This is a genomic window from uncultured Luteimonas sp. (genome assembly GCF_947492465.1).
Classification (GTDB): Bacteria; Pseudomonadota; Gammaproteobacteria; order Xanthomonadales; family Xanthomonadaceae; genus Luteimonas.
Window position 1 is genome coordinate 1 of record NZ_CANLNF010000001.1, and the last position, 56,263, is coordinate 56,263.

Genomic DNA, 56,263 nt, shown 5'->3' on the forward strand with positions numbered 1-56,263 from the left:
GCTTACGCGCCGATGGTAGTGTGCAGCCGCATGCGAGAGTAGGTCATCGCCAGGGTCTTTACCCCAAAACCCCCAGCCCGCAAGGCTGGGGGTTTTTTTATGCCTGCCGATCGGGCGCGCCACGCGCCGTTCGACTTCCGGCACTGCGGCGGTTCGCGATGCGTGTGGTAGCGTGCGGCCACTTTGCAGATGGAAGCCGTCATGGCGAGATTGACTATGAAATCCATTCCGATGTCCGCGGCGCTTGCGTTCGCGGTGGGCCTTGCCACGGGCCCGGTACATGCCAACGAGGAGGCAGCGGTGTCCGATCCGTACCAGTGGCTGGAAGGCGTCGAGGATCCGAAGGCGCTCGAGTGGGTCAAGGCCCAGAACGCGAAGGCCGAAGCCGAACTGGCCGCCACGCCGGAGTTCAAGCAGCTGGAGGCGGACCTGCTCGCCATCTACGACTCGGACGACAAGATTCCCGGCGTCTACAAGCAGGGCGAGTGGTACTACAACTTCTGGCGCGACAAGCAGAATCCGCGGGGCCTGTGGCGCCGCACCACGCTCGAGGAGTACCGCAAGCCCAGGCCGCAGTGGGAGGTGCTGATCGACCTCGACGCGCTCAACAAGGCCGAGGGCGAGAACTGGGTCTGGCACGGCGCGGATTGCCTGCGTCCCGACTACAGCCGCTGCCTGGTCGCGCTGTCGCGCGGTGGCGCCGATGCGGACGTGACGCGCGAGTTCGACCTGGACAACAAGGCCTGGGTGGAGGATGGCTTCTTCCGCGAGGAGGCCAAGGGCGCGCTGGGCTGGATCGATCGCGACACGGTCTATGCCTATACCGACTTCGGCGCAGGTTCGATGACCGAATCCGGCTATCCGCGCATCGTCAAGGAGTGGAAGCGCGGCACGCCGCTGGCATCGGCAGCGGTCGTTTACGAGGGCCGTGCGGACGACATGTACATCGCCGCCGTCCATGACCATACGCCTGGCTTCGAGCGCGACTTCGTCAGCCGCACGCTCGCGTTCTACAACGACGAGCTCTACCTGCGGAAGGCCGACGGCGAACTGGCCAGGATCGACGCGCCCAACTCGGCCAACAAGAGCGTGCACAAGCAGTGGCTGACGCTTGAGCTGCGCGAACCCTGGGAAGTCGGCGGCAGGACCTATCCGGCCGGTTCGCTGCTCGCGGCGAAGTTCGACGAGTTCATGGACGGCCAGCGTGATTTCGTGGTCCTGTTCGAGCCGACCCAGACCAGCTCGCTGGCCGGTTCGTCGTGGACCAGGAACCATCTGGTGCTCAACGTGCTGGAGGACGTGAAGAACCGGTTGACCGTACTGACGCCGGGCGAGGACGGCTGGTCGCGGCGCCCGCTGGGCGGCGTGCCCGAGTTCGGGACCATCGGCGCGAGCGCGGTGGACAGCGATGAATCCGATGCGTTGTGGCTCACCGTGACCGATTACCTCACCCCGACCACGCTGATGCTGGGCGACGCGGGCGAGGGTGCGGCGGCACCCGAAGTGCTCAAGACCATGCCGACCTTCTTCGATGCCTCCAGGCACGTGGTCGAGCAGCATTTCGCGACCTCGAAGGACGGCACCCGCGTGCCCTACTTCCTGGTGCGACCGAAGGACCTGGTCTACGACGGCACGAATCCGACCCTGCTTTATGGCTACGGTGGTTTCGAGATCTCGCTGACGCCGGGCTATTCCGGCGGCGTGGGCAAGGGCTGGCTTGAGAAGGGCGGCGTCTACGCGGTGGCCAATATCCGCGGCGGCGGCGAATACGGCCCGCGCTGGCACCAGGCGGCGCTCAAGGCCAACCGGCACAAGGCCTACGAGGATTTCGCGGCCGTCGCGCAGGACATGATCGATCGCAAGATCACGTCGCCGCAGCACCTGGGCGTGCGCGGCGGCAGCAATGGCGGCCTGCTGACCGGCAACATGCTCACGCAGTACCCGGAGCTGTTCGGCGCGATCGTGATCCAGGTGCCGCTGCTGGACATGCAGCGCTACAACAAGCTGCTGGCAGGGGCCTCGTGGATGGCCGAGTATGGCAATCCCGACATCGCGGAAGAGTGGGAATACATCCGCACCTTTTCGCCCTACCACCTGTTCGACCCGGCCAAGGACTACCCGGCAACCATCCTGCTGACCTCCACCCGCGACGACCGCGTGCATCCGGGCCATGCCCGCAAGATGTTCGCGAAGATGTCCGAAGCCGGCAAGGACGTGCGCTACTACGAGAACATCGAAGGCGGCCACGGTGGTGCGGCGGACAACCGCCAGGCCGCGCACATGGACGCGCTGTACCTGAGTTTCCTCTGGCAGCAGCTCGGCCAGAAATGAAATGACGCCGCGTCCGGGCGTCCTGTCCGGATGCGGCATCCCGTCCTGCCTCCAGCGGAATTCCCGATGCGAACCGCCCTACTACTTGCGACCACGATCCTGATGACGCTTTCCAACACTTCCACGATGGCCGCCGATCCCACCCCGCCGGACGCGGAGAAGCGCCCGCATGTGGTGAAGGCGCCGCACGGCGCCGAGCGCCACGACGAGTACTACTGGCTGCGCGACGACAAGCGCGAGGACGCGGCGATGCTGGCCTACCTGCAGGCCGAGAACGCCTACGCCGACCAGGTGATGGCACCGCTCAAGCCGGTCGAGGACAGGCTCTACGACGAGATCGTCGGGCGCATCAAGCAGGACGACAGTTCGATCCCGGCACGCGAGCGTGGCTGGTGGTACTACGCCCGTTACGAAACGGGCAAGGACTACCCGATCCACGCGCGGCGCGCGGATGGCCCCGGTGTCGATGCCCTGTCGATCCAGCGTTCCAACGAGGCCGGTGATTTCGACGGCGAGCAGGTTCTGCTCGACGTCAACGTCCTGGCCGAGGGCAAGGACTACTACTCGGTTGGCGCCTACGAGATCAGCCAGGACAACGCGGTGATGGCCTGGGCCGACGACACCAACGGCCGCCGCCAGTACACCTTCCGCTTCCGCAACCTGGCCACCGGTGAGGACTATCCCGAGCAGATCCGCGGCACCTCCGGCGACCTCGTGTTCGCCGACGACAACCGCACCGTGTTCTACATCGAGAACGATCCGGAAACCCTGCTGACCAAGCGGGTGAAGCGCCACGTCATCGGCACCGATCCTGCGACGGACACGGTGGTGTACGAGGAGGCCGACGACAGCTTCTACATGGGCCTCGAACGCACCCGCGACGACCGCTACATTCTGATCGGCGTCAGCAGTACCGTCTCCGACGAACTGCGCTATGCGCCCGCGTCCGATCCGCGCGAGTTCACCGTGCTGGCCCCGCGCGAGCGCGAACTGGAGTACAGCGCCGACCACCTGGGCGGGCGCTGGGTGATCCTGACCAACGCCGACGGCGCCACGAACTTCAAGCTGGTGCAGGCGCCGAGCGGCTCGCGCTCGCGCGGGGACTGGCAGGACCTGGTCGCGCACGATGCGCAGGTCTTCCTCGAGACCTTCGAACTGTTCGACGGCTTCATCGCGCTGGGCGAGCGTTCCGATGCGCTCGAACGCGTCCGCATCCTGCGCCAGGACGGCAGCGCCGAGTACGTGGAGGCCGACGAGCCCGCGTACTCGATGGGGCTGTCGGCCAACACCGAACCCGGCACCACGAAGCTGCGCTACACCTACACCTCGCTGACCACGCCGGCCACCACCTACGAGCTCGACACCGCCAGCGGCGAGCGCATCGTGCTCAAGCAGCAGCCGGTGATCGGCTACGACCCGTCGCAGTACGCGACCGAACGCGTGTGGGCGACGGCGCGCGACGGCGAGAAGATCCCGGTGTCGCTGGTCTACCGCAAGGGCTTCCGCAAGGACGGCAGCGCGGCGATGCTGCAGTACGCCTACGGCAGCTACGGCATGTCGATGGATCCGGGCTTCAGCGTGACCACGGTCAGCCTGCTCGACCGCGGCATGGTCTACGCGCTTGCGCACATCCGTGGCGGACAGGAGATGGGCCGACGCTGGTACGAGGACGGCAAGCTGCTCAACAAGGTCAACACCTTCACCGACTTCATCGACGTCACCGATGCGCTCGTCGCGCAGGGTTATGCGGCGAAGGATCGGGTCGCGGCCTACGGCGGCAGCGCCGGCGGCCTGCTGATGGGGGCGATCTCGAACATGGCCCCGGACCGCTATCGCGTGATCCTCTCGCAGGTGCCCTTCGTCGACGTGGTGACGACGATGCTCGATCCGAGCATCCCGCTGACCACCAACGAGTACGACGAGTGGGGCAATCCGGAGGAAAGGAAGTTCTACGACTACATGGTCACCTACTCGCCGTACGACAACCTCTCCGCGCAGGCCTACCCTGCGATGTTCGTGGGCACCGGGCTGTGGGATTCGCAGGTGCAGTACTGGGAGCCGGCCAAGTACGTGGCGCGCCTGCGCGACCTCGACACCGGCAACGGGCCGATCGTGTTCCGCACCAACATGGAGGCCGGGCACGGCGGCAAGTCCGGGCGCTTCCGCCGCTTCCGCGAGCAGGCTGAGATGTACGCCTTCATGCTCGACCAGCTGGGCGTGAAGTAGCCCAAAGGTCGTACAGGAGGCCGCCCCCGGGCGGCCTCCTGCGTTGGCGCCGCCGCGCCCCGTCCGCGCGTCCCGATATCATGCGGACATGCGTCCGACACGCCGCTTCCGCTGGGCCTGGTGGCTGCTGGCCTATGCCAGCCTCGGCCTCGGGCTGCTGGGCATGTTCCTGCCGGGGCTGCCAACGGTGCCTTTCGTCCTGCTGTCGGCGTTCGCGGCGGCGCGCGGTTCCGAACGCCTGCATCGCAGGCTGCTGGAAGATCCGCGCTTCGGGCCGATGATCCGCGACTGGCAGGCCGGCCGCAGCGTCGCGCGGCGCGCCAAGTGGATGGCGACGTGGACCATGCTCGCCTCGACGCTGGTCCTGCTCGCGCTGATGCTCCTGGGGGACGGTAGGCGCTGGTGGATGTTCGCGCTGCCGGTCGGCTGCATGGCGGTCGTGGCGGCCTGGCTCTGGTCGCGCCCGGAACCGGTTGCGCGGCGGGCGCGCGAACGCTGAGCGGATCGCATTAGGCGGGGGACCGGGACTCGTCCTGTCCGACGGGCCGGGCTACACTGCCGGCATGCGCAGATTCCCGATCCTCCTCGCGCCGCTGGCGCTGCTGTCTCTCGCCCTGACCCTCGCCGCCTGCGGCAACAAGGGCCCGCTGGTGCGCGCCTCCGAGGCCGCCGCGATGGAAGAAGAGGCGGCGGAGCTGGAGGCCGACGACGCGGCGACCGTGGACGACGACGCCGGCGAAGCACCGCCCGCGGAGGCGTTGCCCGAAGACCCGGTCGAAGACGCCGACGCGGACCCGGCCGTGGTGCCGCCGCCACCGGCGGATCCCGGCCACGGCTGATCCGGTGGCCGCGAACGCCTCGCACGCGGTCCGCCGGGACAGGCCGGCGCAGCCGCTGCGTTTCAGCAAGATGCATGGCGCGGGCAACGATTTCGTCGTGCTCGACCTGCGCGACGGTGCCGCGCCGCCAGACCCGGAACTGTGCCGCGCCCTGGCCGACCGCCATACCGGCGTCGGCTGCGACCAGATCCTGACCATCGGCCCGCCCGCCAGCCCCGGCGCGCTCGCCAGCTACCGCATTTGGAACTCGGACGGCTCGCCTTCCGCGCAGTGCGGCAATGGCGCGCGTTGCGTGGCGGCCTGGCTGGTGCGCGGGGGCGCGACGCAGGAGGCGCACTTCGTGCTCGACAGTCCGGCCGGCACCCATGCGGTCGAAGTGCTGGGCCAGGGGCGCTATCGCATCGCCATGGGTGTGCCGCGTTTCGAGCCGGGGCAGGTGCCCATGGCGGGAATCGCGCAGCAGCAGACCACGTATGAAGCCGCGCTCGCGGACATCGGACCGCTGCGCTTCGGCGCGGTGTCGATGGGCAATCCGCACGCAGTCATCGAGGTGGACGACGTGGATGCCGCCGCGGTGGCGCGGATCGGGCCTGCGCTGCAGGCTTCGCCGCTGTTTCCGTCGTCGGCCAATGTCGGTTTCGCCCAGGTGCTCGACCGCGGCCGCATCCGCCTGCGGGTATACGAACGCGGCGTCGGCGAAACGCTGGCCTGCGGCAGCGGCGCCTGTGCGGCCGTGGCCGTGCTGGTGCGCGCCGGCCGCGTGGATCGCGACGTGGCCGTGCTGCTGCCGGGCGGCGAGCTGCGCATCGCCTGGCCCGAGGATGCCGCGCAGGTCGCGATGGCCGGGCCGGCGGCATTTGTCTTCGAAGGGGAATGGACCGGATGAGCAATACCGAAAAACTCGGCGCGCACGAAGTGGCGGCATGGCTGCGCCGCCAGCCCAGGTTCCTGCAGCAGTTCCCGGACCTGGCGCTGAGCCTGGTGGTGCCGCGCGAGGATGGCCCCGCGGCGTCGCTGGCCAGCTACCAGCTGGAAGTGTTGCGCGACAAGAACCGCGAACTCTCGCGTCGGCTGCACGACCTGTACGCCATCTCGCAGGAGAACGAACGGCTTGCCGTGCGCACCCACCAGCTCACGCTCGCGCTGATGCGCCAGCCCGATCGCGCCGGCGTGGTGAGTGCGATGGCGGCGACGCTGGAAGAGGATTTCGCGGGCGACCTGGTCCGCATCGTGCTGTTCAAGCCGGTGCCGGGACTGGGCGAACAGCCCTGGCTGCAGGTGATCGATCGCGATGCTGCCGTGCTGGTTCCGTTCGCCGACGCGCTCAAGCAGGGCGAACCGCTGTGCGGGCGCCTGTATCCGGACAAGCAGGCACTGCTCTACGGCGCGCGCATCGACGAGGTGCAGTCGAGCGCGCTGCTGGCGCTGGAAGGCTCGGGCCTGGTGGCGGTGGGCAGCGCCGATCCCAACCGGTTCTACCCCGGCATGGGCACCCTGTTCCTGCGCATGATGGGCGAGGCCTTCGAAGTGGCCCTGCGCAGGTTCGATGGCTGAACCGGCGGCAGCGCGGTTGCGCGCGGCGGCCGCGATCCGGCGTCGTCCGACCGCGTGGCGGCTGCCGGGCGTGGAGGGACTGCGATGAGCGAAGTCCAGGCTTTCCTCGCCTACCTGCAGGTCGAGCGCCGGGTCTCGCCGCATACGCTGGACGGTTACCGTCGCGACCTTGCCGCGCTGTCGGCCTGGTCCGAAGGGCAGGCCGGCATCCTCGGGCTGGACGAAGCCGGGATCCGCGCCTTCATCGCGTCCGAGCATCGCCGCGGACTGTCGCCCAAGAGCCTGCAGCGCCGCCTGTCGGCGGTGCGCAGCTTCTACCGGTGGCTGCTCAAGCATGGCCGCATCGCGGCCAATCCCGCCAGCGGCGTGCGCGCGCCCAAGGCGCCGCGCAAGCTGCCGCAGGTGCTCGACGCCGACGAGGCCAAGGTCCTGGTCGAAGTGCCGACCGACGTGCCGCTCGGGCTGCGCGACCGCGCGATGCTGGAACTGTTCTATTCCTCGGGCCTGCGCCTGAGCGAACTGTGCGCGCTGCGCTGGCGCGACCTGCACCTGCACGAAGGCCTGGTGAACGTGGTGGGCAAGGGGGGCAAGGAGCGGATCGTGCCCGTGGGCTCGTTCGCGCGCGAGGCGCTGCGCGCGTGGCGCGCCGACAGCGGCGCGGCCGACGACGCCCCGGTGTTTCCCGGTCGCGGCGGCAAGCCGATCGGCGCGCGCGCGGTGCAGGTCCGGATGCGCCAGCTGGCCCAGCGCCAGGGCCTGTTCAAGCGCGTGCACCCGCATCTGCTGCGGCACACGTTCGCCAGCCACGTGCTCGAATCTTCGGGCGACCTGCGCGGCGTGCAGGAACTGCTGGGGCACGCCGACATTTCGACCACCCAGATCTACACGCACCTGGATTTCGGGCACCTGGCGAAGGTCTACGACGCCGCCCATCCCCGCGCCAGGCGGCGCAAGGACTAGGGCGCACGGCCCGGCGGGCCACGTTCGACCCGTCGCCATTGCTGTTCCTGCCGCGCACTTGACCTGGATCACGGCGCATCGATCGCGCCTGGCTACCATGTGGCCATGGTCGAGACCATTGAAGGCTGGCGCTGCATCGGGTGCGGAAAGGTGGACGCGCCACGGCCGTGCATCGGCGTGTGCGAGGACCGGCGGGTGGAGCTTGTGCTCGCGCAGGATTACGCCGAGCTTGCCTGGCGGGTGGAGGAACTGGAGGAGGCGCTCGCGCTGATCGCGCGGGTCACGCCGAAGTCCGAGCAGCTGGAAGCCTCGTGGCTCGCGCTGCAGGCGCGTGCGCGCAAGCTGCTGGAGGGGAAGCCGGGCGCGATCTGAGCAGGCCGCCCCCGGGCTGCATGTCCGGAAACGGCGCGAATCCCATCGCGCGGCGCGAGAGGATGCGCCTCTGTTGCAGGAGCCCGCCATGACCTTTCGCCTCCATGGACTCGACCCGACCCCGTTCGAACCGCTGTTCGCACTCGACGACGCCAGCCTTGCGCGGCGCGGAATGCGCCGTGTCGTCGCCGACGACGACGTGGGCTATCCCTGTCGCGTGGCCCTTGAAGACGCACGCATCGGCGAGGAACTGCTGTTGCTGCATTGGCAGCACGTCGCCGGCGACTCGCCGTACCGCGCCTCGGGACCGATCTTCGTTCGCCGGCGGTCGCGGCAGCCGGCCCTGGCGCCGGGCGAGGTGCCGGCCTACGTGAGCCGCCGCCTGATCTCGCTGCGCGCCTACGACGCCGCGTGGACGATGCTGGACGCGCGGGTCTGCGAAGGCGCGGACGTCGCCGGCGAACTCGCACTCGTCTTCCGTGGCGCCGCCGTGGCCTGCGTCCAGCTGCACAACGCCCGGCGCGGTTGCTATTCCTGCGTGGCGTACCGGGCCTGAGCGCGCACGGGGCTTGATCGGCCCGGTCCCGCCCCTATGTCTGGCTGACCCGCCCCGGAGGCCGCATGGACCCCAGCCAGAATCCCAACGTGTTCCACGCCACCACGATCCTGTCGGTGCGCCGCGACGGCAAGGTGGCCGTGGCCGGCGACGGCCAGGTCACGCTCGGCCACACGGTCATGAAGGGCAACGCGCGCAAGGTGCGCCGCCTGGGCAAGGATGGCCAGGTGCTGGCCGGCTTCGCCGGCGCAGCGGCCGATGCCTTCACCCTGTTCGAGCTGTTCGAATCCAAGCTCGAGAAGCACGGGCAGCTGCAGCGCGCCGCGGTGGAGATGGCCAAGGACTGGCGCACCGAGCGCCGCTTCGGCAAGCTCGAGGCGCTGCTCGCCGTGGCCGACAAGGACACCTCGCTGATCATCAGCGGTACCGGCGACGTGATCGAGCCGGAGGACGGCCTGATCGCGATCGGCTCCGGCGGCTCCTATGCGCTGTCGGCGGCGCGTGCGCTGCTGGCGCATACCCAGCTCGATGCGCGCAGCATCGCCACCGAAGCGCTGGCCATCGCCGGCGACATCTGCATCTACACCAACCGCAACGTCGTGGTCGAGGAACTCTGACCCGCCGCTTCGCGCAGGCAGGCGCACCCTGCCTCCCATACTGGACATTCACGCCACCGCATCGCGCCCCGCGCGGGCACGGCGCCCATGAGGCATGCACATGACCGACAACAGCTCTTCCACCATGACCCCGCGCGAGATCGTGCAGGAACTCGATCGCCACATCATCGGCCAGCAGTCGGCCAAGCGCGCGGTCGCGATCGCGCTGCGCAACCGCTGGCGCCGCGCGCAGCTGCCCGAGGAGCTGCGCAACGAGGTGATGCCCAAGAACATCCTGATGATCGGTCCCACCGGCGTGGGCAAGACCGAGATCGCGCGCCGCCTGGCGACGCTGGCCAATGCGCCCTTCGTGAAGGTGGAAGCCACGCGCTTCACCGAGGTGGGCTACGTCGGCAAGGATGTCGAGCAGATCATCCGCGACCTGGCCGATACCTCGGTCAAGCTGTATCGCGAACAGGCCAAGAAAAAGGTGCGTACCCAGGCCGAGGAACGCGCCGAAGACCGCATCCTCGACGCGCTGCTGCCGCGCCGCGAGGCGCCGCAGCCGGGCTTCGGCTTCGGCAGCCAGACCACGGTCGACATCGGCGCGGACCCTTCCGCCAGGGAATCGGAAACCCGGCAGAAGCTGCGCCGCCAGCTGCGCGCCGGCGAGCTGGACGAACGCGAGATCGAACTGGAGCTGTCGGCCAACGTGGGCGTGGACATCATGACCCCGCCGGGCATGGAGGAGATGGGCCAGCAGCTGCGGCAGATGTTCGCCAACCTCGGCGGCGCGAAGACGCATGCGCGCAAGCTCACGATCAAGGCCGCGCGGCCGCAGCTGGTCGAAGAGGAAGCGGCGAAGCTGGTCAACGAGGACGACGTGCGCGAGGCCGCGATCGAGGCCTGCGAGCAGCATGGCATCGTCTTCATCGACGAGATCGACAAGGTGGCCAAGCGCTCGGAAGGCATGGGCGCCGACGTCAGCCGCGAGGGCGTGCAGCGCGACCTGCTGCCGCTGGTCGAAGGCTCGACGGTGAGCACCAAGTACGGCTCGGTCAAGACCGACCACATCCTGTTCATCGCGTCCGGCGCCTTCCATCTGGCCAAGCCCAGCGACCTGATCCCGGAGATGCAGGGGCGCTTCCCGATCCGCGTGGAGCTGTCGGCGCTGAGCAAGGACGATTTCGTGCGCATCCTGACCGAGCCAAAGGCTGCGCTCACCACGCAGTACGTCGAACTGCTGCGGACCGAGGGCGTGCAGCTCGCGTTCGCCGCTGACGCCATCGACCGCCTGGCCGAGATCGCCGCCCAGGTCAACGAGCGCCAGGAGAACATCGGCGCGCGTCGCCTGCACACCGTGCTCGAGCGCCTGCTCGACACCCTCAGCTACGAGGCTCCCGACAAGGGCGGCAGCAGCGTCACCATCGACCGCGCCTACGTCGATGCGCACCTGGGCGAACTGGTGCAGGACCCCGACCTGAGCCGCTACATCCTCTGAAGGTTTCCTGCGCGGACGGGCGCATGGCGCTGAGGGCTGGGCGCCCGCCGCTCGGCCGGAGTTCCCGGATGGGGGTTCTGGCGGGACAGCTGCAGGACGCTGCCCTCGACGCCCAAGTCCGGGAACCTGCGCTGTCTTGGTGAATTTTAGTGAAATTATGACATTCTTGTAATTTAGCTAAACCCGGCCTAGGCTGCGCCCATGGATCCGATCCGCAATCCCTATGCGCCGGGTGCCGGCACGCCGCCGCCGGAACTGGCCGGCCGCGACGAACTGCTGCGCACCGTCGACGTCGCCAGCCAGCGCGTGCGCGCCGGCCGCCACGCCAAGAGCGTGCTGATGATCGGCCTGCGCGGGGTCGGCAAGACCGTGCTGCTCGACCGCATGCGCGACATCGCCGAGGGCGCGGGCCTGCACACCCTACGCATCGAGGCGCCGGAGGGGCGCTCGCTTCCCGCCATCCTCGCCCCGCAGCTGCGCCAGGCGCTGCTGCGGCTGTCGCGCTCGGAACAGGCGCGCGAGCTCGGCAAGCGCGCCCTGCGCGCCCTGGCCGGCTTCGCGCGCGGGCTCAAGCTCAAGTACGCCGACATCGAAGTCGGCATCGACTTCGACCCCGAGCCCGGGCTGGCCGACAACGGCGACCTCGAACACGACCTGCAGGCGCTGCTGGAAGCCGCCGGCCGCGCCGCGAAGGCCGGCGGGACGGCGTTGATCATGTTCATCGACGAGCTGCAGTACGTGCAAGAGGAGCAGCTGGCCTCGCTGGTCACCGCGCTGCACCGCTGCGCGCAGCAGCAGGTGCCGGTGATGCTGGTCGGCGCCGGCCTGCCGCAGTTGCCGGGGCAGATGGGCCGGGCCAAGTCCTATGCCGAGCGCCTGTTCGACTTCCCCTTCGTCGGCCCGCTCGATGCCGAGGCGGCGCGAGCCGCACTAGAAGTGCCGGCGGCGGAGCTGGGCGTGGTGTTCGAGCCTGGCGCCACCGCGCGCATCCTCGACCAGACCCAGGGCTATCCGTACTTCCTGCAGGAGTGGGGCAAGCACGCCTGGGATGCGGCCGACGATTCGCCAATCACCCTGGCCGACGTCGAGGCCGCGTCGGTCACCGCGACGGCCGCGCTCGACGAGAGCTTCTTCCGCGTGCGTTTCGACCGCCTGACGCCGTCGGAGAAGCGCTACCTGCGCGCGATGGCGGAGCTCGGCCCCGGCCCGCATCGTTCCGGCGACGTGGCAACCCTGCTCGAACGCAAGGTCACCACGCTCGGACCCACGCGCAGCCAGCTGATCGCCAAGGGCATGATCTGGAGCCCGAGCCACGGCGATACCGCGTTCACCGTGCCGATGTTCGACCGCTTCATGCGGCGCATCATGCCGCAGGGCTGGACCCTCGACTGAACCGACGGCCGTCGTGGCCGGACAAGGAGACACCGCGATGCACTTCCGCAGCCTGCTGACCGCCGCCACGCTCGCCGGCCTGTTCGCCGTGGCACCTGCCGTCGCCGGCGACGTCTCCTGCCGCCTGGCCTTCGACATGAGCGGCTGGTCGGCCTTCTACAAGACCGCTTCCGGCACCGGCACGGTGCGCTGCGACAACGGCCAGAGCCTGGCCGTGCGCATCGAAGCCAGGGGCGGTGGCCTGAGCGTGGGCAAGTCCGAGATCCGCGACGGCCGTGGCGACTTCTCCGCGGTGCGCGACATCCGCGAGGTGCTGGGCACCTACGTCGCCGCCGAAGCCCACGCCGGCGCGGCGAAGTCGAGCAAGGCGCAGGCCATGACCAAGGGCGACGTGTCGCTGGCGCTGGCCGGCACCGGCAAGGGGTGGGACCTGGGCGTGGCCTTCGGCGCGTTCACCCTCGAGGCCCGCTGAGGGCCCCGCGGCCGGCCCGTCCCGGCTCAGCCCAGCAACTGGCGTCCGCGCCAGCGCTGGCCCGGGGCCAGCAGGACCGGCTGCAGCACCTGGCCGGCTTCCACGCAGACGAACCGGCGATATTCGCCGGGAGCGAGGTCGGGCAGGCCGGCGGCCAGCGCTTCACCCGGATTCCAGACGATCGCGTCGCCGAAACCCTCGTGCTCGATGTCGAGATGGCCGTCGCCATCGACCAGGCGCAGCGGCGCGACCACGTCGGCGTAGATGCGGTCGAGTTCGCCGTCGAAGGTAACCGCATGCGCGTCCTGGCGATGCAGGGTGCCCCCGTTGGCGCTGTCTTCGTAGTCGCAGCCCTGCAGGCCCTCGAGCGCGGCGCGGGCGATGTCGTCCACGCGCAGGTAGCTGTGCAGGGCGGCGGTGAAGGCGAAGGCGTCGCTGCCGAGGTTCTCGACCTCCAGCGCGACCTCGAGCCGCGACGGACCTGGCGTGATCGACAGGCGGCAGGCAAAGGCATGGGGCCACTCGGTGGTGGCCGCGCTGTCGCGCAGTTCGAACAAGGCCGACCCGTCGGCGATGCCCGCGAAGGACCAGTCCAGCTGGCGCGCGAAGCCGTGCCTGCGCAGCAGGCCCCGTTCGGCGAACTGCGGGAAGATGATCGGGATGCCGCCGCGGACCGCGGCTCCGGAGGCAAGGTCGGCGTGCCCGGCGAGGAACAGGCGCTCGCGGCCGTCCTGCGGAATCCACGACAACAGTTGTGCCCCGCGCAGGGACACCAGCGCGCTCGCGCCGTCATCGCGCAGGCGGATGCAGGGGAGGCCGCGGAACTGCAGCGTTTCGTGTTGCAGGGGCATGAGGGTGCGGGGCTCGGAACGGCAGGGCCGCATTCTCGCGCCTGCGGCCGCCCCTGTGGAGGGGCGCGGGCCGCTGCGATCGCGCGGCGCGGCGCGCCCGCTCGAGGCGGGACGTGGCAACGCCCGCGGCGCCGGCTCAGTGATCCTGGCCGATGTCCTCGTTCCACACCTGCGGATGGGCGGCGATCCACTCGCCCAGCATCGCGATGCATTCGGGGTCGTCGAGATCGACCACCTCCACGCCCTGTTCGCGCAGCCAGTCGTGGCCGCCCTGGAAATTGACCGACTCGCCCATCACCACGGTGCCGATCCCGAACTGCTTCACCAGCCCGCTGCAGTACCAGCACGGCGAGAGCGTGGTGACCATGATGGTGTCGCGGTAGGAGCGCTGTCGGCCGGCCTTGCGGAAGGCGTCGGTTTCGCCGTGCACGGACGGATCGTCTTCCTGCACGCGGCGGTTGTGACCGCGGCCGAGCAGGGTACCGTCGCTGGCGAACAGCGCGGCGCCGATCGGGATGCCACCTTCGGCGAGGCCCTGGCGGGCTTCCTCGATGGCGGTGGCGAGCATGGCGCGGTAGTCGGGTGTCGGCATCGGCAAGGGCCGGTCGAGGCGTGCCGGACACGATAGCGCGGAATGCGGGAGGCAGCCGGCGTGACGCGCGTCACGAGTTGTCGCGGTGGCGCCGCGTGGTCGAGAATTGGCCGCGACACAGGGGGATATCCGATGGACAGGAAGCGGGTCACGCTGTTCGCGTGCGCGTCGCTGCTGGCAGGCGCGGCGCAGGGCGAAGTGCTGCAGGGCAACCTGGAACTGCGCTGGGGCGACGGTGCGCCTGCAGCCGAGGCGCGCCTGGCGCCGAAGTTCGAGGTGGCGCTGGCCCTGGACGGCGGCGGGCGCATCGCCCTCGACCCCGGGCAGGCGCGGCGTGGCGCCGGCGATCTCTATGCGCTGGCGAACCGTCGCGTGGCGGTCGGCTTCAGCGGCCGCAAGTCTGGCGGCATGCGCATGATCGACGCCATCGTGCCGGTGGACGATCCGGCGACCGGGCTGCCCCACGTGCGCAGCGGCAAGGCCGACGGGGTGGCCAAGGCCACGCTCGGTGCGACCCGCTGGATGACCGTGGCCTGCAGGTTCAGCGACATCGCCGAGGAACAGAAGACGGTCGCGTTCTTCCGCGACCAGTATGGCGAGGCCGAAGGCCAGCTCGGCCATTACTGGCGCGAGGTGTCCTACGACCGGATCAACCTGGCCGGCAGCGACGCGGTGGGCTGGTACGCCCTGCCGCATCCACGTTCGCATTACGTGACCGAGGACGGCGAAGAGGAGAAGGCCGACCTCGACGCGCTGTTCGACGACTGCACCGCGGCCGCCGATGCCAGCGTCGACTTCAGCGGCGTCATCGGCATCAACATGATGTTCAACGGCGATCTCGACGGCTATGCCTGGGGCGGCGGCCGCTGCGCGACGCTCGATGGCGGCCACCGCTGCTGGTCGACCACCTGGAACCCGCCGTGGTCGTTCAACAACCTCGCGCCGCTCGCGCACGAGATGGGGCACGGCTACGGCCTGCCGCATTCGGACAATTCCGACGGCGACGACGATACCTACGACAACCCCTGGGACGTGATGAGCGACAGCTGGAGCAACGCCGTCCGCGACGCGGTGTACGGCTCCCGGCCCAAGCACATCAACATGCTGCAGCGCGATCGCCTGGGCTGGGTGGATGCCGCGCGCAAACGTACGTTCGACGTGGGTACGCCGCGCACGCGGCTGCAGCTGGACTTCGCCAGCCTGTCCGGCGCCGGCAGCGCGCAGATGCTGGTGCTGCAGACGCCATCCTCGCCCGATCCGTACAGCGGCACGTTCTACACCGTCGAGGCGCGCCGTCGCAGTGGCGCCTACGAGGGTGCGCTGGCCGGCGACGCGGTGATCATCCATCGGGTCGGCAGCGGCTACCGCTACGAGGCCGAGAGCCAGGACGCCGATCGCCCGCCGGCCGATACCGCCAACAACGAGGGATCGATGTTCAAACCGGGCGAGGCCTGGATCTCGCCCGACGGCCTGTTCACCCTGTATGTGGAATCCGGCAACGCCGGCGGATTCACCGTGATCGTGGGCGACCGCGGCCGGGTGACCGGCGGCGACGGGCCGCGCCGCCGCAAGTGAGCGGCGCCGTGATGCCGGCCGCGCGCGGCGGTGCGATAATGCGTGCATGAGCGCACCCGACGACACCGGCACCACCCATTTCGGCTACCGCGAGGTGCCGGTCGGCGAGAAGCAGAAGCTGGTCGGCGAGGTGTTCTCGTCGGTTGCCGGCAACTACGACCTGATGAACGACCTGATGTCGATGGGCATCCATCGACTGTGGAAGCGGTACTTCGTCGCCACCGCGCAGGTCAGGCGCGGCGCGCGCGTGCTCGACCTGGCCGGCGGCACGGGTGACATCGCCGCGCTGCTCAGGGACCGCGTGGGCGACTCCGGCGAGCTGGTGCTGGGCGACATCAACGGCGAGATGCTGCGTGTGGGCCGCGACCGCATGACCGACCGCGGCAACGTGCGCGGCTTCGAGTACGTGCAGTGCAATGCCGAGAAGCTGCCGTTCCCGGACGCCAGCTTCGACCTGGTCACGATCGCCTTCGGCCTGCGCAATGTGACCGACAAAGACGCGGCGCTGCGCGAGATGCAGCGCGTGCTCAAGGTCGGCGGGCAGGCGCGCGTGCTGGAGTTCTCCGAGGTCCGCGCCGACTGGTTCAAGCCGCTCTACGACTTCCACTCGTTCAAGGTGCTGCCGCGCCTGGGCCGGCTGTTCGCCGGCGATGCCGACAGCTACCGCTACCTGGCCGAGTCGATCCGCCAGCATCCGCCGCAAGAGCAGCTCAAGGCGATGATGGACGCGGCCGGCTTCGCGCGGACCCGCTACCGCAACCTGTCCGGCGGCATCGTCGCGATCCACGACGGCTGGAAAGTCTAGAGGCGGCGCCGGCGCGGCCCCGTCAGCAGGCCGCGTGCAGAGCACTGCGTCCGGGGCCGGGCCTGCCGTATCCACCATGCAACGTGCCGGCTGCAGCCGCGGCGATCGGCCGCGGCCATGCGGGCGCCGGGTATCGGGACTAGAATCGTCGCCTGTTTCCGCCAGAGGCGTCCCCCGGCCATGCGCCATCCCCGCGTGCGCGCGCTGCGCGCCCTGCTGTTGCTGCTTCCCCTCCTGCTCGTGCTGTCGGCCTGCAAGCGCGAAGCCGCCGGGCCCGATCCCGCCACCGCCCCCGCCCCCAAACCCGCCGCCATGGCCGATAGCGACGAACATTCCTTTGCCGAACCCGGCAGGGTCGTCATCGACGACCTGGCGCTGGACCTTGCGCTCGACTTCGATGCGAAGACCATTTCCGGCACCGCCACCTACACGCTCGAGTGGAAGGACGCCGGCGCCACGCAGCTGGTGCTCGACACGCGCGAGCTCGCCATCGAGCAGGTCGAAGCCCAGGTCGATGGCGCCTGGCAGCCGCTGCAGTTCGCCCTGGCCGACGCCGCCGCCGCGCTCGGCAGCCGCCTGACCATCGAGACGCCGCAGCGTCCGACGCAGCTGCGCGTGACCTATCGCACTTCGCCCGGTGCCTCGGGCCTGCAATGGCTGGAGCCGGGCATGACCGAGGGCGGGCAGCTGCCCTTCATGTTCAGCCAGTCGCAGCAGATCCATGCGCGTTCCTGGGTGCCGCTGCAGGACACGCCGCAGGTGCGCTACACCTACAGTGCCCGCGTGCGCACGCGTCCGGACGTGATGGTGCTGATGAGCGCCGACAACGATCCGGCGGCGGCGCGCGACGGCGAGTACAGCTTCACCATGCCGCAGCGGATCCCGTCGTACCTGATGGCGATCGCGGCCGGCGACCTGGTGTTCAAGTCGATCTCGGGACGTTCGGGCGTGTGGGCCGAGCCGGCGATGGTCGAGCGTGCGACGGCCGAGTTCGCCGATACCGAGAAGATGATCGCCGCCACCGAGGCGCTGTACGGTCCCTACCGCTGGGAGCGCTACGACCTGCTGGTGCTGCCGCCGTCGTTCCCGTTCGGTGGCATGGAGAATCCGCGCCTGTCGTTCATCACCCCCACCGTGATCGTCGGCGACAAGTCGCTGGTCTCGCTGATCGCGCATGAGCTGGCGCACAGCTGGTCGGGCAACCTGGTCACCTTCTCCAGCGCCAAGCACGGCTGGCTCAACGAGGGCATGACCAGCTACGTCGAGAACCGCATCGTCGAAGCGCTGTACGGCGAGGAGTTCAGCGACATGGAGTGGGTGATCGCGCGCGACGCGCTCAAGCGCGACATCGGCGACATGTCCGAGGCCACCCAGGCGCTGGCGATCCGCCCGGGCACGCCGCTCGATGCCGACGACGCCCTGAGCCAGGTGTCCTACGACAAGGGCGCATGGTTCCTGCACTTCCTGGAGGAGCGCTTCGGCCGCGAGGTGTTCGATCCGTTCCTGCGCGGGTACTTCGACCATTTCGCCTTCCAGAGCATTCCCACCGAGACCTTCCTGGGCTACGCCAGGCAGCACCTGTTCGACGCGCATCCGGGCGTGGTGACCGAAGCGGAAATCGACGAGTGGATCTATGGCCCCGGCATTCCGGCCAATGCGCCACAGGTGCTGTCGCCGCGGATGGGCATCGTCGATTCCGCGCGCCTGGCCTGGCGCGGCAGCAAGCAGCTGCCGCCCACGCAGATCACCAGCCAGTGGAGCACCCAGGAATGGCTGCACTTCCTCGAAGGCATGCCGGAAACGCTGCCGGTGGCCGAACTCGAGCAGCTCGACCGGGCCTACCGCTTCACCGGCACCGCCAACGGCGAGATCGCCATGCGCTGGTATCCGCTGGCGATCCGCAGCGGCTACGCGCAGGCCAACGAGGCCATCGTCGCCTTCGTGAACAGGATCGGCCGGCGCAAGCTGATCATTCCGGTGTACGAGGCGCTGGCCGGAACCCACGACGGGCTCGCGCTCGCGCGGACCGCCTTCGCACAGGCACGCCCGGGCTACCACCCGATCACCACCGCATCGGTGGAAAAGGTGCTCGCCGAGGCGACGCCGACGGCAGCCCCCGCGCCCGCGCCTGCGGAGGCCGGGGAAGCTGGGGAAGTTGTGGAGACGGACACGCAGCAGGCCGGTGCCGCCGACGACGGCGCGGTGACGAACTGAGGGAGGGCGCTGCGGCCGCGGTCCGCCGCGTCGCGGCGCCAGCCCTGCGGTCGCGTGTCGCGCCGGAATCCGCCGTCACGGCGTCGAGGCGGGATGACAGGCCGCGCGCGGCATGACAGGGTGGAGGCAGGACCTCGTTCGGGAGCTTGTGCATGCATATCGTGATACCCGTGGGCGCCGCGCTGCTCGCCCTGGCCTTGCTGGCGGGCTGCAAGGACCGCGAAGCCGAGGCCGCGGCGCAGGCGGCGGCGCTGGCCCAGGCCAACGAACAGGCCGCGGAGGAAGCCGAGCGCGGCTTCGAGGCCGCGGTCGCCGACGGCAACTGGGCGCTGGCCAAGGCGCAGGGCGACATCCTGCTGGCGAAATGGCCGACCACCGAAGCGGCCGACCGCGTGCGGCCGCGCCACGAGGAGGCCAGGGCCAAGGGCGCCGCCGAACTGGAGGCGAGCCGCGTCGCCGCCCTGTGGACCTACCAGAGCCAGCCGGTGGAGGCAGGCAACCAGCTCTCGGCCTCGATCTATGCGAAGGAGCCGCTGGACGTCGACGGCAGCGGCGCCAAGCCGGTCCGGCTGATCTTCCGCGACCATCCGGACTGGGGCCGCAGCAGCTACCTGGTGCTGCCCGGCGGCGATTTCGCCAAGGCCTGCTACCGCAGCTGCAGCGTCACCGTCACCATCGACGACCAGGCGCCGAAGACGATGTCGGCCAACCGTCCGAAGACGGACGAGGCCATCGCCATGTTCATCGACGACGAGAAGGCGCTGTGGCGGCTCACGCGGGATGCCACGCGCATGCGCATCGAATTCCCGACGCGCGACGTCGGCAACCGGGTGGCCGAGTTCGAGGTCGCGGGCCTGGACCGCGCGAAGATGCCGGAGTGGGACTGAGTCCGGCATCGGCCTGACCCGGGCGCAGGACGATGGACGTGCTGATCGTGGTGGTGGTCAGCGGGCTGGCGCTGGGCCTGCACGTGGCGCTGTTCGTGCTCATCCGCCGCTGGATGGACCGCGACCTGGCGCTGTCGTTCGCCGGCAACGACGCGGCCAGGCGCGACTACATGCTCGACAGCCTGGCGCGGGCGCGCCGCGAACGCGTGCGCCGTCGTGAACTCGCGGCGTGGCTGGAGTCGGCGGCCCGGGAGTACCGCGGCGGGATCGCCGACGTCACGCGCCCGGGCGATGCACCCCGATGAGGGCGACGCAATCGAGTGCCTCACGGGTGGCCAGCAGCTCGATGCGTCGGGTGCCGTAGTCGCGCGCGTATCCGCGAACGCCAGCGCCTTCCTGCAGGTGTGGCGAAGGCGCAATCGAGACCTGGCGGTCCGCGCCAACCCACTCGGCAAGTTCGTCGACTGGTGCACAAGGGCTGGTCCCGAGGTGCAGCAGGAGCAGCGGGGCGCCATCGAGTCCGCCGCGGCGTACACGAATCTCGACGCTTTCGATGCGATAACCGTCCCTGCTGGTGAAGCCCGGCAACCTGAGGTCCCTGGGTCCGCGGGATTCCTTCAGCGGTTCGTGCCCAGCCTCGGGCCCAAGCGACTGCAGCGCCTGTCCCAATCCCGCCGACCCCGCGGCAAGGTCGCGTAGCGTTGCAACGATCCGCTCGAGGTCGGGTGGCGGGGACGAGGGTGCCGTTGCCCTCGGCGGCGCGGCGCAGGCCAGGCCCTGCATGAGCAGGCCGAGCAGGACCACATGACGTGCACCTCGGCGCGCGGCGATCCCGATCCAGCGGGATCGACGATCTGTCGCCGGGCGAGGATTGCGCTTCAGCCCGCAAGCCTCATCCGCAAGGGGCAACGCACCGGGCGTGGATACGTGACACGCACTGCCATGCAGCGCAGCGCGAGGGTCGTGCCGCGGGCGGACGACGATGCGGCTGGCCGCAAGCACCTGCGCCCGTTACAGCGCGTACCCGAACTGCTGGCGGAACTGGCCGGCGAAGTCTTCGTAGTCGAAACGCTGGTTCTGCGTGCCCGGGTGCTCGACCTTCAGCGCGCCCATCAGGTTGCCGATGCGGCCGATGGTCTGCCAGTCGCAGCCCTTCTCGATGCCGAAGATCAGGCCGGCGCGGAACGCGTCGCCGCAGCCGGTCGGGTCGGTGATCCGGCGCTCGTGGGCCGGCGGGACGGTGTAGGCCTGCCCGGGCGTGTGGATCAGCGCGCCGCGCGGCCCCTGGGTGATGATGTAGGCCTTCACCCGCTGCACGATGTCCTTCTCGGTCCAGCCGGTGCGCTCCTGCAGCAGGTTGGACTCGTAGTCGTTGACCGTCACGTAGTCGGCCTGCTCGATGAACGCGCGAAGTTCCTCCCCGTTGAACAGCGGCATGGCCTGGCCCGGGTCGAAGATGAAGGGGATGCCGGACTCGGCGAACTCCTTCGCGTTCTGGAGCATGCCCTCGTAACCGTCCGGGCTGACGATCCCGATGCTCACGCCCGGCACGTCCTTCACGTGGTTCTCGTAGCTGCGCATCATCGCCCCCGGGTGGAAGGCGGTGATCTGGTTGTTGTCGTGGTCGGTGGTGATGAAGGCCTGCGGGGTGAACAGCTCGTCGATCACCTTGACCCGCTCGAGGGGGATGTCGTTTTCCTCGAACCACTCGCGGTAGGGGCCGAAATCGCCGCCCACGGTCGCCATCGGGATCGGATCGCCGCCCAGCAGCTTGAGGTTGTAGGCGATGTTGCCCGCGCAGCCGCCGAACTCGCGGCGCATCCTGGGGACCAGGAACGAGACGTTCAGGATGTGGACCTTGTCCGGCAGGATGTGGTTCTTGAACTGGTCGGGGAACACCATGATGGTGTCGTAGGCCAGGGAACCGCAGATCAGTGCGGACATCGGGTCTCTCGGGCAGGAAAACAGGGGCGCTAGGGTAGCCGGGCGGCCGCGGCGAGGCCAGCGGCATCGGCGCCCGGGAGGCGGTTTCGGGCACCGTGGCGATCCCACCAGCGCCGGGGTGTGGCGCAGGCCCCGTTCCGGAGATGCCGGAAGCCGCCGGAATGCGCTTTTTTGCTAGGCTAGCGGCCCCTGTGCGCCAGCCCGAGACGGATTCGTCCCCCGATGTTCAAGAAGTTCCGCGGCATGTTCTCCAACGACCTGTCCATCGACCTGGGCACGGCCAATACCCTGATCTTCGTCCGCGGACAGGGCATCGTCCTGAACGAGCCCTCGGTGGTGGCCGTGCGCCAGGACCGCAGCGGCGGCCAGAAGGCGGTGGCGGCGGTGGGCAGCGAGGCCAAGATGATGCTCGGCCGGACCCCCGGCAACATCACCACCCACCGGCCGATGAAGGATGGCGTGATCGCCGACTTCACCTATACCGAGGAGATGCTCAAGCATTTCATCCGCAAGGTGCACAAGAGCCGTTTCCTGCGCCCCAGCCCGCGGGTGCTGATCTGCGTGCCGGCCGGCTCGACCCAGGTGGAGAAGCGCGCGATCCGCGACTCGGCGATGGAGGCCGGCGCGCGCGACGTCTCGCTGATCGAGGAACCCATGGCCGCGGCGATCGGCGCCGGCATGCCGGTCACCGAGGCGCGCGGCTCGATGGTGGTCGACGTCGGCGGCGGCACCACCGAGGTGGCGGTGATCGCGCTCAACGGCATCGTCTATTCGCAGTCCGCGCGCATCGGCGGCGACCGCTTCGACGAGTCGATCATCAACTACGTGCGCCGCAACCACGGCATGCTGATCGGCGAAAGCACCGCCGAGAAGATCAAGATCGAGCTCGGCTGCGCCTATCCGCAGGAGAAGGTGGCGTCGATGGAGATCTCGGGCCGGCACCTGGCCGAGGGCGTGCCGAAGGTGGTGTCGATCACCTCCAGCGAGGTGCTCGACGCGCTGCGCGAGCCGCTGTCGGGCATCGTCGCCGCGGTGCGCCAGGCGCTGGAGCAGACCCCGCCGGAACTGTGCGCGGACGTCGCCGAGCGCGGCATCGTGCTCACCGGCGGCGGCGCGCTGCTGCGCGACCTGGACCGCCTGATCAGCGAGGAAACCGGCCTGCACGTGCAGGTCGCGGACGACCCGCTGACCTGCGTGGCCCGCGGCGGCGGCCGCGCGCTGGAGCTGCTTGACCTGCACGGCAACGAGTTCTTCGCGTCGGAGTGATGGAGCGGGGAATCGGCGGGGTGGTAGCGCGACTGGATCGCCTGGTGCCTGGATCGAAGGGACGCAGGTGCCCATCCGAAGCGGCGCACCCTGACCCCTGCCTTTGCGAACCATCGCTTCTCATCGTCGTTTCGCGGCATGCGGCCAGCGCCGGCCGGCTGTGATCGACGCTTCGCCCATTCCCGATTTCCGACTCCCGAAGCCCGGTCCCTAACGTGTCCTCCTTCGCCAGCCCGGCTGCCCAACGACCCGGCGACGTCGCCGGGACGCTGCGGTTGCTGGCGTTCCTGGCGATGTCGGTGGTGTTGATCGTGCTCGACCATCGCGGCGGCTGGCTCGATCGCGCGCGGTCGACCGCCAGCGTCGCGGTGCAACCGCTGTGGCAGCTGGCCGGCCTGCCGTCGCGGCTCGGCCAGACCGTGCGCGAGGACGCGGTGACGCGCTCGCTGCTGGCCGACGACAACCGCCGCCTGCGCAACGAACTGCTGGTGATGGGCGCGCGACAGGCGCGGCTGCAGGTCGAGGCCGAGGAGAACGCGCGCCTGCGCGGCCTGCTCGGCGCGGCCACGCGCCACGGCCTGGACGTGCAGCTGGCGCCGATCCTGGACGTGGACCTGGATCCTTCGCGCCAGCGCCTGCTGCTCAACGCCGGCAGCAACGACGGCGTGCGCCAGGGCCAGAGCGTGATCGATGCCGGCGGCCTGGTCGGGCAGATCATCGCCGTCACCCCCGGCACCGCGACGGTGCTCCTGCTCACCGACCTCGACCATGCGGTGCCGGTTTCGATCTCGCGCACTGGCGTGCGCCTGGTGGCCTACGGCATCGGCCGCAGCGACCGGCTGGAAGTGCGCAACATCCCGGTGTCCAGCGACGTGAAGGCGGGCGACGTGGTGGTGACCTCGGGCCTGGGTGGGCGCTTCCCGCCGGGTTTCCCGGTCGGCACCCTGGTCGACCTGCGGCCGGACGACAGCCACGCCTTCCTGATCGGCGAACTGGAACCGTCCGCGCAGCTCGATCGCGGGCGCGACGTGCTGCTGCTGCGCGAAGGACGGCCCCCGGCCGCGGCCGGCGTGGTCGCCGCGGGCAGCGTCGATGCGACGGCGCCCGGCGCTGGCGAAGGCGTGCATGCACCGGAAGCCGGCGCCGCGGACACGGCGCCGGCTGCGCCGCGCGAAGACGCGGTGCCCGCGCGGCCACCCGGACCCGACGACGCCCGGCGCGTGCAGGCCCCCGCATCCACCCCGGCGCCGGCCGCGGAGACTCGCCGATGAACCGTCGCGGGCGCCTGTGGCTGCTGCCGGTGAGCGTACTGGCCGCGCTCGTGCTCGGCCTGCTGCCGCTGCCGGCCATGGTGCAGGGCCTGCGGCCGTACTGGCTGGCGCTGGTGGTCGCCTACTGGGTGATCGAGGAACCCGAACGCGCCGGCCTGGGCCTGGCGTTCGCCGCCGGGCTGCTCGCTGACCTGACCTTCGGCGCGCTGCTGGGCGAGCAGGCGCTGCGGCTGGTGATCATGGCCTTCATCCTGCAGCGCTTCCGCACCCAGTTGCGCTTCTTTCCGTTGCCGCAGCAGGCGCTGTCGATCGGCGGCCTGCTGCTCAACGACCGGGTGGTGGCCGCGGCGCTGCACCTGGTGCTGGGATTGCCGCAGTACCCCTGGCTGTACTGGATCGCGCCGCTGGTCGGCATGGCCCTGTGGGTGCCGCTGTTCCTCGGCTTCGACGCCCTGCGGCAGGTGCGGAGGCCGCGCTGATGCGCGAGCGCCGCCAGCGCATCCGGAACGCCTCGGCCGAAGCCGCCCAGTTCCGGTTGCGCGCACTGGTCGGTTTCGGCCTGGTGCTGCTGGGCCTGCTGGGCCTGGCGGGCTGGTATTTCCGGCTGCAGGTGGTCGACCACGACGAGTACGCGCGCCTGTCCGAGGCCAACCGGATCAAGCCGCATCCGGTGGTGCCGGCGCGCGGGCTGATCTACGACCGCAATGGCCGGCTGCTGGCCGACAACGTGCCGGCCTACCGGATCGACGTCACGCCCGAGGATGCCGGCGACATCCCGCGCATGCTCGAAGCGCTTTCGCAGGTGGTGACGCTGACGCCGGAGGAGATCGCGCGTTTCGAGGTGGCGCGCAAGGCGACCCGCAGTTTCCGTTCGATCACCCTCAAGGCGCGGGTGAGCGACGAGGAGGTGGCCCGCTTCGCGGTCGACCGCTGGCGTTTCCCCGGCGTCGAGGTGGTGCCCTACCTCAACCGGCGTTACCTGCATGGCGAACTGTTCGCGCACGTGATCGGCTACGTCGGCCGCACCGACGAGAACGACGTGGCGCGCTACGGCCGCGACCAGATCCTGTTCCCGCACACCGGGCGCACCGGCCTGGAGCGCGCCTACGACGAACAGCTGCGCGGCCGCATCGGCTACGCGCAGGTCGAGACCAACGTCGAGGGGCGCGCGCTGCGCCGCATCGGCATGGTGCCGGCGCAGGCCGGCGCCGACCTGCGGCTGGGGATCGACCTCGACCTGCAGCAGGCGATGGTGACCGCGTTCGGCGAGCAGGAGGGCGCGGCGATCGCGCTCGATCCGCGTAGCGGAGAAGTGCTGGCGATGGTGAGCCTGCCGGCGTTCGACCCGAACCTGTTCGTCAACGGCATTTCCACCACCGACTACCGGCAGTTGATGGACGACCCGTCGCGGCCGCTGTTCAACCGTCTGGTGCTGGGCGGCGTGGCGCCGGGTTCGACGCTCAAGCCGCTGCTGGCCCTGGCCGGGCTGGACAGCGGCGTGCGCAAGCCCGAGGACCGGGTGCTGTCGACCGGCATGTTCTACCTGCCCGGCACCAGCCGCGGCTGGGGCGATGCTAGCCGCGGCGGCCACGGCTGGACCGACCTGCGCAAGTCGATCTCCGCCTCGGTCAACACCTACTACTACCGGCTGGCGCTCGACATGGGCATCGAACGCTTCGCCCAGTACATGCGCCACTACGGTTTCGGCGCGCCCACCGGCATCGACCTGATCGGTGAGATCGACGGCATCCTGCCTTCGCCCGAGGCCAAGCGGATCGCGCGCGGCGAGCGCTGGTATCCGGGCGATACGGTCAACGCCAGCATCGGCCAGGGCGACTGGAAGGTGACGCCGCTGCAGCTGGCGCGCGCCAGCGCCGGCCTGGCCGGCGGCATGCTGCGCCGTCCGCACCTGGTGGCGCAGACCCGCGCCGGCTTCGAGGCCGACTGGACCGACGTGCCGCAGCCGCCGCCGGTCCCGATCAGCCCGAATCCCGAAAACGTCGAGGTGGTGCGCCTGGGGATGATGGACACCATGCAGCCCGGCGGCACCGGCTGGCGCGTGGCCAGCGGCGCGGGCTACCTGATGGCCGGCAAGACCGGCACCGCGCAGGTGATCAGCCGGCGCGGCACGGGCGCGGTCGATCCGCGCAGCCTGCCGCTGCACCTGCGCCACCGCGCCCTGTTCATCGGCTTCGCTCCGGCCGATGCGCCGACCATCGCGGTCGCGATCGCGGTGGAAGGCGGCGGCTACGGCGGCAGCGCCGCCGCGCCGATCGCGCGCAAGGTGTTCGACGCCTGGCTGCTGGGGGTGATGCCCGAGGAGCCGGGAATCGGGAATGGGGAATCGGGAATCGGGTCGCCTGGCGAGCAGGCACAGCCTGATTTCGGCAACGTGACGACCGGATCCGGCCCGCCGGCTGCCCTGCGCCAAACCCCGCTGTCCGACTCCCGAATCCCGAATCCCCAATCCCGGCCTTCCGCATGAACACCATCCTGCGCTGGCTGCTGGACCTCGTCGCGCGCTTCGTGCGCACGCTCGACTGGCCGCTGCTGGGTGCGCTGCTGGCGCTGATGGGCATCGGCCTGGCGGTGCTGCACAGCGCGGGCGGACAGAACCTGGCGCTGGTGCAGTCGCAGGGCGCGCGCTACGTGGTCGGACTGGGGGTGATGTGGCTGCTGTCGCGGGTGCCGCCGGCGCCGCTGCGCCGCGCCACGCCCGCCTTCTACGCCGTGTCGCTGCTGCCGCTGCTGGTCGTGCTGTTCGTCGGCACCGGGCGCAGCGGCGCGCACTGGATCAACCTGGGCGTGTTCTATTTCCAGCCGGCCGAGCTGATGAAGCTGAGCCTGCCGATGATGGCCGCCTGGATGCTGGCCCAGAGCGCGCCGCCGCCGCGCCCCGGCGTGCTGCTCTCGACGGTGGCCATCATCGGCGTCCCGACCGGCCTGATCCTGCTGCAGCCGGACTTCGGCACGGCGATGCTAGTCGCCGCCAGCGGCGTGTTCGCGCTGTACCTGGCAGGCCTGTCGGCCTGGTGGTTCGTCATCGCAGGCGCGGGGGCCGCGACCGTCGCCGGGCTGGCGCTGTTCGCCCCGATCGGCTGGTTCTCGTTCCTGCGGCCCTACCAGCAGGACCGGATCCTGACCTTCCGCGATCCGCAGAACGACCCGCTGGGCGCGGGCTGGAACATCATCCAGTCCAAGATCGCGATCGGTTCGGGCGGCGCCACCGGGCAGGGCTGGGGCGAGGGCACCCAGTCGCACCTGAACTACGTGCCCGAACACACCACCGACTTCATCTTCGCGGTGCTCGCCGAGGAGTTCGGCTGGCTGGGCGTGGCCACGGTGCTGGCGCTGTACGCGTTCGTCATCGGTCGCTGCCTGTGGATCGCCGCGGGCGCGCGCGAACCCTTCGCGCGGATCGTGGCGGGCAGCTTCGGGCTGGCGCTGTCGGTCTACGTGGTGGTCAACGGCGGCATGATCTCGGGCCTGCTGCCGGTGGTGGGCGTGCCGATGCCGCTGCTCAGTTTCGGCGGCACCGCGGCGGTGTCGCTGCTGGCGGGCATGGGCGTGGTGATGGCGGTCGGCGCACACGGCCAGGGCAAGCGCTGAGCGAAGTGGTGGGTGTCTGGCGCGCGCGGTTCGCGCCTGCCGAAACGGCGCGCATCGGCAGCGGCATCACCGCCGGCTGCGCGATGGGATGCAGCCGTCGTTCATGCTCTGCAAATCTTCGCGCCGGGGGCTGCGTGCTACGCTCGCGCCGATGATCCGAGCACGCGCTGTCCGTCTTGCCGTCTGCCTGTTGCCTGTCGCCCTGTGCGCCTGCGCGACACCGGCACCTTCCTCCGCGAATGTCGAGGCCGCGACGCCGGCCCCGCCCGCGATCGAGCCCGAGGCGCCGGCGAAGCCGGTCTCCGGCGAGGGCCTGCTGCCGAAGGTGCCGCAGCCGCCGGAGCGGCCGGTGGCGCCGCCCGCGGTCACGGATCCGGCGATCCCGCGCGCGCAGCGCATCGATGCCTTCGTCGACTACACCGCCTCCACCTATGGCGTGGACCGCGGCCAGATCCGCGAGGTGCTGGCGCAGGCGCAGGTGCGGCACAACATCATCGACGCGATGAACCGCCCTGCCGAAGCCGTGCGCAAGTGGCACGAGTACCGGCCGATCTTCCTCAACGATGCCCGCATCGGTGGCGGCGTCGCGTTCTACAACGCCCACCGCGCCGCGCTCGATCGCGTGTCCGCGCAGACCGGCGTGCCGGCCGAGATCATCGTCGCGATCATCGGCGTGGAAACCAGCTATGGACGGGTGACCGGCAGCTTCCGCGTGGTCGACGCGCTGTACACGCTGGCCTTCGACTATCCCAAGCGCGCGCCGTTCTTCGCCGGCGAGCTGGCGCAGCTGTTCGCGCTGAAGAAGGAAGAGCCGCAGCTGGACCTGCTCGCGCTCAAGGGCAGCTATGCCGGGGCGATGGGGCTGGGACAGTTCATGCCGTCGAGCTACCGGCTGTGGGCGAAGGACGGCGATGGCGACGGTCGCCGCGACCTGCTCACCCACCTGCCGGACGTGTTCGCCTCGATCGCCAACTACTTCGTGGTGCACGGCTGGGAACGCGGCGCGCCGGTGGTGGCGCGCGCGGCGCGCGCCCCGGGGGCGGAGGATTTCGTTCCCGACAACCGGGAGCCGGTCTACCCGCTGGCCAACCTGGCCAAGCGCGGCTACACCCCGCTGCCGGGCGAACCGGTGGCCGAAGGCGCGACCCTGCTCACGCTCGAGGGCGATGCGGGCCCGGAGTACTGGCTGGCGTATCGCAACTTCTACGTGATCACCCGCTACAACCGTTCGCCGATGTATTCGCTGTCGGTGTACCAGCTGGCGCAGGCGATCCGCGCCGGGGCGGGACCGGCGCAGTGAACCGGTGGCTGCTGCTGGCGCTGGTGCTGCTGCTGGCCGGTTGCGCCGGCACCCGCAACAAGCCCTCCGCGGCGACGCCCTCGCAGCGGCCGCCGGTCGCCGATACCGGGCCCGCGCCGGACTGCCGCGGCTTCACGCCGTACCCGGCCGCGCAGGAGGACCCGGGCAGCCGCGGCGACTACGTCGCCGGTGGCCTGTACAAGCCGGGAGTGAAGGACACCACGCCCGACTACCTGCCCAACGTGGCCTGCATTCCCGAGCCGTCCGTGGTCGCCGAGCCGCGTTCGGCCTACGGCAACCGCTCGCCCTACAGCGTGCTGGGCAGGTCCTATCGCGTGCTGGAGTCGACCGACGGCTTCGTCGAAACGGGCGTGGCCTCGTACTACGGCAACAAGTTCCATGGACGCCGCACCTCCAACCAGGAGGTCTACGACATGTACGCGTTCACCGCCGCGCACAAGTCGCTGCCGCTGCCGAGCTTCGCGCGGGTGACCAACCTGGACAACGGCCGCAGCGTGGTGGTGCGGGTCAACGATCGCGGCCCGTTCCACGAGGGGCGGGTGATCGACCTGAGCTACGCGGCCGCGGTCAAGCTCGACATCCACCGCCGCGGCACCGGGCGGGTGGAAGTGCGGGCATTGCGGCCGGGCGACGTCGGAGCGGTGCAGACGGCGGCCGCGCCTGCCGCGGCGCCCGCGCCCGCTGTCGCCCCCAGCGGACTCGACCGGCTGGTGGGCGGGCTGCCGCAGGCGCCCGCGGCAGCGCAGGCCGTCGCTCCGGACCCGCTCCGGCCGCCATCCGCGCCGCCGCAGCCTGCCGCGCCCGCCCCGGCCCCGACCCCGCCCGCGGCTGCGCAGGTCGCCGCGGCCGCCAGTTCGCGCCTGGCCGACCATCCCGGTTACGGGCGCGCCGAGAACCGCTTCCGCCTGGTGGCCGAGGACGGCCGCGTTCGCAGCGCCGACGAATTCGATACCTGGATGCGCGAACGCCAGGCGCGCATGGACGCCGAGCGCGCCGCCGCCGCTTCGCCGGGCGCTGCTGCGCCGGTCGCAGCTGCGCCAGCGACTCCCGCGGTCCCGCCCACTGCGACCGTGGCCTCCGCGCCGGCGCCAGCCGCCACGGGCGAGGACGACGTCACCCTGCAGGTCGGGGTGTTCTCGGTCCGCGACAACGCCGAGCGCGCGCTGGCCGCGCTGCAGCGCGCCGGCATCGACGCCGCCCACCTGCAGGACGTCACGGTGGCCGACCGGCGGCTGTGGCGGCTGCGCGTGGGCCCCGTTGCCGCGGTGGCGCTGGCCGAACTTTCCTCGCGCGTGTCCGGTCTGGGGCTGGGCATGCCGCAGATCGTTCGCGAGTAGACTGTCCGACTTTCGTCGCAGGGCCGCGCCCGCGACCGTCCATGTTCCCGTCCGGCCAGGGATGTCCGGCACACCGGAGTCCGCTACCCGATGAAATCCGCTTTCCTGACCCGTCGCATCGCCGTGGCCGCGCTGGCCGCCCTGCTCGTCGTCGGCCTGGCGACCGCCCAGGAGACGCCACGGCCCGCACAGGCGGCACCGGCCGCGGCCCTGAGCGACGCGCTGCCGACCCCGCCGCCGCCGGCGGTGACCGGCAACGCCTGGCTGCTGATGGACTACGCCAGCGGCCAGATCCTGGCCGGCGAGAACGTCGATGAACGGGTCGAGCCGGCCAGCATCACCAAGGTGCTGACCAGCTACGTGATCGCGGCCGAGATGAAGGCCGGCAAGGTCAAGGCCGACGACCAGGTGATGATGACCGAGAACGCCTGGCGCAAGGGCGGCGCCGGCACCGACGGCAGCTACAGCGGCTTCCCGGTCAACCAGACCGCGCCGCTGCTGGAAATGGAAAAGGGCATGGTGGTCCAGTCGGGCAACGACGCCGCGATCGCCCTGGCCGAGCATGTCGCCGGCAGCGAGGACGCCTTCGCCGCGCTGATGAACGCCTACGCCAAGCGCATCGGCATGACCAATTCCAACTTCGTCAACTCGCACGGCCTGTCCGAGCCCGAGCACTACTCGACCCCGCGCGACCTGGCCCTGCTTGGCCGCGCGATGGTGCGCGACTTCCCCGAGGAGTACAGCTACAACGCGATCAAGGAGTTCACGGTCGGGCCGATCACCCAGCGCAACCGCAACCTGCTGCTGTGGCGAGACTCCAGCGTCGACGGCATCAAGACCGGCCATCACTCCGCGGCCGGCTACTGCCTGATGGCCTCGGCCAAGCGCGGCGACCAGCGCCTGATCTCGGTGGTGATGGGGTCCAGCGGCGAGGCGCAGCGCGCCACCGATTCGCTGGCGCTGCTCAACTGGGGTTTCCGTTTCCACGAGACCCACCGCCTGTACGACGCCTCCAACGCGGTCTCCACGCAGAAGGTGTGGAAGGGCGCGGTGGACGAAGTGCAGCTGGGCGTGGCCGCGCCGCTGCTGGTCAGCCTGCCGCGCGGCAAGTACGACCAGCTCAAGCCGTCGATGGACGTGCCCGAGACCCTGGTGGCGCCGATCACCAAGGGCCAGGCCATCGGCAAGGTGCGTGTGACCCTGGACGGCAAGGTCGTGGCCGAGCGTCCGCTGGTGGCGCTGCAGGCGGTGGAGGAGGCGGGCTTCTTCAAGCGTCTGTGGCACGAATTCCTGATGTGGTGGAAGTCGGTCTGATCCCACGCGGTCGAGGGCTGGGCGCGGATTCCCGGGCCCGGTTGTCCGCTCCCTGTCACGGACAACGTGTCTGCTAAGATCCCGGCGCGTGCGATGCAGGATGCATCTGCACGCGTGGGGAACGGGTGCGCCGATGCGCGCCCGCACAGACAACTTCAGGGATAAGGGGAGACTCGATGTCCGTATTCAATGGCAGGCGCGCCGTTGCGGCCGCGCTTTCGACGGTGGCCATGCTGGCCGTGGCCACGCCGGCGCTGGCCCAGCGCCAGAGCGCGCAGGAGCGGCGGCAGGAACAGGTGGCGCAGATCCCGGTGTGCGCACAGCCGCTGGGCGCCATCTCGGTGATCGAACCCGAGGACGGCGTGCACTGGTGGAGCGGCCAGCAGCTGCCCGCGCCGTCGCGCCTGATCAAGGTGTTCGTCAACAAGTCGCGCTGTTTCACCCTGGTCGATCGCGGTGCAGGCCTCGGCGCGGCGATGCGTGAGCGCGATCTGGGCGCCGACGGCGAGCTGCGCAACCGCTCCAACATCGGCAAGGGCCAGATCAAGGCGGCCGACTACGTGATGGTGCCCGACCTGATCGGCGCCAACAGCAACGCCGGCGGCAATGCCGTGGGCGGCCTGCTGGGGGGACTGATCGGCGGCCGCGCAGGCGCGCTCGTCGGCGGGCTGAACTTCAAGAGCAAGACTGCCGACGTGGTGCTGACCGTCACCGACGTGCGTTCGTCCGAGCAGGTCGCGATGGCCGAAGGCCATGCAAAGAAGACCGACATCGGCTGGGGCGCGGGCGGCGGCCTGTTCGGCGGCAGCGGCCTGGGCGCCGCGGGCGTCGGCGGCTACGCCAACACCGAACTCGGCCAGGTCATCACCCTGGCCTACCTGCAGGCCTACACCGACCTGGTCGCCCAGCTCGGCGGCCTGCCCGAGGACGCCTCGGCGGCCAACGCACAGCAGGCGGTGACCGTCACCAAGCCCGCGCGCCTGTTCACCGGTGCCGACGGCAAGGGCGTGGTGCGCGACCTCGACGTGGGCATGATGCTGTATCCCACCGGCGCCAAGCAGGGCGTGATGTGGGAAGTCGAGGACGAACTGGGCAACAAGGGCTGGGTGTCCTCGAGCCTGCTGCAGCTGTCGCGCTGAAGCCGCATCCCGCCTGAAGACGCAGACGGCCGCCGCGAGGCGGCCGTTTCGCGTTCGGGCCGCCGGTTTGGGATCGCGCGTCGCGCCCCCATAATCGGCGGATGGAAATCAAATCCGACAACCCTGAACACGGCTTCCAGTTCCCGGGCGTGTTCGAGATCACCGCGATGGGGCCGGCTGGCGTCGGGCTGGAGGGCGAAATCCCGCGCCTGCTCACCGAAGCCGGCCTGACCGTACTGGAAGAATCCATCCAGTGGCGCGAAAGCAGCGGCGGCCGCTTCGTCTCGGTGAAACTTAGCTTTCGCGCCGGCGATCGCGCCCAGTACGAGGCTGCGCACGCCGCCCTGCGCAACCATCCCGAGGTGAAATGGACGCTGTGACGTCCCTGCACCGCCCCGCGCGCGCGGGGGCATGCCGGGGCGGGGCGCCGCGGTGAGCGACACCGTGGCCGCCAGCGCCAGTCCCGCGACGGCTCATGCAGCCAGCGGATGCCTGGTCCGCGACCTCGGCCGCCAGCCCTATGAGCCGGTGTGGCGTGCAATGCAGCGTTTCACCGACGCCCGCGATGCGGATTCGATGGATGAACTGTGGGTGGTCGAGCACGATCCGGTGTTCACCCTCGGCCAGGCCGGCAAGCCCGAGCACGTGCTGGCACCGGGCGCGATCCCGGTGGTCCACGTCGATCGCGGCGGCCAGGTGACCTACCACGGGCCTGGCCAGATCGTGGTCTATCCGCTGCTCGACATCCGCCGGCTGGGCCTGGGCGTGCGCGACTACGTGTGCCGCATCGAGCAGGCGCTGATCGACACGCTGCTGGAGTGGAACATCCTCGGCGCGCGGCGCGAGGGCGCACCGGGCGTGTACGTGGGCGATGCCAAGGTCGCCGCCCTCGGCATCCGCGTGCGCCACGGCCGCACCTTCCACGGCCTGGCCTTCAACATCGCCATGGACCTGGAGCCGTTCGGGCGCATCAATCCCTGCGGCTACGCCGGGCTGCAGGTGACCTCGATGCTAGACTTGGGCGGTCCGTCGGGCATGGACGCGGTCAAGCCCGTCCTGCTGGACGAACTGGCCCGGCAGTTCGGGCTGGCGCTGCGTGCGGCGCCCGCGCCCGACCTGGCCAACCCCCTTCCCACCGCCGCGGCCCGAGCCGCCTGAGCCGTCATGTCCGAGTCGAGCCCGCGCTCCATCCCCCTGCAGGTTGTGCAGCAGGCCGCTTCCGCGCCGCTGGAGGCGGGCGCCAAGCAGCTGGCCGGCGACAAGATCGCGCGCTCGCCGGTGGAGTTCGTGGACGCCCCCGTGCTGAGGAAGCCGTCCTGGATCCGCGTGCGGATCCCGTCCAACGGCGCGGTCGCGGCGCTCAAGTCGAAGCTGCGCAAGAACCGCCTGGTCACGGTGTGCGAGGAAGCCAGCTGCCCGAACATCCACGAATGCTTCGGCCACGGCACCGCGACCTTCATGATCCTGGGCGAGGTCTGCACGCGGCGCTGCTCGTTCTGCGACGTGGCCCATGGGCGGCCCAAGCCGCCGGACGCGTCCGAGCCGCTGAACCTGGCCAACACCATCGCCGACATGGGCCTGAAGTACGTGGTCATCACCTCGGTGGACCGCGACGACCTGCGCGACGGCGGCGCCCAGCATTTCGTCGACTGCATCGAGGCGGTGCGCGCGCAGTCGCCGGCGATCCGCATCGAGATCCTCACCCCCGATTTCCGCGGCCGCGGCCGCATGGAGCGCGCGCTGGAGATCCTGGCCACCGCGCCGCCGGACGTGTTCAACCACAACGTCGAGACCGTGCCGGAGCTGTACCGCAACGTGCGCCCCGGTGCGGACTACCAGTGGTCGCTGACCCTGCTGCAGAAGTTCAAGGCGCAGCATCCCGGGGTGCCAACCAAGTCGGGGATCATGCTCGGCCTGGGCGAAACCATGGAGCAGGTGCAGGGCACCCTGCGCGACCTGCGCGCGCACGACGTGGAGATGGTCACCATCGGCCAGTACCTGCAGCCGTCCCCGCACCACCATCCGGTGCTGCGCTACTGGACGCCGGACGAGTTCAAGGCGCTGGAGGATTACGGGATGTCGCTGGGCTTCAGCCACGTGGCGTCCGGGCCGCTGGTACGCTCGTCCTACCACGCCGACCGCCAGGCGAAAGAGGCCGGCGTGGCCGCCTGAGGCGGCGCCGCGCGTGCCTCTTCACGCAAGGTTTGGCCGCGACTGGCGGGCCGGCATGCCGGATCCGTCGACGCAGGCCCGCGTTCACGTTGCCTGCAGCCCTGCCCGATAGAGTGGACCGCGCCGCGCAACTTTGTGCACTGGCGCGGGGTCAGAACATGGCGGCATCGTGTGCGCAGCGCACACGGACCGCACACCAGGATCGTTCCCGATGAAATTGAACCGCATCGCTTCCGTCACCCTGATCGCCCTGGCGCTGGCCGTGCCGCTGGGGCTGATGGCGCGCAGCGAGGGCGATGCGCTGCCCGGCGCGCCCACCGCCGAGCAGGCCACCACCTCCAAGCTGGTCTACGGACTGCTGTCGGACAGCCGCTATGCCTATCGGCCGCGGCCGCTCGACGCGACCATGTCGGCCGAGATCTTCGACCACTACCTCGAGGCGCTGGACGGCTCCAAGCTGTTCTTCACCGCTGCCGACATCGCCCGCTTCGAGGCCTACCGGCCGGCGATGGGCGAGAACGTGCGCAGCGGCAACCTCGAGCCGGCGTACACGATCTTCGCCGTCTACAAGCAGCGCGTGGCCGACCGCGTCGCCTACGCGCGCGACCTGCTCGAACAGGACATCTTCGATTTCACCGGCGACGACCGCTGGGAGTACGACCGCGAGGAAGCGGCGTGGGCCGGCGATGCCGCCACGCTCGACGCGCTGTGGAAGCAGTCTGTGCGCAACGACTGGCTGCGGCTCAAGCTCGCCGGCAAGGCGCCCGACGAGATCCGCAAGACTCTCGACCGGCGCTACCTCAACCTGGCCAACAACGTCGCCGCGCTCAAGCAGGAGGATGCGTTCCAGACCTTCCTCAACGCCTATACCTCGACGGTCGATCCGCATACCGACTACATGAGCCCGCGCACCGCGAAGCTGTTCACGCAGAGCATGTCGCTGTCGCTGGAAGGCATCGGCGCGCAGCTGCAGAAGCAGGACGACGTGGTGGTGATCCGCGAACTCATCGCCGGCGGGCCGGCCGCGCTCAGCGGCAAGTTCAAGGCCGGCGACCGCATCGTCGGCGTCGGCCAGGGCACCAGCGGGCCGATGGAGGACGTGGTGGGCTGGCGCCTGGATGACGTGGTGGAGAAGATCAAGGGTCCCAAGGAGACCCAGGTGCGGCTGGACGTGATTCCCGGCGAGGCGACGCTGGACAGCACCCCGGTGCGCGTCGTGCTCACCCGCGCCCGCATCAAGCTCGAGGAACAGGCGGCCAAGTCCGAGGTCATCACCCTGCCTGCGGTCGAGGGCGGTGCCGAGAAGCGCATCGGCGTGATCAAGCTGCCCGCGTTCTACCAGGATTTCGAAGGCCGGCGCACCCGCAATGGCGAGTACACCTCGGCCACCCGCGACGTCGCCCGGCTGCTGGGGGAGTTCCGCGCCGACGGCATCGATGGCGTGGTGCTGGACCTGCGCAGCAACGGCGGCGGGTCGCTCAACGAGGCGATCGAGCTGACCGGGCTGTTCATCGACAAGGGCCCGGTGGTGCAGGTGCGCGAATCCGGCGGCCGCGTCAGCGTGGAAAGCGACCGCACCGCGGGCGTGTCCTGGGACGGGCCGCTGGCGGTCCTGATCAACCGCGGCTCGGCCTCGGCGTCGGAGATCTTCGCCGGCGCGATCCAGGACTACGGTCGCGGCCTGGTCATCGGCGAGACCTCGTTCGGCAAGGGCACGGTGCAGAACATCGTGCCGCTGGACCGCTGGCCGGCATCCGAGGGCGACCGCTACGGGCACGTCAAGCTGACCATCGCGCAGTTCTTCCTGCCCGGTGGCAGCAGCACGCAGAATCGCGGCGTCGTGCCCGACCTGGCGTTCCCGGTGACGGTCGACGCCAGCGAGTTCGGCGAAAGCACCTACGACAACGCGCTGGAATGGCGCCAGATCGCGGCCGTGCCGCACCAGCGCTATGGCGACTTCGCGCCGCTGCTGCCCAAGCTGCAGGTCCTGCACAAGCAGCGCGTGGCGAGCGACCACGAGTTCCGCTGGTGGTCGGAGGACGTGGCCGAATTCCGGGCCGAACGCGAGAAGAAGTACGTCTCGCTCAACGAAGCCGAGCGGCGCGCCGAACGCGACCGCGACGAAGCCAAGCGCGCCCGCCGCCAGGAGGAGCGCAAGGCGCTTGGCCTGGCCCTCGACCCGCTGGCCGACAGCAGCACCGACGACGGACTGCAGGCCAGCGAGCGCGACGTGGCCGAAGACGCGGCCCGCGAGAAGGCGGCGGAGAAGCGGCCGGATCCGCTCCTGCACGAGTCGGCGGCGATCCTGGCCGACGCGGTGCGGCTGCTCAACCATGACCGGCGCCTGTCGGCGCAGGTGCTGCCCGAGTCCACCGGCCCGGGCCGCTGGACCCAGTAAGCCGCACGGCCTGCCGGGCTCCGGGATGAGCGCCACGCAGGTCCGCCGGGGCGCTGGTGCTGACCGCACTCGCATCGCGCGCCCGGCGACGGCCTGATGGCATCGTTCCAGTCCTTGCGCCTGCTGGTGACGGCCAGGCGCCATCCTTCGGGATGGCTGCTGCTGGTCCAGCTCGCCGGCGTGGTGCTGTATCCGGCGATGGAGGGCACCGCGGCCGGGCGCGCAGTGTTCGGCGCGTTCGGGATCCTGGTGCTGATACTGGCGCTGTGGGTGGTCAACCGCAGCGCGGCCAGCAACCGCATTGCCTGGTGCCTGGCGGGGCCGGCGGTGCTGCTGTCGCTGTGGTCGGTACTGGCCGGTCGGCCGCAGGTACTGGTCTATGCCTACGTGCTGGAAGGCGCGCTGTACTTCTATACCGCCCTGGCGCTGATCGGCTACATGCTCCGCGACCACAAGGTCACCAGCGACGAGCTGTACGCCGCCGGTGCGACCTTCACCCTGCTGGCGTGGGGCTTCGCCTTTGCCTACGCGGCCTGCCAGTACTGGTTCCCGGGCAGCTTCCTGGCCGCGGTCGACGCGCAGCTGCCGCGCACCTGGACCGAACTGCTGTTCCTGAGCTTCAGCACGCTCTCGGGCGTGGGCCTGACCGACATCCTGCCGGTCCGGCCGCCGGCGCGCGCGCTGGTGATGCTGGAGGCGTTCGCCGGGGTGATGTACATCGCCCTGGTGGTGTCGCGACTGATCGGGCTGGCGATCCGCCCGCCCGTGCCTCCCGACAGCGCGCCGTAGGCGCGCGTCGGCCGTGGATCAGGCCGCCGCGCCGGCCAGCTGCGCGTTGTGGCGCTCGATCGCGTAGACCAGGATCTTCTTCGCTTCCTCGGCCCCGCCCCAGCCCTCGAGCTTGACCCACTTGCCCTTCTCGAGGTCCTTGTAGTGCTCGAAGAAGTGGCCGATGCGCTCCAGCCAGTGGGTGCTCACCTGGTCGATGTTCTCGACGTGGGCGTAGCCCTGGAACACCTTGGTCACCGGCACGGCCAGCAGCTTCTCGTCGCTGCCGGCCTCGTCGGTCATCTTCAGCACGCCCACGGGGCGGCAGCGGATCACCGAACCTGGCACCAGCGGCAGCGGCAGCACCACCAGCACGTCGGCCGGGTCGCCATCGCCGCACAGGGTGTGGGGCACGTAGCCGTAGTTGCAGGGATAGCGCATCGGCGTGGAGAGCACGCGGTCGACGAAGATCGCGCCGCTCTCCTTGTCCACCTCGTACTTCACCGGCTCGGCGTCCTTCGGGATCTCGATGATGACGTTGATTTCGTCCGGGGGATTTTTCCCGGTGGAGACGTGGTCGAGACCCATGGGACGGCAACTCCTGCGGCGCGGGCGAAAGCCCGCATGGTGGGGAAACGCAATTCTACGCGACCGATGCTGCATTGCAGAACTTGCTCGCCCCGGCACCATCCAGGGTCCTAGGGTCGGCCCGAGGCAGGGTACGCCCCAGCTGTGCGCCATCCATACGGCCGCGTACATATGGCGTCCGTCCCCCGCCCCAGCGAGATGCCCCGATGTCGATCACCGATGCTTCCCGGATTGCCGACGCCGCCCTGCCGCAGAGCGAGAGCTACTGGGACAACCCGGAAGTGGACAGCAACCGGCTGGCCTCGCCTGGGGATCTGGACCTGGATCCGGTCGATCCCGGCCAGGTCGAGCGCTCCCCGCTGATGTCGCTGCTGCCGCGTTCCGGCGCGACCGAGATCGACGGCAGCCGGAGCAATCCGGCCGACCGCAGCCTGGGCCAGACCCCGGACGGCAAGACCATCCAGGTCGATACGCTGCACCGAGACGGCGACGTGCAGATCGCGCGCGAGCGCACCCTGGGCGATGCCGGCGGCGGCCAGACCTACGTCAGCGCCGACCAGCTGGTGATCACCACCGGCGGCACCAGCGACCGCGTCGGGGTCAGCCAGCGCGACGACGGCACCCTGGACGTGAGCGTCAACGGCGAATCCTTCGCCGTGAAGACGGCCGAGGGCCAGGAGCTGACCCTGCGCACCGGCGGCGGCGACGACGTGATCGAGGTCGCGGCCAACGTCACCGTGAACATCGTGGCCGACACCGGCGCCGGCGATGACCAGGTCGACATCGCCGGCAGCGGCGACAACCGCATCGACGCGGGTGCCGGCAACGACCGCGCGACCCTGTCCGGCAGCGGCCGCAACGACATCGCCGGCGGCAGCGGCGACGATGTCATCCAGGGCGGCAGCGGCGTCGACGTGGTCCACGGCGGCGATGGCGCCGACAGTATCGACGGCGGCACCGGCCGCAATTTCCTCGAGGGCGGCGCCGGCAACGACACGATCCGCAGCCGCGGCGCCGGCGACATGGTGTCCGGCGGCCTGGGCGACGACATCCTGCATGCCGCGAGCGGCGCCAGCGCCATCTATGCCGGCGCCGGCCGCGACACCATCGAAGGGGCCGGCGACCGCACCACGGTGTACGCCGAGATCGGCGACCTGATCAATTCCGCCACCGGCGCGCGCCCGACCGTGGTCAACGTCGAGATCGACGCGGCCGCTGGCAGCAGCATCCGGGTGCAGGGGTCGGACGCCTTCGTCCAGCGCGTCGAGGCCGAACTCGAATTCCTGCGCAGCTCGCCCAACGGGCAGCGCATGCTCGCCGAGTTCGATGCCACCGCAGCGTCGAAGGGCAACACGGTCACCATCAAGGAGCTGTCGAACGAGCACAACGGCTATGCGATGCCGGCCAACGATGATGCGACCTGGCCCGATGTGCAGATCACCAACGGCGTTGCCGGCCCGGGCGTGCAGACCGACATCCGCTACAACCCGTCCTTCCACATGGACGCGTTCCCGGCGCCGGTGGTGGTGCTGTACCACGAGATGTCGCACGCCTACAACTTCGTCAACGGCTCGCTGCAGCCGGGCAACTACAGCGGCCCCGATGTGGCCGACCGCGGCATCTCCAACTCCGAGCGACAGGCGGTGGGCCTGGAAACCACGGCGCCCGCCTTCGACTTCGACGGCGATCCCGCCACGCCGCCCACCACGGCCAATCCCGACCACCTGACCGAGAACGGCCTGCGCGAGGAGCTCGGGCTGCCGGATCGGCCCAGCTACCGGTTGTGATCGGGGCAGGACGCCGCGATCACGCGCTCCAGGGATGGAGGGGACGGGCAGCCCGCGTACACGCGGCTGCCCGTCTTTTTTTGCCGCGCCCCCCGGCCCCTGGGGCGCATGCGGTTCCCGGGCGGATCGCTGGCGGGCTGCTGGCGCTGACGCTGGCCTGCTCCCCGGCTGCGGCCTACGATGATCCGGGCCGCACCGGCCCCGCCGCCACCCGGACCGATCGCATGAGCGAGAACACCAGGACGACCGTCCATGTCGACGCGCAGGGCGCGCGCCTGGACGTGGCGATGTCGGCCACGGCGCCCGACGCCATCCATCTGCGCTACCGGCTGCACAACACCGGCGACGCGCCGCTGGCGGTCTTCGACCGCGGCGACCGGCAGGCGGTCCTGTCGGGGCGGCTGGTGGCGGGGGCGGTCGGCGCGCCGACGTTCCAGGCCGACGGCGGCGACGTCGTGCTGCGCCACGCCGCGCGCGATCTCGCGCCGGGCGGGTTCACCGGCCCGACGGTCCCCGCGACGCCTCTGGCCCTGCAGCTTGCACCCGGGGCCGTGCTCGAGGGCGAATTCGAATTCTCGATCCCGACGCCGCAGCCGCCGCGGCGGCTGCGCTGGTGCCTGGGCGTGGCCCCGTTCGACGAGGCCGGCTTCTTCTCGCCGCAGGACGTCGCAGCGGGCACGCTGTGGCAGGCGCACGACGCGGCGGTCGCGCGCCAACAGATGCTGTGCACGCCGTGGTGGGACCTGGCGACGGGCGAAACCGCGGCGGACTGACGCCGCGGCGGCGCGGGCCTCAGCTGCCGCCTGGCGCGGCCCTGGCCGCGCTCGCCTGGCGCGTGGCGCCGCAATCGCCGTCGAGCAGGCGCGAGCGCTGCAGCCAGTCGCTGTCGGGATAGTAGGCAAAGACCAGCGAGCCGCCGCGGATGCGGTCGATCAGGTCGCGCGCGATCTCCGGCCGCACCGCCGGGCACCCCAGGCTGCGTCCGAGCCGTCCCTGCGCGCGGGCGATGCCCGGGCTGACGTAAGGCGCGCCGTGGATGACGATGGCGCGGTCGCGCGCCAGGTCGTTGAAGCCGGGTTCCAGGCCGTCCAGGCGCAGCGAGTAGCCGTTGGCGCCGACGTAGGATTCCGCGGTACGGAACGCGCCCAGGCTGGACATGTTGCTGCCAGAGCGGTTCGAGAACTCGGTCGCCAGGTTGCCGCCGGTATTGCGACCGTGCGCCACCAGTTCCTCGAACAGCAGGTCATGGCTGGCCAGGTCGAACACCCACAGCCGCGGCTCGGTGGACGGGCGCGAAAAATCGATCACGCTGAGCGTGGACGGCGCCCCCGGGTTGCCGGGCTGGCGCCGCGAACAGGCGACCGCGCGCGTGGCGAGCGACAGTACCTCGCGGTCCAGCGATGGGGCGGCCTGGGCAAGCCGGGCGAACAGGGCGTCGGCCTGCGGCCCGGCGGCCCGTGCGCTGGCGGCGAGCGCGCAGCCGCCGAGCAGCGCTGCGACGAGCAGGCTGCGGATCGGGAAAAGGCTCATGGCGGCAGGATAGCAGCGGGCTCCGTGCGGCGTCCTGAACGCCGGGCCGGCTAGGGCTGCGGTGGCCGGGACGTGCCGGGCGCCGCAGCGTCCCCGGCTTCCCCGGCTTCCAGCACCGGCTGCAGGGCCTGTGCGGCGGGGTCCGGTCGCACCGCGGGCAGGTCGGTCAGCAGCACCGTGGTGCCCGGTACCAGCAGGCTGCGCAGATGGGCGGCAAAGGCCTCGTCCACCCGCAGCGGGCGCTCGCGCAGCCGCAGCTGCAGCAGGGCCAGGGCGTCGGCGTCGAGGCCGCGGATCGCGTGGGTGGACCAGCGCTGCGACGGGTCCGGCCCGCCTTCGCCGCCGCCGGCGGGCGCCCGGTCGGCCACCATCAGCACGGTGCCGCCGATCGAGAAGCCGTCGGCGACCTGCAGCGAGGCCTCGCCGATGGCGATGCCCTCGCGCAGGACCACGACGCGCCGGTCGGCGAGGCTGACCAGCACGCTGACCGGGCCGGTCGGGCTGGCCGACTCGTCCCAGGTGGCGTCGGGTGGCACCTGGGCCGGCAGCGCAGCGCCGCCGCGGCTGTCGACCGGCGCCAGCACCGAGGGATGCGCCAGGCTGGCCGGAAATGCCTTGGCATCGGCCACCACGACCGTGTCGCCGTGCCGGGTCTCGGCGAACAGCAGCCGGGCGAACTCCAGCGGCAGCCGCACGCACCCGTGCGAGGCCGGATGGCCGGGCAGGGCGCCACCGTGCAGGGCGATGCCGTCCCAGGTCAGCCGCTGCATGTAGGGCATTGGCGCGTCGTTGTAGAGGTTGGAGCGGTGCGTGGCGTTCTTCTGCAGGATGGTGAACACGCCGGTCGGCGTTTCGTTGCCGGCCTTGCCGGAACTGATGGTGGACACCCCGATCGCCAGGCCGTTGCGATACACGTAGGCGCGCTGCTCGTCGAGGCTGACGACCAGCACGATCGGGCCATGCGGTGCGATTTCCGGATGCCAGAGGAACTCGCCCGGCTGCAGCGTGCCCGGGGTCCGCGGCGCATCCACGGCCGGTTCCGCCGCCGATGCGGGCAGGGCAAGCAGGACAGCCAGGAGAAGGGCGGGAAATCGCATGCGGGCGCGCCGGCGGGAACCCGGTCCATTGTGGTGCCGGTGGCCACGGAAAGAAACGATCGGCCTTCCGGGCCGGCCGTTGCCCCGGTCCGCGGTCTGCCGCGCCCGCGCTGGCGTGCGAGGAGGGAACCCAAAAGGGAAGGGCGGCCCCAGGGCCGCCCTTCCACATCCGACCCGCGTTGCGGGACGGGTTGGCCGCTACAGCAACGGCACCATCAGCAACGCGACGATGTTGATGATCTTGATCAGCGGGTTGATCGCCGGGCCGGCGGTGTCCTTGTAGGGATCGCCGACGGTATCGCCGGTGACCGAGGCCTTGTGCGCCTCCGAGCCCTTGCCGCCGAAGTTGCCGTCCTCGATGTACTTCTTGGCGTTGTCCCAGGCGCCGCCGCCGGTGGTCATCGAGATCGCGACGAACAGGCCGGTCACGATCGTGCCGATCAGCAGTCCGCCCAGTGCCTCCGGCCCCAGCAGCAGGCCCACGATGATCGGCACCACCACCGGCAGCAGCGACGGCACGATCATTTCCTTGATCGCCGACCGGGTCAGCATGTCGACCGCGCGGCTGTAGTCCGGCTTGCCGGTGCCCTGCATGATCCCGGGGATCTCGCGGAACTGGCGGCGCACTTCCTCCACCACGCTGCCCGCCGCGCGGCCCACCGCCTCCATCGCCATCGCCCCGAACAGGTACGGGATCAGGCCGCCGATCAGCAGTCCGATGATGACCCGGTGGTCGGACAGGTCGAAGGCGAACACGGCACCGGGGTTGGCTGCTTCGAGGTTGTGGGTGTAGTCGGCGAACAGCACCAGTGCCGCCAGTGCGGCCGAACCGATCGCATAGCCCTTGGTCACCGCCTTGGTGGTGTTGCCGACCGCGTCGAGCGGGTCGGTCACGTCGCGCACTTCCGGCGGCAGTTCCGCCATCTCGGCGATGCCGCCGGCGTTGTCGGTGATCGGGCCGTAGGCATCGAGCGCCACGATCATGCCGGCCATCGACAGCATGGCGGTGGCGGCGATGGCGATGCCGTACAGCCCGCCCAGCGCGAAGCAGGCCCAGATCGCCGCGCACACCGCCACCACCGGCAGCGCGGTCGACTTCATCGACACGCCCAGGCCGGCGATGATGTTGGTGCCGTGGCCGGTGGTGGACGCCTGCGCGACGTGCCGTACCGGCCCGTACTGCGTGCCCGTGTAGTACTCGGTGATCCACACGATCGCACCGGTCAGCGCCAGGCCGATCAGCGCGCACCAGTACAGGTTCATCGCGCCGTGGCTGTTGTCGGCCATCAGCTCGCGGGTGATCGGGAAGTAGGCGATCGCCGCCAGCACGCCCGAGACGATCACGCCCTTGTACAGGGCGCCCATGATCGAGCCGCCGGCCTTCACCTTGACGAAGAAGGCGCCGATGATCGAGGCGATGATCGACACGCCACCCAGCACCAGCGGGTACAGCACGCCGTTGCTGCCGACCTCGGCGACCATCAGGTAGCCCAGCAGCATGGTCGCGATCACCGTGACCGCGTAGGTCTCGAACAGGTCGGCGGCCATGCCGGCGCAGTCGCCGACGTTGTCGCCCACGTTGTCGGCGATCACCGCGGGATTGCGCGGGTCGTCCTCGGGGATGCCGGCCTCGACCTTGCCGACCAGGTCGGCGCCAACGTCCGCACCCTTGGTGAAGATGCCGCCACCCAGGCGTGCGAAGATCGAGATCAGCGACGAGCCGAAGGCCACGCCGACCAGCGCGTGCAGCACCTCGCCGGTCGGCAGGCCGAACCCGTAGTTCAGCACCGCCCAGTAGCCGGCCACGCCGAGCAGCCCAAGGCCCACGACCAGCATGCCGGTAATCGCGCCGCCCTTGAACGCGACATCCATGGCCGGGCCGATGCCGCTGCGCGCGGCTTCGGCGGTGCGCACGTTGGCGCGCACCGAAACGTTCATGCCGATGTAGCCGGCCGCGCCCGACAGCACCGCGCCCAGCAGGAAGCCGATCGCCGTGTACCAGTCGAGGAAGACCCCCACCAGCACGAACAGCACCGCACCGGCGATGCCGATGGTCAGGTACTGGCGGTTGAGGTAGGCGCGCGCGCCTTCCTGGATCGCGCCTGCGATCTCCTGCATGCGCGCGTTGCCGGCCGGTTGCCGGTTGATCCACTGCGCCTGGATGATGCCGTAGACGATTGCCACCGCTGCGCACACCAGTGCCAGCGCCAATCCGTACTGCTCGAGCATGAACCCTCCCCCGAAAAGTGGAGCGTGAAGAGACTCGGAATCCGGGCGGGGCTCGGCGATGATCGACCGGCCCGGCCGGTGAACCGATTCTTACCGATTTTGGCGGCAGGCGATGTTGCAGTACGGCAACCGCGGATTCCGGCGCTGGATTCCGGGGTTTCGGGGGTGTGGCGGGCTGGCGTGACGATACGCCGCCCGACACCCGGCCGTGCCCGGGGCGGTCGCGAGCATCGGGATGCAATGCGCCAGGGTCGTCCCGGTCGACGCCGCCAGCACGTCATCGCGCACCGGCGCGCAGCCGGCGCGTTGCGCGGCCGGCTGCGTCCGTTGGCAATGGCCGGCGGATCAGCCGGCGGCGAACGCCTCGCGCGTCAGGTTGAGCGGATCGGCGTCCGTGCACACCACGTTGTCCTCGATGCGGATCCCGCCGTAGGGGCGGAACGCCTCGACGCGGTCCCAGTCCACGCTCGCGCCGCGGCCGGCGGCCTTGAGGTCTTCCAGCAGCATGTCGATGAAGTAGATCCCCGGCTCGATCGTGACCACGAATCCGGGTTCCAGCGTGCGGGTCAGGCGCAGGTAGGGATGGCCGTCGGGCTTGGCGATCGTGCCGCCGCGGTCGGAGGCGGCGAAGCCCGCGACGTCGTGCACCTGCAGGCCCAGGCCATGGCCGACGCCGTGCGGGAAGAAGGCGCTGCTCACGCCGGTCGCCACCGCCTCTTCGGCGGCCACGGTGATGATGCCCGCGTCCTTGAGGATGCCGGCCAGCGCTAGGTGCGCGTCCAGGTGCAGCTGCCGGTAGTCGACCCCTGCACGCACCTGCGCGCACAGCGCCTGCTCGGCCTGGTCGACCGCCCGGACCAGGGCCTGGAAATCGCCGCCGGTGTCGTACGCGTGCGTGCGGGTGATGTCGCAGGCATAGCCGCCGTGGCTGGCGCCTGCGTCGAGCAGGAAGCTGCGCACGGGCCTGGGCGGCACGCGGTCGAGTTCGGTGTAGTGCAACACCGCGCCATGCTCGTTGAGCGCGACGATGTTGGAATAGGGCAGCTCGCCCGCGTCTTGCCCCGCCGCCTGGCAGTACGACAGGTGGATGCCGAATTCGCTGGCGCCGCTGCGGAACGCGCGTTCGGCGGCCTGGTGCGCGCGCACGCCGCGGCGGGTCGCCTCGCGCAGCATCTCGATCTCGTAGGGCGTCTTGAACGCGCGGTGGTACTCGAGATAGTCGAGCACCGGCTGCGGATTGTTGGGACGGAACGCGCCGTACTTGCCGAGCGCGCTCTGGGTTTCGCCCAGCACCGCGCAGCGCTGCGCGTTGCGCGGCAGGTGCTTGAGTGCGTCGTCCGCACTGCGGATCACCACCACGTCGAAATGCTCGACCCAGTAGCCTTCCGGCGCCTGCGGCACCACGTGCCAGTAATCGCGCGGCTGCAGATAGACCAGCTTCGGCTTCTGCCCGGGGGTGGCGACGATCCAGCTGCCCGGATTGCGGGTCAGCGGCAGCCAGTGCTTGAACTGCGGGTTGACGGCGTAGGGATAGTCGCGGTCGTCGAAGACCTGGTAGTGCGCGGTGCCGCTGGGCACCACCAGGTGGTCGAACCCGCCGCGCTCCAGCGCCGTGGCGGTACGGGCCTGCAGGGTGGCGAGGTGGTCGGCGTAAAGCGGGGCGGCTGTGGACATCGGGGGAATTCCGCACGAGAACGTGGCGTCATTCTGCCGCATGGCCCCGTCCACTGCAGGCGCCGCGCAGCATCGGATGCCCGGGACGCCTGCCGATGCGACCTGCGCGCCCGCGGTTACGGCTTGCACGGCGCCGGCTGGCGCAGGTCCCGCTATTCGTAATGGCTGCCCGGCGCTTCGATCCAGCTGCGCAGGCGCCGCGACTGCTCGGCGCCCAGCGCGATGAAGCGGAATCCCGCCCACAGTTGCGAGCGCGCGCTGGCGTGGTCCATCCACAGCAGGTGCGCACCGATCTCGATCGACAGCGGACCCTGCTCGTGCGGCAGCGTGAAGTGCAGCTGGTACAGCGCGTCGTCGGCCAGCGGCTCGCTGGCGATCAGCAGCAGGCCGGTCTGGGACAGGTTGCCGATCCGGCCCATCACCCGCTCGGTCATCGCGTCGGTCACCACGATGGTGTCGGAGGCCTTGCGCCGCTTGGCGCGCCGGAATTCCTGGTTCATGCCTGCGCCTCCGTGCCGTCGTCGCCGCGCTCGCCCAGCCCGGCGAAGCTGCGCAAGGCGTGCATCGCGGCCTGCCAGGCGCGATCGACCAGGCGCGCCTGGCCGCTGGTGACGATCCGCGCCTGCCCCGAGGCCAGCAGCCGCGCCACGCTGTCGAGCGACTGCTCGCCCATGCGCTGGCCGCGGTGGTTGACGAACAGGGCGTTGCCGGTGAGCAGGCTGTACCAGGAAAGCCGCCGGCGGACCGTGTCGCCCTGCTGGTTGGTGGTGAACTCGATCCAGGTGCCGAACGGCAGCACGCGCAGCTGTTCGTAGCGGGCCTGCTCTTCGGGCGTGCGCGGCGGCAGCGCCGGCTTCTTGCGTTCGCTGTCCTCGCCCAGGCGGGTGCGGGCCTTGAGCTTGAGCGCCAGCTCGGTCCGCGAGGCCGGATCGCCGTCCGATTCCTCCGGGCTGTTGCTGGTCAGCCGTTGCGCGATGACGCTGGCCTCGTCGCCGTGGTAGCCGACCTGGGCAAGCGCCGATTCGATGTGCGCCACCAGCTCGGGGTCGCGCGCCGCATCCTCGCGGGTGCAGGCCTCCGCGATGCGGCGGGTGGCGTCGATCTGCCGGGTCCAGGCCTCCGAACCCTCGCCCTGGCGCAGGAGGGTGAGGGTCAGCACGTCGGCCCACGCCTGGTTGAGCAGGGCGCGGGTGAAGTGCGGAAGCCGCTGGTCGCCGACCACGTCGGCCATGGCCTCGGCGGCGCGCAGCTTGGCGACTTCCAGCTTCTCCTTGCCGCGCGCGGCCTCGGTGTGCCGCTTCTCCAGCAGTTCGGCCTTGCGCACCTGCGCCTGCAGGTGGGTCTGCAACTGCTCGTTGGAGGCGCTGAAGACCTCGATGTCGCCGTCGTACTTCTCCACGACGTGGTTGACCGCGCTCTGCAGCGGCGGCAGGAAGTGCGGGTCGTAATCGGCTTCGTCGAGCCACCTGGCCGCGCTCTCGGCCACGGTGTTGAGCAGTTGCCGCGCCGGATGGCGGCTGCGCACGAAGAAGGCGCTGTCCTTCAGCGCGACCCGCAGCAGCGGCACCTGCAGGCGCTTGACCAGGGCCGCGGCCGGCGCCTCGGGACGGATCTCCTCCTCGAGGTTGCCGAACAGCATGCCCAGCAGTTCGAAGGTGTCGTTGTCGCGCGGCGACAGCTCCACGTGGACGCCGCCGCGCTGGCGCGCCTGGGCCAGCAGGGTCTGCTTGACGTCGGCCAGGGTCTGCGGCGCCCCGGCGACCGACAGCGGCTGGGCCTGCAGGTGGCCGAGCGCAGCGGTCACCTCGTCGGTGCTGATGACCGCGGCGGCGGACCGGCGTCCGGCCGGACGCAGCTTGTCCAGCAGTTCGCGGCGGCTGTGCAGGAGCTGCTGCAGCTGCTCGGTCGCGACGCGCTCGTCATCGTCGTCCTGCGCCTCGATCGGCTCGCCCAGCCAGCCGGTGTGCGGGCGCAGCGCGTCCCGGCCGCCGGGACTACCGGTGGCAGCGCCGGCAGCCGAGCCCGGGCCGCCGCCGCGTGCAGCGGGTCCGTCGCGGCCGCCGTCGTCCGCCTGGCTGCGCGGCTCGCCTGCGCCCTGCGGCGTGGGGCGTGCGCGCACCGGCACGTGGGTCAGGCCCGGGAGGATGCGCTGCTGGTCGAGCAACTGGTCCAGCCGCTCGAGCACCTTGGGATAGCCCGACATGACGTGCCGGTCGAAGATGCGGTAGAGCAGCAGGCGCGAGTCGTGTTCGATGTCGAGCGCCTTGGCCACCGCGCCCATCGCGCGGCAGATGGCGTGCGGGCCGAGCGGCAGGCGTTCGGCGTCGAACGCCGGCGTGCCGGCCAGGACACCGAACCGCTGGCCAAGCAGGTGCAGCGGCAGGTTGGCGCGGCCTTCCTGGCGGCTGGCGATCTCGCGCAGCACCATGCCCTCGTCCATCACCGCCTCGTCGACCAGGCTCAGCCGGCCGAAACCCGAGTGCGCGACGCGGCCCTCCTCCTGGCCGCCAGCCGGCGGCTGCGCGGTCGGCACGCTGCGGATGGCGGCCGTGGCCGCCTCGACCTCGAGGATGAAGCGCGGCACCAGGTCGGCGCGGTTGAGCCGGAAGGCGCGCAGCGTCTGCATGTAGCCCGATTCCATCCCCGGGTTGCGCGCCTGCTCGGCCAGCCGGAACAGCTCCTCCTCGAACTCGCCGAGCATCGTGGCCAGCTGCGGTTCGAGGGTGTCGGTCACCAGGGCCAGCGCCGCTTCCAGCACCTTGTGGACGCGGCGCGGCAGCCCGGCGCTGGCCAGCGACCTCGGCATCGCGGATTCTCTGGAAGGAGCAGTCGGCATTGCGGGTGCCCGGCCGGTGGTGCCGGAATACTTACACGCCGGGCGCGGAACGGCCAATGTCGGGCGCGGGCCCGTCGGCCAGGAACAGCGCGATGACGTCGTTGCCGAAGCGCCGCCCCAGTGCGGTGGGCACGACGCGCGCACCGTCGAGCACCAGCCAGCCACGGTCCACCGCCTCGGCCAGCGGCGCCTCGATCGCCGATTCCGGCAGGCCGCAGCGCGCGCTGAAATCGACCAGCGAAAAGCCCTCCACCAGCCGCAGCGCGTTGAGCATGAACTCGAACGGACGCTGCGCCGGCGCGACGCGTTCGTCGCCGCCGATGGCCGCCGGCGTTCCGGCAGCGGCCAGCCAGGCGGTCGGATGGCGGACCTTCCAGCGGCGCAGGATCGCCTGTTCCGCGCCCAGCGTGAGCTTGCCGTGCGCGCCGGCGCCGATGCCCAGGTAGTCGCCGAACCGCCAGTAGTTGAGGTTGTGCGCGCACTGGCGCCCGGGGCGCGCATAGGCCGACACCTCGTACTGCGCGTAGCCGGCCTGCGCCAGCAGCGCCTGGCAGTGTTCCTGCATGTCCCAGGCCAGGTCCTCGTCGGGCACGCCCTCGGGGGGGCGCGCGGCGAATACGGTGTTCGGCTCCAGGGTGAGCTGGTAGTGCGAGACGTGCGCGGGGGCCAGCGCCAGCGCGCGTTCGACGTCGTGCAGCGCCATCGGCAGCGTCTGCCCGGGCAGGGCATACATCAGGTCGAGATTGAGGTTGTCGTAGCCGGCGTCCTGGGCCAGCTTCACCGCCGCCTCGGCCTGGGCGGCGTCGTGGATCCGGCCCAGGCGCTGCAGGCAGCCGTCGTCGAAGCTCTGGATGCCGAAGCTGATCCGGTTCACGCCCGCGGCCAGGTAGTCGTTGAAGCGGCCGTGCTCGGCGGTGCCGGGGTTGGTCTCCAGGGTGATCTCCAGCCCCGGCGCGAAGCGCAGCCGTGCCGAGGCGCCCTGCAGGAAGCGGTCGATCGCCGCGGCCGGGAACAGGCTGGGCGTGCCGCCGCCGAAGAACACCGAATGCACGGTGCGGCCCCAGGCCAGCGGCAGGTCGTGGTCGAGGTCGGCCAGCAGCGCGTCGACGTAGGGCTCGAACGGCAGCGGTCCGCGCGCCTGGTGCGAATTGAAATCGCAGTACGGGCACTTGCGCACGCACCAGGGCAGGTGCACGTAGAGCGACAGCGGCGGGGGAAGCAGCGCGTTCGCGGGCCACTGGTCCGCGCGCGGCTGGACGTCCGGCCCTGGATGGCCGGGCCGGGGGGCGTCAGGGCGATCGTGTTGCGCCATGGATGGCATCGCCGGCATTCGCGGAAACCGCGGAGATCCGCTCGCGCAGCAGCACCAGTGCCTGGCCGCGATGGCTGATGTCGTTCTTCATGTCCAGCGGCATTTCGGCCGCGGTCTGGCCATGCGCCGGATCGAGGAACACCGGATCGTAGCCGTGCCCGCCGCTGCCGCGCGACTGCCGCAGGATGCGGCCGTGCCAGCGGCCTTCGACCACGATCGGCTGCGGATCGTGCTCGCTGCGCAACAGCGCCAGCACGCAGACGAAATGGGCGCCGCGACCTTCGTCCGCCACGCCGTCGAGTTCGCGCAACAGCCGTTCGATGTTGCGCCCGGCATCGCCATGGCCGCCGGCGTAGCGCGCCGAATACAGGCCCGGCGCGCCGTCCAGTGCGTCCACGCACAGCCCCGAATCGTCCGCCAGCGACGGCAGCCCTGTGGCGCGACAGGCATGGCGCGCCTTGAGGATCGCGTTCTCGACGAAGGTCAGCCCCGTCTCGTCCGCGTCGGCGACGCCGAACTCGGCCTGCGCGCGCACGTCGAAACCGTCGGCGGCGAGCAGGGCGCGGAACTCCTCGAGCTTGCCGGCGTTGCTGGACGCCAGCACCAGCGGCTGCGGCGCCCGGTTCATTGCGCCAGCGCGGCCCGCTGGTGTTCGAGCAGGGTCGCGATCCCGCCCTCGGCCAGGCCGAGCAGGGCGTCGAGCTCGTCGCGCCGGAACGCATGGCCCTCGGCGGTGCCCTGCAGTTCGATGAAGCCGCCGCCGTCGTTCATCACCACGTTCATGTCGGTGTCGCAGGCGCTGTCCTCGGCGTAGTCCAGGTCCAGCACGGGCACGCCGCGGTACACGCCCACCGACACCGCCGCCACCGCGCCGAACACCGGATCGCGGGTGATCTCGCGCCGCTTCTGCAACCAGCGCACCGCATCGACCAGGGCCACGTAGGCGCCGGTGATCGCCGCGGTGCGGGTGCCGCCGTCGGCCTGCAGCACGTCGCAATCAAGCGTGATGGTGCGTTCGCCCAGCGCGCCGCGGTCGACGCAGGCGCGCAGGGTGCGGCCGATCAGGCGCTGGATCTCCAGCGTGCGCCCGCCCTGCTTGCCGCGCGAGGCTTCGCGGTCGCTGCGCGTGTGGGTGGCGCGCGGCAGCATGCCGTACTCGGCGGTCACCCAGCCTTCGCCCTTGCCGCGCAGGAAACCGGGCACCTTGTTGTCGACGCTGGCGTTGCACAGCACCCGCGTCTGGCCGAAGGAAACCAGCACCGAGCCCTCCGCGTGACGGGTATAGCCGCGCTCGATGCGGACCTCGCGCAGCTGGTCGGGCGCGCGGCCGCTGGGGCGGGCAATGCTCATGTGCGGGATTTCCGGCAGAAAACGGGGCGCCAGATTACCATTGCCTCCCCTGACGCACGGGACGCCCGATGTCGATCCGCAGCATGACCGCCTACGCCTCGGGCGAGCGCACCACCCCGTGGGGCACGCTCGGCTGCGAGCTGCGCGCGGTCAACCACCGTTTCCTCGAACTCGGCGCGCGCCTGCCCGACGAGCTGCGCGCGCTCGAACCCGCGCTGCGCGAGCGCGTCTCCACGCGCGTCTCGCGCGGCAAGGTCGACCTCACCCTGCGTTTCCGTTCGAGCGAGTCGGCGGTGTCCCTGCAGGTGGACCAGGCGCTGGTCGCGCGGCTGGGAGAGCTGGCGGCCGGGCTGCGCGGCAGCTTCCCGGAACTGCGCGTGGGGCTGGTGGAACTGCTGCAGTTCCCCGGCGTGCTGCAGTCGCAGGCGGCCGATCCGGCCGAACTGCAGGCGCAGGCGCTGGCCCTGCTCGACAGCGTGCTCGCCGAGTTCGTCGCCGCGCGCGAACGCGAGGGCGGCAAGCTGGTGGCGGCGATCCTAGAGCGGGTCGACGGCATCGAGCGCATCGCCGGCGAGGTGCGTGGCCTGGTGCCGCTGATCCGGGAGGGGCAGCGCAGCAAGCTGCAGGCGCGCCTGGCCGAACTCGCCCAGGGCGCCGATCCGGCGCGCGTGGAGCAGGAACTGGTGCTGTCGCTGCAGAAGCTCGACGTGGACGAGGAGCTCGACCGCCTGTCCAGCCACGTCGACGAGATCCGCCGCGTGTTCCGCCAGAAGGAGCCGGTGGGCCGGCGCCTGGACTTCCTGCTGCAGGAGTTCAACCGCGAAGCCAATACGCTCGGCTCCAAGTCCGTCGACGCCCGCACCAGCAACGCGGCGGTCGAGCTGAAGGTGCTGATCGACCAGATCCGCGAACAGGTGCAGAACATTGAGTAGGGGCCGGGATTCGGGGTTGGGGATCCGGGATGACCAGCCTTCGGCTGTTGTATGGCCGGAAAAGCCAAAGCGGTACGATGGCGCGCCAGTTGCCGACAGCCGGGAACCTGCCTTGTCGAATCGCGAATCCCCAATCCCGAATCCCGGCCTCCGAGGCACCCTCTTCATCGTCGCGGCGCCCTCGGGCGCAGGCAAATCCAGCATCGTCAACGCCTGCCTGGCGCGCGACCGCAACATCTGCCTGTCGATCTCGTTCACCTCGCGTGCGCCGCGCCCGGGCGAGCGCCACGCCGAGCACTACCACTTCGTCCGCGCCGACGAGTTCAAGGCGATGATCGCCGACGGCGACTTCTTCGAGTACGCGGAAGTCCACGGCGACTGGAAGGGCACCGCGAGGCAGTCGGTCGAACCGCAGCTGGCGGCCGGCCGCGACGTGCTGCTGGAGATCGACTGGCAGGGCGCGCAGCAAGTCAAGGCCCAGGTGCCCGACGCGGTGAGCGTGTTCATCCTGCCGCCGTCGCGCGCCGCGCTCGAGGAGCGCATGCGCAAGCGCGGCCAGGACAGCGAGGAAGTCATCGCCCGGCGCATGGCGAACGCGCGCGAGGAAATGTCGCACCACGCCGAGTTCGACTACGTCATCGTCAACGAGGATTTCGGGACGGCGGTGGACGAGATGTGCGCGATCTTCCTGGCCAGCCGCCTGCGCCGGAACCTGCAGGTGCAGCGCCACGCACGCCTGATCGACGCCCTGCTGGCCGACGGCTGAGGCGCGGCCCCAGGGCTGCATGGCCTGCCGGCCGGATTGCGGTGGTCTGGCGTCGGCAGCGAGGGCGCGGATCGCGTCGCGAGGGGTCGAAACGCGGGTGGATGTCCCTTAAACCCATGATTTCACAAGCGAACGCTTGATTTCTACCGGCGGCCTACCTAGAATTGCCGGTCCCTCTACGACACATGGATCGACGGCCGCACGGCCGCCGGGAGACTTATGGCCCGCATCACCGTTGAAGATTGCCTGGAAGTGGTCGACAACCGCTTCGAGCTCGTCATGATGGCCGCCAAGCGCGCCCGCCAGCTCGCCAATGGCGTCGAGCCGCAGATCGACAATGCCGACGCGCAGGACAAGCCGACCGTGCTGGCGCTGCGCGAGATCGCGTCGCGCCGCATCGATCAGCCGTTCATCGACGCCGTCGACAAGGCCGAGCGCGAGCGCAAGGAGCGCGAGGCGCTGGAGTGGGCCGCTGCCGAAGTGGTCGCCGGCGACGACGACATGAAGGGCGACGACCTGTAGCAGCCGGGATTCGGGAGTCGGGACTCGGGATTCGGAACAGCGCCCGCCTTCCCGCATCCACGATGCCGGTAGGAGCCCCGCTTCGGCGGGGCTTTCTCGTTTTCGGTCGTCTGCTGCCGCCGTGCTTTTCCAGATTCCGAATCCCGAATCCCGAATCCCGGCTCCACCCCTATTCCCCATTTGGCGCCTTCCAATTAGGCTCGCGGGATGACTTCCGGTGTGCCCGCCCTGATCCAGCCCGTGCCTTCGTCCGAGGAGGACGTGCCGGACTACGTGCGCGATTTCGAACGCGCCGCCGCCTACCTGCCCGCGGACCAGCGCGCACTGCTGCGGCGCGCCTGGGCGATGGGCGCGGCGGCGCATGCGGGACAGACGCGCAAGTCGGGCGAGCCCTACATCACCCACCCGGTGGCGGTGGCGCAGGCGCTGGCCGAGCAGAAGGTCGACGTCGAGACCCTGATCGCGGCGATCCTGCACGACACCATCGAGGACACGCCGCTCACGCGCGAACAGCTGGCGGGCGAATTCGGCGAGACCGTGGCCGAGCTGGTCGACGGCGTCACCAAGCTCGACAAGCTGCATTTCAGCAGCCGCCAGGAAGCGGCCGCCGAGAGCTTCCGCAAGATGATGCTGGCGATGGCGCGCGACCTGCGCGTGATCCTGATCAAGCTCAGCGACCGCCTGCACAACATGCGCACGCTCGGCGCGCAGCCCGGTCCGGCGCGCGAGCGCATCGCGCGCGAGACGCTCGAGGTCTATGCGCCGATCGCGCAGCGGCTGGGCATGAACCTGATCAAGGCCGAGCTGCAGGACCGCGGCTTCCACGCGCTGCATCCGCTGCGCCACCTGATCCTGGAAAAGCACATCCGCGGCCAGCCGATGCTGCGGCGCGAGGCGATGGCCAAGATCGAGGCGCAGCTGGCGCAGCGCCTGACCAGCGAGGGGCTCAAGTACCGGCTGGTGAGCCGGGTCAAGTCGCCCTGGAGCATCTACAGCAAGATGCGCAGCGAGGGTAAGACCTTCGCCCAGATGATGGACGTGTTCGGCTTCCGCATCGTGGTGACCTCGGTGGCCGACTGCTACCACGCGCTGGGCGTGGCGCACTCGGTATACAAGCCGCTGGACGGACGCTTCCGCGACTTCATCGCGATCCCCAAGGCCAACGGCTACCAGTCGCTGCACACCGTGCTGTTCGGCCCCTACGGCTCGCCGATCGAGGTGCAGATCCGCACCGAGGAGATGGACCTGATCGCCGAGCGCGGCATCGCCGCGCACTGGGCCTACAAGCACGGCATGGCGCCGAGCGGCGCGCAGGCGCGCGCGCATTCGTGGATCGCCAACCTGCTCGAGTCGCAGCGTGCGACCGGCTCGTCGCTGG

At 70.4% G+C, this 56,263-nt stretch carries 52 protein-coding genes (1 of these 52 cut by a window edge); 38 read left to right on the top strand and 14 right to left on the bottom strand.

The window, feature by feature from the left end; genetic code table 11:
* Positions 1-231: 231 nt before the first annotated feature.
* The 13 genes from Q0863_RS00005 to Q0863_RS00065 all read left to right on the top strand — a co-directional run bounded on the left by Q0863_RS00005 (position 232) and on the right by Q0863_RS00065 (position 12,799).
* Positions 232-2,331, top strand: a complete 2,100-nt coding sequence (locus Q0863_RS00005) for a prolyl oligopeptidase family serine peptidase (RefSeq protein ID WP_298573514.1) — start codon at positions 232-234, stop codon at positions 2,329-2,331.
* Between the two features lie 66 nt (positions 2,332-2,397).
* Positions 2,398-4,557 carry a S9 family peptidase gene (locus Q0863_RS00010; protein WP_298573515.1) on the top strand — a complete coding sequence of 720 codons (2,160 nt, stop codon included), beginning with the start codon at positions 2,398-2,400 and terminating at the stop codon, positions 4,555-4,557.
* An 88-nt stretch (positions 4,558-4,645) separates the two neighbouring features.
* The gene (locus tag Q0863_RS00015; protein WP_298573516.1) at positions 4,646-5,056 is read left to right on the top strand and encodes a YbaN family protein; all 411 of its coding nucleotides are present in this window, start codon (positions 4,646-4,648) and stop codon (positions 5,054-5,056) included.
* A gap of 64 nt (positions 5,057-5,120) precedes the next feature.
* Positions 5,121-5,396, top strand: a complete 276-nt coding sequence (locus tag Q0863_RS00020; protein WP_298573517.1) for a lipoprotein — start codon at positions 5,121-5,123, stop codon at positions 5,394-5,396.
* 70 nt (positions 5,397-5,466) lie between these two features.
* Positions 5,467-6,282: a diaminopimelate epimerase gene (gene dapF / locus Q0863_RS00025; RefSeq protein ID WP_298575770.1), complete on the top strand. Its 816-nt coding sequence runs from the start codon at positions 5,467-5,469 to the stop codon at positions 6,280-6,282.
* Entirely contained in the window at positions 6,279-6,950 is a 672-nt protein-coding gene (locus Q0863_RS00030) for a DUF484 family protein (protein ID WP_298573518.1), read from the top strand. The genes dapF and Q0863_RS00030 overlap by 4 nt, the downstream gene beginning before the upstream one ends.
* An 84-nt stretch (positions 6,951-7,034) precedes the next feature.
* Positions 7,035-7,910: a tyrosine recombinase XerC gene (gene xerC / locus Q0863_RS00035; RefSeq protein WP_298573519.1), complete on the top strand. Its 876-nt coding sequence runs from the start codon at positions 7,035-7,037 to the stop codon at positions 7,908-7,910.
* Positions 7,911-8,015: 105 nt separating this feature from the next.
* Positions 8,016-8,282: a hypothetical protein gene (locus tag Q0863_RS00040; RefSeq protein ID WP_298573520.1), complete on the top strand. Its 267-nt coding sequence runs from the start codon at positions 8,016-8,018 to the stop codon at positions 8,280-8,282.
* An 88-nt stretch (positions 8,283-8,370) separates the two neighbouring features.
* Entirely contained in the window at positions 8,371-8,838 is a 468-nt protein-coding gene (locus Q0863_RS00045; RefSeq protein WP_298573521.1) for a DUF1203 domain-containing protein, read from the top strand.
* 65 nt (positions 8,839-8,903) lie between these two features.
* A complete protein-coding gene (gene hslV / locus Q0863_RS00050) occupies positions 8,904-9,455 on the top strand; it encodes an ATP-dependent protease subunit HslV (RefSeq protein WP_298573522.1) in 552 nt (183 codons plus the stop codon).
* Positions 9,456-9,555: 100 nt separating this feature from the next.
* Positions 9,556-10,935, top strand: a complete 1,380-nt coding sequence (gene hslU, locus Q0863_RS00055; protein WP_298573523.1) for an ATP-dependent protease ATPase subunit HslU — start codon at positions 9,556-9,558, stop codon at positions 10,933-10,935.
* Between the two features lie 201 nt (positions 10,936-11,136).
* On the top strand, positions 11,137-12,327 hold the full coding sequence (locus tag Q0863_RS00060; protein WP_298573524.1) for an ATP-binding protein: 1,191 nt from the start codon (positions 11,137-11,139) through the stop codon (positions 12,325-12,327).
* A 37-nt stretch (positions 12,328-12,364) separates the two neighbouring features.
* Entirely contained in the window at positions 12,365-12,799 is a 435-nt protein-coding gene (locus Q0863_RS00065) for a hypothetical protein (protein ID WP_298573525.1), read from the top strand.
* 26 nt (positions 12,800-12,825) lie between these two features.
* On the opposite strand, the gene Q0863_RS00070 is transcribed toward Q0863_RS00065, so the two are convergent.
* Positions 12,826-13,650: a D-hexose-6-phosphate mutarotase gene (locus Q0863_RS00070; RefSeq protein WP_298573526.1), complete on the bottom strand. Its 825-nt coding sequence runs from the start codon at positions 13,648-13,650 to the stop codon at positions 12,826-12,828.
* A gap of 136 nt (positions 13,651-13,786) precedes the next feature.
* Positions 13,787-14,242: a nucleoside deaminase gene (locus Q0863_RS00075; protein WP_298573527.1), complete on the bottom strand. Its 456-nt coding sequence runs from the start codon at positions 14,240-14,242 to the stop codon at positions 13,787-13,789.
* A 132-nt stretch (positions 14,243-14,374) separates the two neighbouring features.
* Here Q0863_RS00075 and Q0863_RS00080 point away from each other — a divergent pair, with 132 nt between their 5' ends.
* The 5 genes from Q0863_RS00080 (at position 14,375) to Q0863_RS00100 (ending at position 20,028) form a co-directional block, all read left to right on the top strand.
* Positions 14,375-15,817 carry a hypothetical protein gene (locus Q0863_RS00080; RefSeq protein ID WP_298573528.1) on the top strand — a complete coding sequence of 481 codons (1,443 nt, stop codon included), beginning with the start codon at positions 14,375-14,377 and terminating at the stop codon, positions 15,815-15,817.
* Between the two features lie 46 nt (positions 15,818-15,863).
* Positions 15,864-16,622 (top strand): bifunctional demethylmenaquinone methyltransferase/2-methoxy-6-polyprenyl-1,4-benzoquinol methylase UbiE, encoded by a 759-nt coding sequence (ubiE, locus tag Q0863_RS00085; RefSeq protein ID WP_298573529.1) that lies wholly within the window; start codon positions 15,864-15,866, stop codon positions 16,620-16,622.
* A gap of 180 nt (positions 16,623-16,802) precedes the next feature.
* The gene (locus tag Q0863_RS00090) at positions 16,803-18,836 is read left to right on the top strand and encodes a M1 family metallopeptidase (RefSeq protein ID WP_298573530.1); all 2,034 of its coding nucleotides are present in this window, start codon (positions 16,803-16,805) and stop codon (positions 18,834-18,836) included.
* 152 nt (positions 18,837-18,988) lie between these two features.
* Positions 18,989-19,723, top strand: coding sequence for a hypothetical protein (locus Q0863_RS00095; protein ID WP_298573531.1), 735 nt, complete (start codon positions 18,989-18,991; stop codon positions 19,721-19,723).
* Positions 19,724-19,755: 32 nt separating this feature from the next.
* A complete protein-coding gene (locus tag Q0863_RS00100; protein WP_298573532.1) occupies positions 19,756-20,028 on the top strand; it encodes a hypothetical protein in 273 nt (90 codons plus the stop codon).
* Here Q0863_RS00100 and Q0863_RS00105 read toward each other — a convergent pair.
* Together Q0863_RS00105 and Q0863_RS00110 are read right to left on the bottom strand one after the other, a co-directional pair.
* Positions 20,000-20,527, bottom strand: coding sequence for a hypothetical protein (locus tag Q0863_RS00105; protein ID WP_298573533.1), 528 nt, complete (start codon positions 20,525-20,527; stop codon positions 20,000-20,002). The genes Q0863_RS00100 and Q0863_RS00105 overlap by 29 nt on opposite strands.
* A 207-nt stretch (positions 20,528-20,734) precedes the next feature.
* Positions 20,735-21,667 carry a carbohydrate kinase family protein gene (locus Q0863_RS00110; RefSeq protein ID WP_298573534.1) on the bottom strand — a complete coding sequence of 311 codons (933 nt, stop codon included), beginning with the start codon at positions 21,665-21,667 and terminating at the stop codon, positions 20,735-20,737.
* Positions 21,668-21,889: 222 nt separating this feature from the next.
* Between Q0863_RS00110 and Q0863_RS00115 the strand changes: the two genes are divergently transcribed.
* The 14 genes from Q0863_RS00115 to Q0863_RS00180 all read left to right on the top strand — a co-directional run bounded on the left by Q0863_RS00115 (position 21,890) and on the right by Q0863_RS00180 (position 38,283).
* Entirely contained in the window at positions 21,890-22,933 is a 1,044-nt protein-coding gene (locus tag Q0863_RS00115) for a rod shape-determining protein (protein ID WP_298573535.1), read from the top strand.
* Positions 22,934-23,148: 215 nt separating this feature from the next.
* Entirely contained in the window at positions 23,149-24,204 is a 1,056-nt protein-coding gene (gene mreC / locus Q0863_RS00120) for a rod shape-determining protein MreC (protein ID WP_345780500.1), read from the top strand.
* Entirely contained in the window at positions 24,201-24,683 is a 483-nt protein-coding gene (gene mreD / locus Q0863_RS00125; RefSeq protein ID WP_298573536.1) for a rod shape-determining protein MreD, read from the top strand. The genes mreC and mreD overlap by 4 nt, the downstream gene beginning before the upstream one ends.
* A complete protein-coding gene (gene mrdA, locus Q0863_RS00130) occupies positions 24,683-26,689 on the top strand; it encodes a penicillin-binding protein 2 (RefSeq protein WP_298573537.1) in 2,007 nt (668 codons plus the stop codon). The genes mreD and mrdA overlap by 1 nt, the downstream gene beginning before the upstream one ends.
* Entirely contained in the window at positions 26,686-27,813 is a 1,128-nt protein-coding gene (rodA, locus tag Q0863_RS00135) for a rod shape-determining protein RodA (RefSeq protein ID WP_298573538.1), read from the top strand. The genes mrdA and rodA overlap by 4 nt, the downstream gene beginning before the upstream one ends.
* Positions 27,814-27,964: 151 nt before the next feature.
* On the top strand, positions 27,965-29,113 hold the full coding sequence (gene mltB / locus Q0863_RS00140) for a lytic murein transglycosylase B (RefSeq protein WP_298573539.1): 1,149 nt from the start codon (positions 27,965-27,967) through the stop codon (positions 29,111-29,113).
* On the top strand, positions 29,110-30,471 hold the full coding sequence (locus Q0863_RS00145; RefSeq protein WP_298573540.1) for a septal ring lytic transglycosylase RlpA family protein: 1,362 nt from the start codon (positions 29,110-29,112) through the stop codon (positions 30,469-30,471). The genes mltB and Q0863_RS00145 overlap by 4 nt, the downstream gene beginning before the upstream one ends.
* Positions 30,472-30,561: 90 nt before the next feature.
* Positions 30,562-31,785 (top strand): D-alanyl-D-alanine carboxypeptidase family protein, encoded by a 1,224-nt coding sequence (locus Q0863_RS00150; RefSeq protein ID WP_298573541.1) that lies wholly within the window; start codon positions 30,562-30,564, stop codon positions 31,783-31,785.
* Between the two features lie 176 nt (positions 31,786-31,961).
* Positions 31,962-32,924, top strand: a complete 963-nt coding sequence (locus Q0863_RS00155; RefSeq protein WP_298573542.1) for a CsgG/HfaB family protein — start codon at positions 31,962-31,964, stop codon at positions 32,922-32,924.
* A gap of 101 nt (positions 32,925-33,025) precedes the next feature.
* On the top strand, positions 33,026-33,304 hold the full coding sequence (locus tag Q0863_RS00160; RefSeq protein ID WP_298573543.1) for a DUF493 family protein: 279 nt from the start codon (positions 33,026-33,028) through the stop codon (positions 33,302-33,304).
* Positions 33,305-33,368: 64 nt separating this feature from the next.
* Entirely contained in the window at positions 33,369-34,082 is a 714-nt protein-coding gene (lipB, locus tag Q0863_RS00165) for a lipoyl(octanoyl) transferase LipB (RefSeq protein WP_298575774.1), read from the top strand.
* Positions 34,083-34,088: 6 nt separating this feature from the next.
* Complete coding sequence (gene lipA / locus Q0863_RS00170) at positions 34,089-35,096, top strand: lipoyl synthase (RefSeq protein WP_298573544.1); 1,008 nt, start codon at positions 34,089-34,091, stop codon at positions 35,094-35,096.
* Positions 35,097-35,307: 211 nt separating this feature from the next.
* Positions 35,308-37,494 carry a carboxy terminal-processing peptidase gene (locus tag Q0863_RS00175; protein ID WP_298573545.1) on the top strand — a complete coding sequence of 729 codons (2,187 nt, stop codon included), beginning with the start codon at positions 35,308-35,310 and terminating at the stop codon, positions 37,492-37,494.
* Positions 37,495-37,590: 96 nt separating this feature from the next.
* The gene (locus Q0863_RS00180; RefSeq protein ID WP_298573546.1) at positions 37,591-38,283 is read left to right on the top strand and encodes an ion channel; all 693 of its coding nucleotides are present in this window, start codon (positions 37,591-37,593) and stop codon (positions 38,281-38,283) included.
* Positions 38,284-38,301: 18 nt separating this feature from the next.
* On the opposite strand, the gene ppa is transcribed toward Q0863_RS00180, so the two are convergent.
* Positions 38,302-38,850: an inorganic diphosphatase gene (gene ppa / locus Q0863_RS00185; RefSeq protein WP_298573547.1), complete on the bottom strand. Its 549-nt coding sequence runs from the start codon at positions 38,848-38,850 to the stop codon at positions 38,302-38,304.
* Positions 38,851-39,056: 206 nt separating this feature from the next.
* Between ppa and Q0863_RS00190 the strand changes: the two genes are divergently transcribed.
* Positions 39,057-40,637, top strand: a complete 1,581-nt coding sequence (locus Q0863_RS00190; RefSeq protein ID WP_298573548.1) for a M91 family zinc metallopeptidase — start codon at positions 39,057-39,059, stop codon at positions 40,635-40,637.
* A gap of 224 nt (positions 40,638-40,861) precedes the next feature.
* Positions 40,862-41,410 carry a hypothetical protein gene (locus Q0863_RS00195; RefSeq protein ID WP_298573549.1) on the top strand — a complete coding sequence of 183 codons (549 nt, stop codon included), beginning with the start codon at positions 40,862-40,864 and terminating at the stop codon, positions 41,408-41,410.
* A 19-nt stretch (positions 41,411-41,429) separates the two neighbouring features.
* Here Q0863_RS00195 and Q0863_RS00200 read toward each other — a convergent pair whose 3' ends face one another.
* From Q0863_RS00200 to rph, 9 genes are all read right to left on the bottom strand, one after another.
* Entirely contained in the window at positions 41,430-42,167 is a 738-nt protein-coding gene (locus Q0863_RS00200) for a murein L,D-transpeptidase catalytic domain family protein (protein WP_298573550.1), read from the bottom strand.
* Between the two features lie 50 nt (positions 42,168-42,217).
* The gene (locus Q0863_RS00205; RefSeq protein ID WP_298573551.1) at positions 42,218-43,264 is read right to left on the bottom strand and encodes a L,D-transpeptidase; all 1,047 of its coding nucleotides are present in this window, start codon (positions 43,262-43,264) and stop codon (positions 42,218-42,220) included.
* Between the two features lie 198 nt (positions 43,265-43,462).
* Positions 43,463-45,493, bottom strand: coding sequence for a sodium-translocating pyrophosphatase (locus tag Q0863_RS00210; RefSeq protein ID WP_298573552.1), 2,031 nt, complete (start codon positions 45,491-45,493; stop codon positions 43,463-43,465).
* A 345-nt stretch (positions 45,494-45,838) separates the two neighbouring features.
* A complete protein-coding gene (pepQ, locus tag Q0863_RS00215) occupies positions 45,839-47,167 on the bottom strand; it encodes a Xaa-Pro dipeptidase (RefSeq protein ID WP_298573553.1) in 1,329 nt (442 codons plus the stop codon).
* Positions 47,168-47,319: 152 nt separating this feature from the next.
* Entirely contained in the window at positions 47,320-47,667 is a 348-nt protein-coding gene (locus Q0863_RS00220; protein WP_298573554.1) for a PilZ domain-containing protein, read from the bottom strand.
* A complete protein-coding gene (locus tag Q0863_RS00225; RefSeq protein ID WP_298573555.1) occupies positions 47,664-49,973 on the bottom strand; it encodes a DUF1631 family protein in 2,310 nt (769 codons plus the stop codon). The genes Q0863_RS00220 and Q0863_RS00225 overlap by 4 nt, the downstream gene beginning before the upstream one ends.
* 61 nt (positions 49,974-50,034) lie before the next feature.
* Positions 50,035-51,315, bottom strand: coding sequence for a radical SAM family heme chaperone HemW (hemW, locus tag Q0863_RS00230; protein WP_298573556.1), 1,281 nt, complete (start codon positions 51,313-51,315; stop codon positions 50,035-50,037).
* Positions 51,293-51,943 carry an RdgB/HAM1 family non-canonical purine NTP pyrophosphatase gene (gene rdgB / locus Q0863_RS00235; RefSeq protein WP_298573557.1) on the bottom strand — a complete coding sequence of 217 codons (651 nt, stop codon included), beginning with the start codon at positions 51,941-51,943 and terminating at the stop codon, positions 51,293-51,295. The genes hemW and rdgB overlap by 23 nt, the downstream gene beginning before the upstream one ends.
* On the bottom strand, positions 51,940-52,665 hold the full coding sequence (gene rph / locus Q0863_RS00240; protein WP_298573558.1) for a ribonuclease PH: 726 nt from the start codon (positions 52,663-52,665) through the stop codon (positions 51,940-51,942). The genes rdgB and rph overlap by 4 nt, the downstream gene beginning before the upstream one ends.
* A gap of 83 nt (positions 52,666-52,748) precedes the next feature.
* Between rph and Q0863_RS00245 the strand changes: the two genes are divergently transcribed.
* From Q0863_RS00245 to Q0863_RS00260, 4 genes are all read left to right on the top strand, one after another.
* Complete coding sequence (locus tag Q0863_RS00245; RefSeq protein WP_298575776.1) at positions 52,749-53,597, top strand: YicC/YloC family endoribonuclease; 849 nt, start codon at positions 52,749-52,751, stop codon at positions 53,595-53,597.
* 133 nt (positions 53,598-53,730) lie between these two features.
* The gene (gene gmk / locus Q0863_RS00250) at positions 53,731-54,363 is read left to right on the top strand and encodes a guanylate kinase (RefSeq protein ID WP_298575780.1); all 633 of its coding nucleotides are present in this window, start codon (positions 53,731-53,733) and stop codon (positions 54,361-54,363) included.
* Positions 54,364-54,582: 219 nt separating this feature from the next.
* Complete coding sequence (rpoZ, locus tag Q0863_RS00255; protein WP_298573559.1) at positions 54,583-54,885, top strand: DNA-directed RNA polymerase subunit omega; 303 nt, start codon at positions 54,583-54,585, stop codon at positions 54,883-54,885.
* A gap of 207 nt (positions 54,886-55,092) precedes the next feature.
* Positions 55,093-56,263, top strand: the 5' portion of a protein-coding gene (locus Q0863_RS00260) for a bifunctional (p)ppGpp synthetase/guanosine-3',5'-bis(diphosphate) 3'-pyrophosphohydrolase (protein WP_298573560.1). 1,001 nt of this gene lie beyond the right edge of the window; only the first 1,171 of its 2,172 coding nucleotides appear in the window; its start codon is at positions 55,093-55,095; its stop codon lies beyond the right edge, outside the window.

What these genes read in the sequence shown, in the direction of transcription:
- Q0863_RS00005 (WP_298573514.1), top strand. Translation starts at nt 232, where the DNA reads ATGTCCGCGGCGCTTGCGTTCGCGGTGGGCCTTGCCACGGGCCCGGTA.
- Q0863_RS00020 (WP_298573517.1), top strand. Translation starts at nt 5,121, where the DNA reads ATGCGCAGATTCCCGATCCTCCTCGCGCCGCTGGCGCTGCTGTCTCTC.
- rpoZ (WP_298573559.1), top strand. Translation starts at nt 54,583, where the DNA reads ATGGCCCGCATCACCGTTGAAGATTGCCTGGAAGTGGTCGACAACCGC.
- Q0863_RS00045 (WP_298573521.1), top strand. Translation starts at nt 8,371, where the DNA reads ATGACCTTTCGCCTCCATGGACTCGACCCGACCCCGTTCGAACCGCTG.
- Q0863_RS00100 (WP_298573532.1), top strand. Translation starts at nt 19,756, where the DNA reads ATGGACGTGCTGATCGTGGTGGTGGTCAGCGGGCTGGCGCTGGGCCTG.
- ubiE (WP_298573529.1), top strand. Translation starts at nt 15,864, where the DNA reads ATGAGCGCACCCGACGACACCGGCACCACCCATTTCGGCTACCGCGAG.
- hslU (WP_298573523.1), top strand. Translation starts at nt 9,556, where the DNA reads ATGACCGACAACAGCTCTTCCACCATGACCCCGCGCGAGATCGTGCAG.
- Q0863_RS00040 (WP_298573520.1), top strand. Translation starts at nt 8,016, where the DNA reads ATGGTCGAGACCATTGAAGGCTGGCGCTGCATCGGGTGCGGAAAGGTG.
- Q0863_RS00090 (WP_298573530.1), top strand. Translation starts at nt 16,803, where the DNA reads ATGCGCCATCCCCGCGTGCGCGCGCTGCGCGCCCTGCTGTTGCTGCTT.
- Q0863_RS00070 (WP_298573526.1), bottom strand. Translation starts at nt 13,650, where the DNA reads ATGCCCCTGCAACACGAAACGCTGCAGTTCCGCGGCCTCCCCTGCATC.
- Q0863_RS00080 (WP_298573528.1), top strand. Translation starts at nt 14,375, where the DNA reads ATGGACAGGAAGCGGGTCACGCTGTTCGCGTGCGCGTCGCTGCTGGCA.
- Q0863_RS00210 (WP_298573552.1), bottom strand. Translation starts at nt 45,493, where the DNA reads ATGCTCGAGCAGTACGGATTGGCGCTGGCACTGGTGTGCGCAGCGGTG.
- mreD (WP_298573536.1), top strand. Translation starts at nt 24,201, where the DNA reads ATGAACCGTCGCGGGCGCCTGTGGCTGCTGCCGGTGAGCGTACTGGCC.
- Q0863_RS00155 (WP_298573542.1), top strand. Translation starts at nt 31,962, where the DNA reads ATGTCCGTATTCAATGGCAGGCGCGCCGTTGCGGCCGCGCTTTCGACG.
- Q0863_RS00200 (WP_298573550.1), bottom strand. Translation starts at nt 42,167, where the DNA reads ATGAGCCTTTTCCCGATCCGCAGCCTGCTCGTCGCAGCGCTGCTCGGC.
- hslV (WP_298573522.1), top strand. Translation starts at nt 8,904, where the DNA reads ATGGACCCCAGCCAGAATCCCAACGTGTTCCACGCCACCACGATCCTG.
- rdgB (WP_298573557.1), bottom strand. Translation starts at nt 51,943, where the DNA reads ATGAACCGGGCGCCGCAGCCGCTGGTGCTGGCGTCCAGCAACGCCGGC.
- Q0863_RS00015 (WP_298573516.1), top strand. Translation starts at nt 4,646, where the DNA reads ATGCGTCCGACACGCCGCTTCCGCTGGGCCTGGTGGCTGCTGGCCTAT.
- rodA (WP_298573538.1), top strand. Translation starts at nt 26,686, where the DNA reads ATGAACACCATCCTGCGCTGGCTGCTGGACCTCGTCGCGCGCTTCGTG.
- ppa (WP_298573547.1), bottom strand. Translation starts at nt 38,850, where the DNA reads ATGGGTCTCGACCACGTCTCCACCGGGAAAAATCCCCCGGACGAAATC.
- Q0863_RS00060 (WP_298573524.1), top strand. Translation starts at nt 11,137, where the DNA reads ATGGATCCGATCCGCAATCCCTATGCGCCGGGTGCCGGCACGCCGCCG.
- lipA (WP_298573544.1), top strand. Translation starts at nt 34,089, where the DNA reads ATGTCCGAGTCGAGCCCGCGCTCCATCCCCCTGCAGGTTGTGCAGCAG.
- Q0863_RS00150 (WP_298573541.1), top strand. Translation starts at nt 30,562, where the DNA reads ATGAAATCCGCTTTCCTGACCCGTCGCATCGCCGTGGCCGCGCTGGCC.
- Q0863_RS00010 (WP_298573515.1), top strand. Translation starts at nt 2,398, where the DNA reads ATGCGAACCGCCCTACTACTTGCGACCACGATCCTGATGACGCTTTCC.
- mrdA (WP_298573537.1), top strand. Translation starts at nt 24,683, where the DNA reads ATGCGCGAGCGCCGCCAGCGCATCCGGAACGCCTCGGCCGAAGCCGCC.
- Q0863_RS00175 (WP_298573545.1), top strand. Translation starts at nt 35,308, where the DNA reads ATGAAATTGAACCGCATCGCTTCCGTCACCCTGATCGCCCTGGCGCTG.
- Q0863_RS00205 (WP_298573551.1), bottom strand. Translation starts at nt 43,264, where the DNA reads ATGCGATTTCCCGCCCTTCTCCTGGCTGTCCTGCTTGCCCTGCCCGCA.
- Q0863_RS00115 (WP_298573535.1), top strand. Translation starts at nt 21,890, where the DNA reads ATGTTCAAGAAGTTCCGCGGCATGTTCTCCAACGACCTGTCCATCGAC.
- Q0863_RS00180 (WP_298573546.1), top strand. Translation starts at nt 37,591, where the DNA reads ATGGCATCGTTCCAGTCCTTGCGCCTGCTGGTGACGGCCAGGCGCCAT.
- Q0863_RS00065 (WP_298573525.1), top strand. Translation starts at nt 12,365, where the DNA reads ATGCACTTCCGCAGCCTGCTGACCGCCGCCACGCTCGCCGGCCTGTTC.
- hemW (WP_298573556.1), bottom strand. Translation starts at nt 51,315, where the DNA reads ATGGCGCAACACGATCGCCCTGACGCCCCCCGGCCCGGCCATCCAGGG.
- Q0863_RS00190 (WP_298573548.1), top strand. Translation starts at nt 39,057, where the DNA reads ATGTCGATCACCGATGCTTCCCGGATTGCCGACGCCGCCCTGCCGCAG.
- Q0863_RS00245 (WP_298575776.1), top strand. Translation starts at nt 52,749, where the DNA reads ATGACCGCCTACGCCTCGGGCGAGCGCACCACCCCGTGGGGCACGCTC.
- Q0863_RS00030 (WP_298573518.1), top strand. Translation starts at nt 6,279, where the DNA reads ATGAGCAATACCGAAAAACTCGGCGCGCACGAAGTGGCGGCATGGCTG.
- Q0863_RS00095 (WP_298573531.1), top strand. Translation starts at nt 18,989, where the DNA reads ATGCATATCGTGATACCCGTGGGCGCCGCGCTGCTCGCCCTGGCCTTG.
- pepQ (WP_298573553.1), bottom strand. Translation starts at nt 47,167, where the DNA reads ATGTCCACAGCCGCCCCGCTTTACGCCGACCACCTCGCCACCCTGCAG.
- xerC (WP_298573519.1), top strand. Translation starts at nt 7,035, where the DNA reads ATGAGCGAAGTCCAGGCTTTCCTCGCCTACCTGCAGGTCGAGCGCCGG.
- Q0863_RS00075 (WP_298573527.1), bottom strand. Translation starts at nt 14,242, where the DNA reads ATGCCGACACCCGACTACCGCGCCATGCTCGCCACCGCCATCGAGGAA.
- Q0863_RS00110 (WP_298573534.1), bottom strand. Translation starts at nt 21,667, where the DNA reads ATGTCCGCACTGATCTGCGGTTCCCTGGCCTACGACACCATCATGGTG.
- Q0863_RS00220 (WP_298573554.1), bottom strand. Translation starts at nt 47,667, where the DNA reads ATGAACCAGGAATTCCGGCGCGCCAAGCGGCGCAAGGCCTCCGACACC.
- dapF (WP_298575770.1), top strand. Translation starts at nt 5,467, where the DNA reads ATGCATGGCGCGGGCAACGATTTCGTCGTGCTCGACCTGCGCGACGGT.
- Q0863_RS00160 (WP_298573543.1), top strand. Translation starts at nt 33,026, where the DNA reads ATGGAAATCAAATCCGACAACCCTGAACACGGCTTCCAGTTCCCGGGC.
- rph (WP_298573558.1), bottom strand. Translation starts at nt 52,665, where the DNA reads ATGAGCATTGCCCGCCCCAGCGGCCGCGCGCCCGACCAGCTGCGCGAG.
- Q0863_RS00195 (WP_298573549.1), top strand. Translation starts at nt 40,862, where the DNA reads ATGAGCGAGAACACCAGGACGACCGTCCATGTCGACGCGCAGGGCGCG.
- Q0863_RS00225 (WP_298573555.1), bottom strand. Translation starts at nt 49,973, where the DNA reads ATGCCGAGGTCGCTGGCCAGCGCCGGGCTGCCGCGCCGCGTCCACAAG.
- mltB (WP_298573539.1), top strand. Translation starts at nt 27,965, where the DNA reads ATGATCCGAGCACGCGCTGTCCGTCTTGCCGTCTGCCTGTTGCCTGTC.